This is a genomic window from Caldicellulosiruptor bescii DSM 6725 (assembly GCF_000022325.1).
Classification (GTDB): domain Bacteria; phylum Bacillota; class Thermoanaerobacteria; order Caldicellulosiruptorales; family Caldicellulosiruptoraceae; genus Caldicellulosiruptor; species Caldicellulosiruptor bescii.
Genome location: NC_012034.1, coordinates 403,701 through 447,500, shown reverse-complemented (window position 1 = coordinate 447,500; position 43,800 = coordinate 403,701). Strand labels below are relative to the sequence as shown.

The 43,800-nt window shown below is 34.6% G+C and carries 41 protein-coding genes, 3 pseudogenes and 1 riboswitch (2 of these 45 running past the window's edge); of the genes and pseudogenes, 4 read left to right on the top strand and 40 right to left on the bottom strand.

The features are described from left to right. From ATHE_RS01915 to yajC, 4 genes are all read right to left on the bottom strand, one after another. Window positions 1–552, bottom strand: the beginning of a protein-coding gene (locus tag ATHE_RS01915; protein WP_015906993.1) for a hypothetical protein. It extends 612 nt beyond the left edge of the window; 552 of the gene's 1,164 nt are visible here — the first part of the coding sequence; its start codon is at window positions 550–552; its stop codon lies beyond the left edge, outside the window. A gap of 68 nt (window positions 553–620) precedes the next feature. Beyond that, window positions 621–2,387: a phosphoenolpyruvate carboxykinase (GTP) gene (locus ATHE_RS01910; RefSeq protein WP_015906992.1), complete on the bottom strand. Its 1,767-nt coding sequence runs from the start codon at window positions 2,385–2,387 to the stop codon at window positions 621–623. A gap of 164 nt (window positions 2,388–2,551) precedes the next feature. Then, window positions 2,552–3,400, bottom strand: a complete 849-nt coding sequence (rsmA, locus tag ATHE_RS01905; protein WP_041727318.1) for a 16S rRNA (adenine(1518)-N(6)/adenine(1519)-N(6))-dimethyltransferase RsmA — start codon at window positions 3,398–3,400, stop codon at window positions 2,552–2,554. Window positions 3,401–3,478: 78 nt separating this feature from the next. Further along, a complete protein-coding gene (gene yajC / locus ATHE_RS01900; RefSeq protein WP_015906990.1) occupies window positions 3,479–3,844 on the bottom strand; it encodes a preprotein translocase subunit YajC in 366 nt (121 codons plus the stop codon). 119 nt (window positions 3,845–3,963) lie between these two features. Between yajC and ATHE_RS01895 the strand changes: the two genes are divergently transcribed. Next, window positions 3,964–4,959 (top strand): radical SAM protein, encoded by a 996-nt coding sequence (locus tag ATHE_RS01895; protein ID WP_015906989.1) that lies wholly within the window; start codon window positions 3,964–3,966, stop codon window positions 4,957–4,959. A gap of 211 nt (window positions 4,960–5,170) precedes the next feature. Here the strand turns inward: ATHE_RS01895 and ATHE_RS01890 are convergent, their stop codons facing one another. From ATHE_RS01890 to ATHE_RS01875, 4 genes are read right to left on the bottom strand one after another with little or no spacing between them, the layout of a single operon-like run. Next, window positions 5,171–6,382: a glycosyltransferase family 39 protein gene (locus ATHE_RS01890; protein WP_015906988.1), complete on the bottom strand. Its 1,212-nt coding sequence runs from the start codon at window positions 6,380–6,382 to the stop codon at window positions 5,171–5,173. A 17-nt stretch (window positions 6,383–6,399) separates the two neighbouring features. Continuing rightward, the gene (locus ATHE_RS01885; protein WP_015906987.1) at window positions 6,400–6,831 is read right to left on the bottom strand and encodes a GtrA family protein; all 432 of its coding nucleotides are present in this window, start codon (window positions 6,829–6,831) and stop codon (window positions 6,400–6,402) included. Further along, the gene (locus ATHE_RS01880; RefSeq protein WP_015906986.1) at window positions 6,824–7,771 is read right to left on the bottom strand and encodes a glycosyltransferase family 2 protein; all 948 of its coding nucleotides are present in this window, start codon (window positions 7,769–7,771) and stop codon (window positions 6,824–6,826) included. The genes ATHE_RS01885 and ATHE_RS01880 overlap by 8 nt, the downstream gene beginning before the upstream one ends. Window positions 7,772–7,777: 6 nt before the next feature. Further along, window positions 7,778–9,088, bottom strand: coding sequence for a glycosyltransferase family 39 protein (locus ATHE_RS01875; protein ID WP_041727023.1), 1,311 nt, complete (start codon window positions 9,086–9,088; stop codon window positions 7,778–7,780). Between the two features lie 726 nt (window positions 9,089–9,814). On the opposite strand from ATHE_RS01875, the gene ATHE_RS01870 reads away from it, so the two are divergent. Beyond that, window positions 9,815–10,816 (top strand): hypothetical protein, encoded by a 1,002-nt coding sequence (locus tag ATHE_RS01870; RefSeq protein WP_231503238.1) that lies wholly within the window; start codon window positions 9,815–9,817, stop codon window positions 10,814–10,816. A 241-nt stretch (window positions 10,817–11,057) separates the two neighbouring features. Next, a complete protein-coding gene (locus ATHE_RS01865) occupies window positions 11,058–12,527 on the top strand; it encodes a glycosyltransferase family 39 protein (RefSeq protein WP_231503237.1) in 1,470 nt (489 codons plus the stop codon). Between the two features lie 6 nt (window positions 12,528–12,533). Here the strand turns inward: ATHE_RS01865 and tgt are convergent, their stop codons facing one another. After that, window positions 12,534–13,607: a tRNA guanosine(34) transglycosylase Tgt gene (tgt, locus tag ATHE_RS01860; protein WP_015906981.1), complete on the bottom strand. Its 1,074-nt coding sequence runs from the start codon at window positions 13,605–13,607 to the stop codon at window positions 12,534–12,536. 54 nt (window positions 13,608–13,661) lie between these two features. Further along, window positions 13,662–14,441 carry a bifunctional hydroxymethylpyrimidine kinase/phosphomethylpyrimidine kinase gene (gene thiD / locus ATHE_RS01855; RefSeq protein ID WP_015906980.1) on the bottom strand — a complete coding sequence of 260 codons (780 nt, stop codon included), beginning with the start codon at window positions 14,439–14,441 and terminating at the stop codon, window positions 13,662–13,664. A 68-nt stretch (window positions 14,442–14,509) separates the two neighbouring features. Here thiD and ATHE_RS14190 point away from each other — a divergent pair. Further along, a pseudogene (locus ATHE_RS14190) lies at window positions 14,510–15,372 on the top strand (transposase); the annotation flags it as partial. Between the two features lie 648 nt (window positions 15,373–16,020). On the opposite strand, the gene ATHE_RS01840 reads toward ATHE_RS14190, so the two are convergent. The 30 genes and pseudogenes from ATHE_RS01840 to ATHE_RS01695 all read right to left on the bottom strand — a co-directional run. Next, window positions 16,021–16,377: a hypothetical protein gene (locus ATHE_RS01840; protein WP_143287547.1), complete on the bottom strand. Its 357-nt coding sequence runs from the start codon at window positions 16,375–16,377 to the stop codon at window positions 16,021–16,023. A gap of 61 nt (window positions 16,378–16,438) precedes the next feature. Continuing rightward, window positions 16,439–16,711: a hypothetical protein gene (locus ATHE_RS01835; protein WP_015906977.1), complete on the bottom strand. Its 273-nt coding sequence runs from the start codon at window positions 16,709–16,711 to the stop codon at window positions 16,439–16,441. 68 nt (window positions 16,712–16,779) lie between these two features. Further along, entirely contained in the window at window positions 16,780–17,577 is a 798-nt protein-coding gene (locus ATHE_RS01830) for a hypothetical protein (RefSeq protein WP_015906976.1), read from the bottom strand. A 41-nt stretch (window positions 17,578–17,618) separates the two neighbouring features. Then, window positions 17,619–18,875: a hypothetical protein gene (locus ATHE_RS14070; protein WP_015906975.1), complete on the bottom strand. Its 1,257-nt coding sequence runs from the start codon at window positions 18,873–18,875 to the stop codon at window positions 17,619–17,621. Window positions 18,876–19,262: 387 nt separating this feature from the next. After that, window positions 19,263–20,528: pseudogene (locus tag ATHE_RS01815) on the bottom strand (IS1634 family transposase). A gap of 217 nt (window positions 20,529–20,745) precedes the next feature. Beyond that, window positions 20,746–22,008 carry a phosphomethylpyrimidine synthase ThiC gene (gene thiC / locus ATHE_RS01810; RefSeq protein WP_015906974.1) on the bottom strand — a complete coding sequence of 421 codons (1,263 nt, stop codon included), beginning with the start codon at window positions 22,006–22,008 and terminating at the stop codon, window positions 20,746–20,748. 6 nt (window positions 22,009–22,014) lie between these two features. Then, window positions 22,015–22,680 (bottom strand): thiamine phosphate synthase, encoded by a 666-nt coding sequence (thiE, locus tag ATHE_RS01805; RefSeq protein WP_179121856.1) that lies wholly within the window; start codon window positions 22,678–22,680, stop codon window positions 22,015–22,017. Beyond that, window positions 22,667–23,278 (bottom strand): sulfur carrier protein ThiS adenylyltransferase ThiF, encoded by a 612-nt coding sequence (gene thiF, locus ATHE_RS01800; RefSeq protein ID WP_015906972.1) that lies wholly within the window; start codon window positions 23,276–23,278, stop codon window positions 22,667–22,669. Before thiF ends, thiE begins: the two co-directional genes overlap by 14 nt. Then, window positions 23,275–24,384 carry a 2-iminoacetate synthase ThiH gene (gene thiH / locus ATHE_RS01795; RefSeq protein WP_015906971.1) on the bottom strand — a complete coding sequence of 370 codons (1,110 nt, stop codon included), beginning with the start codon at window positions 24,382–24,384 and terminating at the stop codon, window positions 23,275–23,277. Before thiH ends, thiF begins: the two co-directional genes overlap by 4 nt. A 40-nt stretch (window positions 24,385–24,424) precedes the next feature. Next, complete coding sequence (locus ATHE_RS01790) at window positions 24,425–25,189, bottom strand: thiazole synthase (RefSeq protein WP_015906970.1); 765 nt, start codon at window positions 25,187–25,189, stop codon at window positions 24,425–24,427. A gap of 53 nt (window positions 25,190–25,242) precedes the next feature. Further along, window positions 25,243–25,434: a sulfur carrier protein ThiS gene (gene thiS / locus ATHE_RS01785; protein WP_015906969.1), complete on the bottom strand. Its 192-nt coding sequence runs from the start codon at window positions 25,432–25,434 to the stop codon at window positions 25,243–25,245. A 127-nt stretch (window positions 25,435–25,561) separates the two neighbouring features. Continuing rightward, a riboswitch (TPP riboswitch) is annotated at window positions 25,562–25,694 on the bottom strand. Between the two features lie 89 nt (window positions 25,695–25,783). Further along, complete coding sequence (locus ATHE_RS01780) at window positions 25,784–26,758, bottom strand: Rpn family recombination-promoting nuclease/putative transposase (protein ID WP_015906968.1); 975 nt, start codon at window positions 26,756–26,758, stop codon at window positions 25,784–25,786. Between the two features lie 74 nt (window positions 26,759–26,832). Next, window positions 26,833–26,985 carry a hypothetical protein gene (locus ATHE_RS14585; RefSeq protein WP_156046817.1) on the bottom strand — a complete coding sequence of 51 codons (153 nt, stop codon included), beginning with the start codon at window positions 26,983–26,985 and terminating at the stop codon, window positions 26,833–26,835. Next, entirely contained in the window at window positions 26,982–27,368 is a 387-nt protein-coding gene (locus tag ATHE_RS01775; protein ID WP_015906967.1) for a GntR family transcriptional regulator, read from the bottom strand. The genes ATHE_RS14585 and ATHE_RS01775 overlap by 4 nt, the downstream gene beginning before the upstream one ends. 16 nt (window positions 27,369–27,384) lie before the next feature. Next, window positions 27,385–28,167: a YhfC family intramembrane metalloprotease gene (locus tag ATHE_RS01770; protein WP_041727313.1), complete on the bottom strand. Its 783-nt coding sequence runs from the start codon at window positions 28,165–28,167 to the stop codon at window positions 27,385–27,387. A gap of 214 nt (window positions 28,168–28,381) precedes the next feature. Beyond that, on the bottom strand, window positions 28,382–29,317 hold the full coding sequence (hprK, locus tag ATHE_RS01765) for an HPr(Ser) kinase/phosphatase (RefSeq protein WP_015906965.1): 936 nt from the start codon (window positions 29,315–29,317) through the stop codon (window positions 28,382–28,384). A gap of 37 nt (window positions 29,318–29,354) precedes the next feature. Next, entirely contained in the window at window positions 29,355–31,136 is a 1,782-nt protein-coding gene (gene uvrC / locus ATHE_RS01760) for an excinuclease ABC subunit UvrC (protein ID WP_015906964.1), read from the bottom strand. 39 nt (window positions 31,137–31,175) lie between these two features. After that, window positions 31,176–32,408, bottom strand: a complete 1,233-nt coding sequence (locus ATHE_RS01755; RefSeq protein WP_015906963.1) for a CdaR family protein — start codon at window positions 32,406–32,408, stop codon at window positions 31,176–31,178. A 2-nt stretch (window positions 32,409–32,410) separates the two neighbouring features. Then, window positions 32,411–33,268, bottom strand: coding sequence for a diadenylate cyclase CdaA (cdaA, locus tag ATHE_RS01750; protein ID WP_015906962.1), 858 nt, complete (start codon window positions 33,266–33,268; stop codon window positions 32,411–32,413). Window positions 33,269–33,289: 21 nt separating this feature from the next. Beyond that, complete coding sequence (gene amrS / locus ATHE_RS01745) at window positions 33,290–34,138, bottom strand: AmmeMemoRadiSam system radical SAM enzyme (protein WP_015906961.1); 849 nt, start codon at window positions 34,136–34,138, stop codon at window positions 33,290–33,292. A gap of 17 nt (window positions 34,139–34,155) precedes the next feature. Then, window positions 34,156–35,556 carry an AmmeMemoRadiSam system protein A gene (gene amrA, locus ATHE_RS01740; RefSeq protein ID WP_015906960.1) on the bottom strand — a complete coding sequence of 467 codons (1,401 nt, stop codon included), beginning with the start codon at window positions 35,554–35,556 and terminating at the stop codon, window positions 34,156–34,158. 261 nt (window positions 35,557–35,817) lie between these two features. Continuing rightward, window positions 35,818–36,453: an immunity 26/phosphotriesterase HocA family protein gene (locus ATHE_RS01735; protein ID WP_015906959.1), complete on the bottom strand. Its 636-nt coding sequence runs from the start codon at window positions 36,451–36,453 to the stop codon at window positions 35,818–35,820. A 20-nt stretch (window positions 36,454–36,473) separates the two neighbouring features. Next, on the bottom strand, window positions 36,474–36,767 hold the full coding sequence (locus ATHE_RS01730; protein WP_015906958.1) for a hypothetical protein: 294 nt from the start codon (window positions 36,765–36,767) through the stop codon (window positions 36,474–36,476). A 562-nt stretch (window positions 36,768–37,329) separates the two neighbouring features. Further along, a complete protein-coding gene (locus ATHE_RS01725; protein WP_041727311.1) occupies window positions 37,330–38,190 on the bottom strand; it encodes a hypothetical protein in 861 nt (286 codons plus the stop codon). Between the two features lie 336 nt (window positions 38,191–38,526). Further along, on the bottom strand, window positions 38,527–39,441 hold the full coding sequence (locus ATHE_RS01720) for a hypothetical protein (RefSeq protein ID WP_015906955.1): 915 nt from the start codon (window positions 39,439–39,441) through the stop codon (window positions 38,527–38,529). Between the two features lie 503 nt (window positions 39,442–39,944). After that, window positions 39,945–40,874: pseudogene (locus ATHE_RS14065) on the bottom strand (RHS repeat-associated core domain-containing protein); the annotation flags it as partial. A gap of 133 nt (window positions 40,875–41,007) precedes the next feature. Then, the gene (locus ATHE_RS01710; protein WP_015906953.1) at window positions 41,008–41,730 is read right to left on the bottom strand and encodes a hypothetical protein; all 723 of its coding nucleotides are present in this window, start codon (window positions 41,728–41,730) and stop codon (window positions 41,008–41,010) included. 4 nt (window positions 41,731–41,734) lie between these two features. After that, on the bottom strand, window positions 41,735–42,481 hold the full coding sequence (locus ATHE_RS14185) for a hypothetical protein (protein ID WP_015906952.1): 747 nt from the start codon (window positions 42,479–42,481) through the stop codon (window positions 41,735–41,737). Between the two features lie 65 nt (window positions 42,482–42,546). Next, entirely contained in the window at window positions 42,547–43,416 is an 870-nt protein-coding gene (locus tag ATHE_RS01700; RefSeq protein ID WP_015906951.1) for a hypothetical protein, read from the bottom strand. 158 nt (window positions 43,417–43,574) lie between these two features. Beyond that, window positions 43,575–43,800: the 3' portion of a hypothetical protein gene (locus ATHE_RS01695; RefSeq protein WP_015906950.1), read on the bottom strand. The gene runs 659 nt beyond the window's last position; the window shows 226 of its 885 coding nt (coding positions 660–885); the start codon falls outside the window, past its right edge; it ends in the stop codon at window positions 43,575–43,577.

The following is a 43,800-nucleotide window of genomic DNA, read 5'->3' as shown; positions in this document are numbered from 1 at the left end:
CTGATCTAAGCTTTTGTCATCATCTTTTGACAATGAACTTTCAGTTTTTTCTTCTTTCTCTACTTCCACCTCTTTTTTCTCATCGTGATTATCCATATCTTTTTTATCTCCATTTTTCTTACTTTCACCCTTTTCAAAACTTCTCAGAATATCTCTTTCCATTTCATATAAACTACTATCATCAAAGCTTCCTATCAAAATGAAATTTGGTTCTCCTTTCTTCTCCTTTGCAACAGCAAATCCGAAGAGGTCTGAAAGTTTTAAGCTGCTTTTGAACAAATTAAACCTACTTGTGGAAAGAAACTGGACAATATCCCCTTTTTGTGGCTTTGAAAGTGCAGTCAAAAACACTGGAGAATATCCATCCGATTTTTTCACAACACCCCAAAAAGTCATTTTATCCTCTGTCTCTTCCAATCCCTGGATAACAATTTCAAAGTTAACTGTGTCTACAATTGCCTGAATCTTGACATATCCAAACGGGATTTTTCCTTTCTGTTCAATCCCCTTTAAGATTACAACAAATCTTGTAAACGGCAGATTTTCTATCAAAATAAAAGACCTCCTTCACAACCTTTATATCAGTATATGAAGGAGGCCTTCTGTTAGGTGATTTATTTCTATTTTGAGAGTCTTTGTTTTAGTTTTTCATTCTCCTCAATGAGCTCTCTCGGGAGCCTGTCTCCAAACTGGCTCAAAAACTCTCTTGAATCCTCAGCCTCTTTTAACCACAATTCTTTGTCTATCTCAAGAAGTTTTTCTACCGTCTGTTTGTCTATATCAAGACCATCTAAGTAAAGATCATCAACATATGGCACATAACCAATTGGAGTCTCTTTTGCCGAAACTTTTCCTTCGCACCTTTCAATTATCCATTTCAGAACCCTCAAATTTTCGCCAAATCCCGGCCAGATAAACTTGCCATTTTCGTCTTGTCTAAACCAGTTTACATGGAAAATCTTGGGCGGGTTTGGAATCTTCTTGCCCATCTCAAGCCAGTGCGCAAAATAGTCTGCCATGTTATAGCCACAGAACGGAAGCATTGCCATCGGGTCGCGACGAACAACGCCAACCTTGCCCATTGCAGCAGCAGTTGTTTCAGATGCCATTGTAGCACCAACATATACACCATGCTGCCAGTCAAATGCTTCATACACAAGTGGAGCGACCTTTGCACGTCTGCCGCCAAATATTATTGCCGAAATGGGTACGCCCTTTGGATTTTCCCACTCCTTTGAAATTGATGGGCACTGGCTGGCTGGTGCTGTAAATCTTGCGTTCGGATGCGCACCCTTTTCGCCACTGTCTTTTGTCCATGGTCTTCCAAGCCAGTCAATACCTCGCTCTGGTGGCTCTCCGTCCATGCCTTCCCACCAAACTGTTCCATCTTCTTTTAAAAGAACATTTGTATATATGGTATTTCTCTTTATGGTCTCCATGGCATTTGGATTTGTCTTATAACTTGTGCCAGGTGCAACTCCAAAAAACCCTGCTTCAGGATTGATAGCCCACAATCTTCCATCCTCGCCAATCCTCATCCATGCAATGTCATCCCCCACAGTCCACACCTTGTAGCCCAGCTTTTTAAGAGGCTCTGGAGGAATGAGCATAGCTAAGTTTGTCTTACCACATGCGCTTGGGAACGCACCTGCAATATATGTTACCTTGCCACTCGGGTCCTCAATTCCAACAATGAGCATGTGCTCTGCAAGCCAGCCTTCTTTCCTGCCCAGATAGCTTGCAATTCTGAGCGCAAAACACTTCTTTGATAGAATGACATTTCCACCATAACCTGAGTTTACGCTCATGATAGTGTTATCCTGTGGGAAGTGGCAGATGTATCTTTTCTCTGGGTCAAGTGTTGCTTTTGAGTGAAGCCCTTTTACAAAGTCCGGAGAATTTCCAAGATGCTTTAGCGCAACGTCACCAATCCTTGCCATGATTCTGAGGTTCAAAACAACATATATGCTGTCTGTAAGCTCAATGCCCACTTTTGAATATGGTGAGCCAACAGGTCCCATCAAATATGGCACAACATACATTGTTCTTCCCTTCATGGACCCGTCAAAAAGTGAGTAGAGCATCTTGTAAGCTTCGTTTGGGTCCATCCAGTTATTAGTCGGACCTGCCTCTTCTTTTGTTGGTGTGCAGATAAACGTTCTGTCTTCAACCCTTGCAACATCGCTCGGATGAGTTCTGTGAAGATAACATCCAGGAAGCTTTTCTTGGTTGAGCTCCATAAGTTCTCCTGACTCAAGAGCTTCTTTTATAAGCCTTTGTTTTTCTTTCTCTGAACCATCTATCCAGACAATCTTGTCTGGCTTTGTGATTTTTGCCATCTCATCAATCCATTCATACACTGAGGGATGCAAGTTCACCTTTACCACCTTTTCTCCACCACCTTGCAAGTTTTGTTTATGAGAATTGCAATTTGTATTATATTATACCTCATTAATGTCGAAATTGTCAAAAATAAAATAGCATTTTTAAGAATAAATGAAACTTAACTGCGCACCAAGTTGCATTTATTACCAGGTATTAAGAGCACCTTTTAACTTTTAAAAAATTCCTCTTCAAAGCATTGGTAAAGTCTTATATAGTCATCCAATGATAAATCCTCTGCTCTTAAATTTTCATCAAGTCCAGCCATGAGGATAATCTTTTTTAGCTCATCTTTTGCAATATCAAGTTGATTTGAAAGCGCATTTAGAATTGTCTTTCGGCGGGTTGAAAAACATGCATGGACTATTTTAAAAAACTTCTTTTCATCAACATTTGGCTCTTCAACTTTGAACCTTGCTCTCAAGACCGCAGAGTCAACCTCTGGTTTTGGATAAAAAACATTTTTGCTAACATAAAAGTAATCCTCTATCTCACAGTAAAAGTTCATTGCAACTGTGAGATTTCCATACTCTTTTGTTCCTGGTTTTGCCAAAAGCCTTTGCGCAACCTCTTTTTGAACCATGATTGTAAACTTCTCTATACACTCTCTTTCTTCAAAAAGCTTGAATAGTATCTGCGATGTGACATAATATGGCAGGTTGCCAACAACATATACCTTGTTACCATTTGTTAAATTTTTAACATTAAGTTCAAGAAAGTCACTATTTACTATTTGGACATTTGGAAGGTTCTGGCAAACATCTTTTAAGACATTCAATATCTTTTTGTCAATTTCAACTGCAACTACCTTCTGCGCGGTTTTTGCCAAATAAACTGTAAGTGTTCCAGGGCCTGCACCTATCTCAATAACTTCTTTTCCTTCCGTCTGGGAAAATAAAATGATTTTTCTTACCACATTTTCATCAACCAAAAAGTTCTGCCCAAGCTTTTTATTTGGAGAAAGTCCATATTTTTCAAGAAGACTTAAAAGCTCGGTTTTTGTGATGGCTAGATTCACTCCTTTTCTTAAAGTTGCTGATAACATTTAAAAATAAATGGCTCTGAAGACCTTAAGCCCTCAGAACCATTTCTATTTTTAATCTTTTGGTTCAGCCTTTTTCAAAACCTCTTTGACTGCCCACTTGTAAATCTTGAGCTTTACCCTGTCTGCCCCAACTTCAATTGTTAAAATATCATCTTTGATATTTACAATTTTGCCTATAATTCCGGCATTTGTTACTATTTCGTCCCCAACAATCAAAGAATTAATCATTTCTCTGAACTGTTTTTCTCTTCTTCTCTGTGGAACAATTATGAGAAGATAGAGAACAACAAACATCAATATCAGAGGTATGAACTGTGCAAGCAGAGCAAGTGCTGTTGCTCCTGCTGGTGCCTGCTGCTGAGAGTTTTGATTGCCTGTTGCATACGCAATTTCAAATAAAAGACTACTCAAGCTCATAAACTTTTTATCCCCCTGCCACATTTGATTTTTCAGATTAAAATTATGCATAATAATATTATAACAGTTATCAAAAAATAGGCAAGAACTTTTGAAAAACTAAAAGGAGGCTATTAAAATTGGAAAAATTTGTTGAAAAACTTAAAATTGAAAGACTTTTTTCGGGTGGTGTCATCACAAACTACTACTGTTCTTCTGCCTGTAAACACTGTCTTTACAACAGCTCTCCATCCTGGAAAAAAGAGTATATGACAGAGGAGATGGCAGACAAAGTATTCAAGACCTTAAAAAACTTTGGGGTTTTCTCGGTTCACATAGGCGGTGGAGAGCCTTTTTTGAATTTTGAAGGTCTTAAAAAGGTTGTAGAGAAGGCAAATGAAAATGGAGTGTACATAGAGTACATTGAGACAAACGCATCATGGGTTGAAAATGAAAAAAAGGCAAAGCAAAAGCTTAAAGATCTAAAAAGCCTTGGAATAGAAACTATTTTGGTATCAATCAGTCCATTTCACAACGAATACATTCCACTCAAAAAAGTGTTAAAGCTAATAAATCTTTTAAAAGAAGTTGGGATTGAAATCTTCCCATGGATAGAAGGTTTTTTGCCTGAGATTAAGAGATTTGATATCGAAAAAACACATCCCTTTTCAGAGTACATAGCTACCTTTGGAGAAAACTATGTAAAATCGCTACCTTTGCGCTATTACCTTACATTAAATGGAAGGGCAATAAAAACTTTTGAAGAGTTCTTTCCTAAAAAGAGTATTGAGGAAATACTCGAAAACTCATCTCCCTGCCATGAATTAAATAGCAAGACTCATTTTCATATGGACCTTTTTGGAAATTTTATCCCAAACCCATGTGTGGGATTCAAAATTTCCATTGACGATTTGGGAAAAGATCTTGATTGCAAAAAGTATTTCTTTGTAAATATGCTCTACACAAAAGGTATTCATGAGCTCATCAGGTTTGCTCAAGAAAACTTCGGATATGAAGCGAAAAAAGGTTACCTTCATAAGTGCAGCCTGTGTTTTGATATAAGAAGGTTTTTGGTATTAGAAAAAAACGTAGAGGCATTTGACCTTGGACCAAGAGAGTTTTATGAACAGTATTAAAATCTTTTCAATTTCTCTCTCAGCCACTTTATTCCTTGGCCGCTTAACAAAAAGAGTGTGAAAATTGCAGGGTAGTGATAACGAGGTTGAACTTCTAAAAATATGTGTAATACAACATAGCTAAGGAATATAAGATTTAAAAAAGAAAAATTTCTTTGTTGGCATTTTTTTTAGATGAGAGAATCCCTAAAATGATGTAAATCAAAATTGCTTAGTAGTATAGCTGAGAGAACATATAGAAAATGGTTGGATGAATTTTTACAAGATTAACAAAATATGTGGTTTTGTAAACTTTAAAAGTACTCCAAAAATACCCAAAGCTATCATCGCCCCAGATAATAGCATGTTTGCGAGGAAGAATAGCAATAAATTTTTTTGTTTCTTTTTTAAGTCTCTCTAACCCTATTTTCATAACCTCACCGTGCATCTTTTGAAAATCATAAGCATATTTTTTAACAAACAAAGAATGTTTAGGATTGTTCATACCATATGTTGTATAGTCTGTACCAATCATGAGATTAAGCCCCATTGATGTTTTCCACACAGGAATGCCTGTGAGACAAAAAATTAGATATCCTACTGTATAGAATGTAATAACGTATGAAATTATACTTAAGATAGCACTTTTCAAGATTTTAAAATCTTTACAAAGAGCTTTTAGTGCAAACAAGAAAACCATCGCAATTATGATCACAACAGCAACAGGTCTTATATGATTTGAAATTGCCACAAGGACTCCTGCAAATATGCCAAAAATGGCTTTTTTCTCTTTTATTGCCCTTAACAAAAAATACAGCCCCAGCACAAAAAACACAATAAATGGGTGTTCAGACGCCAAAACTGAATTATACATTATCTGCGATGGCCAAAAGGCATACAAAATTGCTGAATATGTGGCTGCTTCTTTGCCAAAAAGATAGTCAACAGTAAAATATATGATAAGTCCTAAAACTACTGAAAGAAACACATTGAAAAGTTTTCCTACAATTATGCTGCTTCCAAAAATCTTGAAAACAAGTGCCAAAAATAATGAATATCCAAATCTGAACCTAAAGAGTGTAAAAGTCATGTCATACCCTTTTAAAAAGCCTTGAGAAGCTTTTTGGGCATAGGAATAAAAACATAAATAGTCCGAAACTGGCTTTGTTGGCATCAAAAAAATCCATATAAGTCTTGGAGCTGCTATAACAAGAATTAACAAGAGTATAGCGAGTTTTTTGTTTGCCAGTTTTTGAAATATAAAAAGCCAAATATTAAAGATTAAAAAAGCTGACAAAAGAAGAATAACCATCACAACAAAACTTATTTTCTTATGTGTAAGAGCAACTATCCGAAACTGAAATGACAAAACAATGGCTAATCCTAAAAGCACTACAACAATGTATCTAAAAAATGTGTAAAGTCTTCCTACTTTATTTTGCATCTCGATAACCTATCCTTTCAAAATTTGTTAAATACCCAATACTTATACGATAAATAGTTTATCATCTGAGCGCAAAGAGTTGCAAGAACTTTGGCGATTAAAATTGAATTTGATAGGTAGGTTTTTGAAAGTTTTAAGACAACAATTGAAGATCCTAACGAAACAAGGTTTGTAATTACAAATTTTAACAGTTTTGTAATTATTACTTTGCCGGTAGTTTTGTCTTCGAATGTCCACTTTTTGTTCATTATAAAGCTATTTATCATGCCGCTTGTGTATCCAAAAACCTGACTGAGTGAGTAACTGATATGAAAGACAGAATAAAAAAGAAAAAATACTGCAAAGTCAACTGCCGTATTTATAACCCCAACTATCGAAAATTTCACAAGCTGGACTATTTGCTTTTTGTACAAATTTATCTTTTCTACAAAATAGCTAAAATTATTCATCCCCTGCTATCTCCTCAACGAAGTATAAAGGTCTTCTTTTGACCTCTTTATAAATTTTGCCAATATACTCACCAATGAGCCCTAAGGCAACAAGCTGAAGCCCGCCTATAAACCAAATTGAAATTGTAAGCGAAGTCCAGCCTGTGACAGCTTGTCCTCTTAATTTCTGTACTATCGCATATATAAGAATTACAAGACTTAGCAAAAACATCAAAAAACCAGCTGTTGTGATATACTTTATGGGCTTTACCGAAAAAGATGTAATCCCTTCAAAAGCAAAAGAGAGCATTTTCTTGAGCGGATACTTTGTCTTTCCTGCTACTCTTTCTAACCTTTCATAGTAGACAACTGTTGATTTTAAGCCAATTAATGGAATCATACCTCTTAAGAACAAGTTTCTCTCTTCAAACTGCAAAAGATACTGGACTGCTCTTTTACTCATGAGCCTGTAATCAGCATGATTAAAAACAATCTCAACTCCAAATGCCTTCATTAGTTTATAAAAGCCCTCTGCAGTAAACCTTTTGAAAAACGTATCGGTTTTTCTGCTGCTTCTCACTCCATACACAATCTCATAGCCTTCCTTGTACTTTTGTATAAACTCATCAATGACATTGATATCGTCCTGCAAATCTGCATCCAATGTAATTATACAATCAGCAAACTTTACAGCATAGCTCATTCCTGCCATAAGGGCGTTTTGATGCCCACAGTTTCGCGAAAGTTTGACCCCCAAAAATCTCTCATCCTCTGCAGCAGCTTTGATTAGATCCCACGTTCTATCACGGCTTCCATCGTCAACAAAGACAACTTTGCTTTTATCAGAAATTAGCTCTTTTTCAATGAGGCTTTGTAGTTTTTCACCCATCTTTTGAATTGTGAAAGGCAGCATTTCTTCTTCGTTGTAGCATGGGATTACAAAGTATATCTTGGGAAGCATTAACCTTCAACTCCTTTGAATACATTTTAAAAAATTTTTTAAACATTCTAATTTGAAATCTTTCATTCCATATGCTGCAATGGGTAGTAAAAAAATAATTGCAGGATAATGATACCTTGACTGAACTTCTAACAAAAAGTAACTTAAAAAATGTATTAAAAATACCAAAACAGAAATTATTATACTATCTTTTTTCAAGCTAAATAATAAGCCAAATATAATAAAGAAAAGTAGCACTAAATAAAACACTTGCACATATATAATTAAAAATTCTTTTATCAAAGTATTCCGAGACAATTTTAAATTTGCTCTCTGAGTAAAACTCCAATTAATCGAGCAAGTCTCATCACCCCAGAGAATTGCAATCTTTTCTTCTATAAGTTTTAGAAATCCCTTAGGATGTAATTTAATTCTTTCAATAGCAATTTTAAAGCTTTCCTTATGAACTTTTTTGAAATCGTAATTGTATTTACCTAAAATTAAAGCATCTTTATTATTGTACACGTCATGTGATTTCAAGTTAGTACCAACCATAAAATTATAACCTATTGACCATCTCAATGGTACTCCTGTAAGAAACTTTATAACAGCATTCATAATTAGTATAGTAATTATAAAGGATACTAAAATTATAAGATATGTTTTTTCAATAAAACCATTTTTCTTCTTTATTTTAATTATAACAAATCCTGATATAAATAAGACTAATATCAACATTTGAGCAACAGGTCTTATTCTTTGAGCCAATGCAATAAAAATTCCACAAAGTAAAGAAAAAATAATATTTTTAGAAGGTGTGTTATCAATGCTTTCTATAAAAAATAAAACTGCTGTTAGGAAAAATGTTATAAATAAATTCTCTGATGCAATAACAGATGAATACATTATTTGTGCCGGCCATAAAGCATACAAAATTGATACCACATTAGCTGTATGTTTATCATACATTTTAAGTGCAAGAATGTAAATTAATAGTAAATTTATCATAGAAAATAAAATATTTATAAGAGAACCTTTTGTAAATGATGCACCTATTAAAAAATACACCAATCCTAATAACAGCGAAAATCCAACTCTATGAGGAAAAATCAAACATGTTTTATCAAGAGGGCTAAAAATTCCATTTGAAATATTTGTGGCATATTGATGGTAAAACAAAAAGTCAGAACAAGGCATTGGTTTTACAATAAAGTAATATAAAATCCTTAAAATTAAACCTACACAAAACAACATAAATACAAAAGTATCTTTATGTTTATCAATTATGTAAGCAATATATTTTCTTGATTTTACAATAAAGAGAATAAAAAGCCCCATTAATATAGTAAAAACATAAGTTGGGTAATTGGTTATTATTATTGTCCGCTGAAATAAGGCTATAAAAAATAAATATAAAAATATAATTATATTATGCTTCAAATATTAAGCGAAATTGATAATATTTTTTTGTCAAAAATCATTATATCAACTGGTTTTTTATTTAGCCCATTGAACATTTGAGTTATGAAATTAAACTTCATCTTACCACATCCTACATTTTTAATCTTTTTATATTTTGATTAAAACTAAACTATATTTGCTAAATCTCTATTTAACCATTAATGCTTAGTAAAGCACAAGCATTGACAAAAATAGAGTTAGTCTATTTTAAATCTGATTTCATCATTCTATTTTTGTCCTAAAATTATAGTAATTTTAAAACATCCTTGTGTCAAGAAATAAATTAAAGAATATTGCCTTTTTTACATTTATCGTTTCTATAAATTAATATTTTGAGATGTACTTGCAAAAATTTGTTACAAATAGTCAATATCTTGATTAAATTTTTGTTAAATCAAAATATTGTTTTTTTACAATTAAATTAGAAATTTTAGTTAGTTGAGAAAGGAGGAAATAACTGTGTGATTTATCTCAAAAACATATTGTTTTTACTTTATCTTAATACAATAATATACAAACTTATTAATTTAGGAGGTGTTTCCTATAAAAAAATTCTTTATTTTCTTACTAAGTTTACTTACAATAATTACATTTTCTGTAAAGGTGTATGCTGTTATACCTTCTGGTTACACTGCTGTTTCATTTTCAAACGGAGGTAATAATTTTATTTATTCTGATAACCCGGAAAGTTTTGGTGTTACCCCTAATGATCTTTTCTATCTATGGGGTGCTTCTTTAAACACTACGCCCAAAGATGTGGAGATGTACCATATTTTATACAATGGTTGGAACTCAAACAACAAACTTATGGTTGGAATTGCTATTCGTAATTCCAATAACTCACCTGTTACAATTACATTCAAAGGTAGTAGAAATGCATGGGACATCCAAAGCAATCAATCAGCTAATGCATTTGAAAAAACACCAGGTATATTGAGAGATTATTTTAATGCTTCATATACTTCTGTTACAATACCTGCATATTCAACCCAAGTTGTATATGCAATAAACACAAATTTTGTCACTGGTAACTATAAATTTGTATTTATAAGAGCTCAATTTCAATCTTCTTTAAGCTCAAATGTTTGGATGAGATTATTCGTAGCAGGAGAAAATAAAATAAATTCAACAACATTTTTAAATGATTTATTCAACATTTCATCTCCAAATGCGCCTGGTACAACAAACACTTTTACAGGAGAACTTTCGTACACCCAAAAAATTACAACTCTTGATGCTAATGTGAAAACCACTTATAGATTTTGTGAATGGCCACGTCCATTATCAAATATTAACGAATATACAGGTGTTGTAACATATAAGTCCGGTGGATTGGATGTAAACGCAGGAAATTTTGGTGTAGTATATAAAATTAATATAAATAATGCAAATGGAAAAAGAATAAAAATTACACCAGATTGGAGTAATAAAGATCGACAATATGCCACTATCCTTTACAGATTAAATGGAAGTTCTTGGACAGTTGGATCTACTATTAGTTACGGACAATGCTGGTATATCTCTTTAGGAACAAACAATTCCGCAACCTTTGATTTTGTCCTACCTGGTGGTAATTATGGAAACTATGATATTTCATTTGATTAAAAAAGTATATTCCTTTTGCAGGAGGCTATATTTTGTGGCCTCCTGCAAGTCTAAATCGTTGAAATCTTAACAAGATTGTGCTAAAATATTTAAAGCGTGGAACTCAAACAAATTTATTTAACATACGGTGAAGGGAGACGTTATAAATAATGAAAAATAATAAGCAAACCATGGTTAATTTTAATTTTAGAAGGTTTTTTTATGTTTTTTGTATTCAATAATCACAATTTTTGTGGTTTTTGTGTTTGAAAAAGTTTTTATTGTTGGTTATCTAGATTATGTTTTACCGACTAGAATCCCAAAAATTTTGTCGCGTGCAATTTTATTTTTATTTGTTATTACTATCAGCATATTTCTCATATTTCTAAACCTAAAGAAAATTATTATCGAAAAGTTCAATGAAAAACACATTATTTTTTTCCTTTTTGCTATTTCGATAACTCTCCCTTTAGTATTAGCTTTTTCAATTAAAGTCGAACCTAAATCTGATTTCTTAACATATTATCTCATAGCAAGACACTTAGTTTATGGTAAAATATTTATTCCAAATTACATAGCAACATTTCCTCACACAATCATGTTTCCTATTTTTTTATCATTTATTTTTTATATTTTTGGTCCATCAATTTTAGTAGCTCAATTAACAGGTATACTATTGTCTGCAATGTCAGTTATTTTGGTTTTTCTTATTGGAAAAGAAGCTGGGAAAAAACGATTGGGATTTATAGCTGCTCTAATGTGGTCTTTAATGCCATCAAGAATATTTTATTCTTTATTAATATGCACAGAAAACCTATTTAATATTGTAGCATTGTTTACGATACTTTTGTTTTTTAGAAATCTAAGAACTTCCAGAAGTGTAAAAATTAAATATTTCAATCTGGCTCTTATTGGTATTTTGCTGGCCTGGTTAAGTAGTATCAGACCAAATGGAATTATCATTTTAATTGCACTGACATTATTTTATATCGTATTTTCCAAAGAAACTAACAATAATTTCCTTAAAAAGGATACAAATAATATACATTTTTCGAAATTTATTACCGTTTCTATAATATTGGCAAATTATCTTCTTGCATCTTTTTCTCTAAACATTATGACTGAATCAATAATTAACCAAAAGATTGCCTCAACCCGAATAGGTTGGAATTTGTATGTTGGTATGAACATATCTTCTCATGGGCAGTGGAATAAAAACGATTCAAAACTATTCGGAAAACTTATAAAAGAAATTGGCCCTGATCAAGCTCAAAAAGCATTTTTTAACCTTGGTCTTAAACGACTTCAAACTCTTATAAAAGAGAAAAAAATAATAAGTTTTATTTTTGATAAAATAATAACAATGTGGCATGCAGACCATGAAGCATATGATTATGTTTCGGGTGCGCTATTACAAAATACAGCTGAAAAGCTAATTTTTACCAAGAACAATAAAACAATTAAACTTTTCTTTGATATATATTATTACATCATTCTATTTACTGCTCTTTTAGGATTAATTTGGGAAATTAAAAACTGTAGTTTTCCAAATTCAATAATTATTACAGGTTCTTTTATAATTTTAGGTACAATTTTATTACATATCCCTTTCGAAGCAGCATTAAGATATAAAAACCATGCTTTGTCATGGTTTTGTTTTATTTCAGCAAATGGAATAATTACAATTTCGGAAAAAATCGCAAAATCACATAAGTCCCATGTAAATAATTAGCAAAACTTATATCCTATCCTCTTCAATATCCTTTCTCAGCTTTTCCATGAACCTGAGCAAAAACCTTACATTGTGGATAGAAAGCAAAATTGCACCAAGGATTTCCTCAGATTTAATCAAGTGCCTCAAGTAAGCGCGGGTAAAGTTCTGGCATGTATAACAATCACAGTCCTCTTCAATAGGTCTAAAGTCCTTTGCATACTGCGCATTTTTTATAATCATCCTACCTTCTTTGGTAAAGACTGTGCCGTTTCTTGCAGTGCGGGTTGCAAACACGCAGTCAAACATGTCAACACCGCGAATGACAGATTCATACAAGCAGTCTGGTGTTCCAACACCCATGAGGTATCGTGGCCTGTCCTCTGGCAAAATTGGGTGAAGTACCTCTATCATCTCATACATGAGCTCTTTTGGCTCGCCAACAGAAAGTCCTCCTATTGCATAGCCGGGAAGGTCTTCTTCAACTGTGCGCTTTGCACTCTCTATTCTCAAGTCCTTATAAGTTGAGCCCTGCACTATCCCAAACAGTGCCTGATTTTCTGTGTTTTTGTGATGAGCTTTGCATCTTTTGAGCCATCTTGCTGTTCTCTCTAAAGCCCACTTTGCATACTCATGGTCACAAGGGTATGGCACACACTCATCAAATGCCATTATTATATCTGCGCCAAGGATATTCTGAATCTCAATCACCTTTTCAGGTGTGAAAAAGTGCCGAGAACCATCTATGTGCGACCTGAACTCAACACCGTCGTCTGTGATTGTTCGAAGCCTGCTGAGTGAAAACACTTGAAACCCACCACTGTCAGTTAAAATTGGTTTTTGCCAGTTCATGAACCTGTGAAGTCCACCTGCTTCTTTTATAACATCTATTCCAGGTCGAAGATACAAATGGTACGTGTTTGCCAGAATTATTTGAGCTCCCATCTCATACAGGTCTCTGTGCATTATAGCCTTGACTGTTGCCTGAGTGCCAACTGGCATGAAAACCGGTGTTTCAATCACTCCGTGTGGTGTGTAGAGTCTTCCTCGTCTTGCATTGGATTTCTTGCTCTTTTTAATTAGCTCAAACTTTATTGCCACTTTTTCCTTGCCCCTTCCTGTAAAAATCCTTCGAAATATTTATAATGAAAAAACCTATGGGTTTAAAATGAGCTTTCCATTTCCGATTTTTGTAGACTTATATATTAGGTTTGAAACATACTCTTTGGTGCTTATCAAGGCATCATACATATTATATCCCTTTGCAAGGAAAGTGGCAAATGCAGTCGAAAATGCACAGCCAGTCCCGTGAATGTTATCTGTTGAGCCTTGTTTTTTTGCATGTACTTTAAAAATTCCACTTTGAGTTATCAAAACATCCTCTGCAAGCTTGCCATCAAGATGACCGCCTTTTAGGATGCATGATTTTATTCCCATTTTCTTCATTCTTTCTTGAACGCAGCTTAGAACATCTTCATCAAAATTTTTAATTTCCACATCAAAAATGACTTCTGCCTCATTTTTGTTGGGTGTTATTACATCACAAGCTTTGAAAAACTCATATTTTAAAAATTCTATAAACTCACTTTTACAAAACTCAAAACCGCTTGTGGATTTCAAAACCGGGTCACACACTATGTTTTTAAGATTATACCTTTTTAAGTTTCTCAGCACAACAACTGCTATCTCAGAACTTCCTAAAAGTCCAATCTTGACACTATCTGGTTTTATATCTTCAACCACTTTTTGAAGCTGATACTCAAAAAAATGAGGGTCTATGGGTTTTAAGTCATAGACCCTTTGAGTATCCTGGACTGTCAAAGATGTTACTACAGATGTTGCATAACTATTCAACGCCCTCACAACTTTTACGTCAAGCAAAACGCCTGCACCACCTGATGGGTCAAACCCGGCAATTATGAGCACTTTTTTCATCTTTCTACTTTCATCTCCTTTTTAAAAAAACATGCCACAGTTTTATAAAACAGCTTCGCTAAAAGTAAAACTTGCTCGATTGCTTTATGTTATCAGAAAGAACTGTTTACCTTGCTAAAAACGAAAACGACAAAGGCAATGGCTTCTATGAAAGAAAACTTGCAACACCTGCTATGTAGTTTGAAATTTCTGTCCCCCGCAGACGCCCTTAGAATTTCCGACCTTCTATTCTCTTCTTTCCGCTACAAAAGAGTTGATAGCTTATCTACTTCCCTGCTTATGTCGCAAGTACATCAATGGTTACTCTTGAGCGTTCTCTTGTCCAAACTCTTAAAAGCATGAATTTGCCTTATTCTGAAGACGAAATCGAAAAAATCAAAAACGATCTAAAAAACGAGCTTCAACTCTTTAAACAAAGAGAACTTCCTGAAAGTACTTTTGCTCTCATCATTGACGGTTATTCAAAAGCGAAATTAAAGATAACTCAAAAGTTAAACAAGCTACTTGCTATGTTGTCCTCGGTATTGATTTAGAAGGCAAAAAAGATATCTTCGTATTCTGCTCTTTCTGCAGTTTTAAAGTTTAAAGAACTTTGTAATCAATATTCCTCAAAATACCCCAGATTCTTAAAGGGTATTTGCGAAAAAGCCGAATTTTATCTTGCACATATGAAGTATCCTGAAGATTTAAGAAAGCATATCTATACTTACCTGTGCAGTAGAAAGTGTTAACAGTATAATTGAAAAAATAAGAATAAACTCAGGCGGTTATTTTCAATCTGTAGAAATTTTAGAAATAAACATTTACTTACAAAGAGAAAACTTGCATCGTGGCAAGTGGAAAAACGGAATACCTATTCTTAAAAAATGCAGTTACAATATATTACAGCTCTACAATATGCGCTATTGATGTGGAAACACAAAATTCTTGACAAGTCTCCCCATCAGGTTTGTACCAGAGTATACTGCTTTGATGAAAACCCAAAACATCTTTATACTCAATCCTCACACATACCTTCTTGTCTTTTTTTGAAAAAGCTCTTTTATAAATTAACTCCCCATTTTCAATTGTGTCATTGCAAAAACCAAAGTCCTTAACAAATATGCTTGGTTTAAAATCATATGTTAAGATTTCTCCATCAGCATTTATAGCGATGCAGGAAAATATTTGTCCATCTTCAGTTGGAATGGTAAAAGGAGCTGCCCAGTCTATTAGCCTGATGTTGTCGTCAATGACAAAGATGTATTTGTAAACATCAGAATGAGTCAAATCTAACTCACAGACAAAACTATCATTTTCTCTTACCATTGGAATATATTTTTTCCCTGTTTTCTCAGAAGTAATTTCTAAAAAGACTTTTTGAGCTTCTAAAAATTTGCATTCAAATCTATATTTCATATATCATAACCCCTCTTTGCTACTCTTTTGGTAATGCATCAATAGTTTTATTCTCTTTCATCTCACTTTTTTTGCTTTCAACTTTCTTTGAAGTTTGAATACCATTTTTTATTTTATCACTATTGATCTTCCTCTTGCTATAAGTTCTCTTCTTTTGCTGTTTCTCCTTCGGTGGTTCATATTAATCAGCAAATTGGGGATATTTAATTATCAGGTAATATTTGTAAATCTTATAACCAGCAAATGCAATTATATATGACATAATAACACAGCAAAACTCCATTGCAATGTATACTGCATGTTGACTGAGATAATTCCCTAAAATCTTTGCAATTGTCATTCCTGTAACTCCTGACACTGAAATAAACGATGCCGCAAACCCAAGTATTCTCTTACCCAGCTTGCTCTTCCAAAACTTTGACTTCTCCCACCTGTATCCTCTCAGCAGCTTTGGAATATAAACTTTGAATATATACCACAAAAGAGCAATGTAAATTGCAACAAACAAAAATGATAAAATATACAGGTGTGCTTGCACACCTTGTATATTCAACCGCACCTATCAGCAAAAACAGGGAAAAATATAAGTACAATATCTCCTAGCACAATCTGCCTTTGCCTTTGTAGGGGTTTATATAAATATAAATTGCTAACAGAATTAAAAAAATTGTTACCACTGCATAGCTCTCCAGAATATTAATCTGGTTATTTGGGTTATTGCGAATTAACATAGGAGGCAAAACTGCTAATAAATTAAATAAAGAAACAAATATTAAGGTAATCCATGTATTTTCTCTAAAATATTCATGGTCTTCTGTAAAACCACCAATCTCCCGTATAAATTTTCTGATATAAAATTCTTCTGTTGTCATTTTTTGTCGCTTCCTCTCCCAATTAAAAGTCGAACAAAAACTTTTTCTTTAATTTGTTATAACGCTAATTATTTATTTTTATTCTCTAATTCTTTTGCTGAATATTGTAATTTCTTTGATCTTTCTACTTTTGCATTTCTTGTTTTTCGACTCTTCATTTTCGGAGGTTCGCAATAGAAATAAAACTGGGGATATTTGGTTATCAAGTAATATTTATAACCATACTGAATCCCGAACAAACATAAATATGATAGAATGCTCTCACAAAAGGAAATTGCAATGTATACACCCCACTGGCTCAAAAAATTACCAATAACCTTACCAAAATACATGCCAAGAACACCTGCAACAGAAGAAACTGATATGGCAATACCAGTTATTTTCCTGCCTAATTTGCTTTTATAAAATTTCGAATTATACCATCTGAATCCTTTTAGCATTTTTGGAATTAAAACCATAAATATATACAACAGCAGAGCAATGTAGATAGAAAAAAATAAAAATGCAAGAATATACAGGTGTGCAAGTACACCTGTATATAAAAGTGCAATTGCTTCTAAAGATATTGAAAATAGTAAATAAAACATACCTATAAAAAGCACTATTTCTTTTTGCCTTTTATAAGGATTTGAATAAATATAAATTGCAAATAAAACCAATAAAATAAAAATTCCCACACAACTCCAAAAAATAATCTTTGTTACTAAACTTTTATCTACTAACATAGCTAATGTAGCAGGAAGTATGCAAAAAATTGCATATCCCATAAAATCCCACGGCATATTACTTTTAAATCTTTCTGGATGTTCTAAGGGGTGTACAATCTCCTTTATATATTTTAAAGCATAAAATTCTTCGTTTGTCATAATCATGCCACCTCTTTCAGATATACTATATTTAAACTTCTTTAGTAAGCTATATGATCAAATGCTTTTTTAGTTATTTGCTTGACAGCATCCTTCAAGGATTTTCCATTTACTTCAAAAGATTCAGTAAAAAAAGTATAACCTAAACCTACGACCACTGCTCCTACAGCCGTACCAATAGGTCCAAAAGCACTACCAGCTATTGCTCCCGCCCAAGCAGAAGCCGTCACATTACCAGCACCAAATGCAACATCAACAACTGCATCAGCTGCTACCTTTGTCGGCTCTGCTTTGCTCTTTATATCCTTATATACATCAATCCCCGCATCAAAAGCTATACCTGCTATTGCAATCTTCCCTGCTATACTTTTTACGTTAAATGCTTCTTTTACAGCAGTTCTTTTATCAACAAACTTGAATACCTCTGGATATTTCTCTGCATTCTTATACGCATACCTCGTTCCTTTTATCCCTTCTTTTAAAGCAGATTCAGTTCTCGCACCTTTTATTATAGCATATTTCTTATCAGCTGTAACTTTTATTGTAAAACCATCTTTTTTATATGCTTTTGTGTATTTTACAATATCTTTTGCGGCAAATGCATTACCCAATGCGTTTCCAGGTGATTTAGTAGGATTGTAAGGACTCATGTCAATGCTCAAAGTGTTAGAACTTTTACTATTTGCAGAAGTATTGCTGCTTTTTGAACTGGTATTTTTTGTTATTACATATGTCCCACTTTTATTTTTTTGTTCAGGAACTTTATGAGTTGAAGTACTATTAAGGTGAGGATTTGTTTTATTGTTGCTCTTTTCAGCATTTATAAATTGCTGAACTTTTTGCTTTACATTTTCGGCAGTTTGTTTTAAATCTTTTTTAAGATTATTAATACTTTGAGTTAGTACTTTTGCTGCTGAAGAAACTTTTTGCTCTACACTTTTAATTGTAGTACTGATAGTTTTAGATGCAGAAGATACAAAGTTATTAACATTATTTTGAGCTTTTCTGGCAGTTTCTGAAATATCCTTTTTTATGTTTGAAATAAACCCAAAAAGTTCATTACTGCTTGTACTTGAGTTATGAGTCTTGCTGTTTGCAGAAGATTTTTGAGAGGAAGCAGAGGAAATGTTTGAAAATGTAACCTTGTAAGGCTGTGTTAAATGTGAAGATGCCTTTTTACTTACAAGCCAATTATTTGATAAAGATTGAGTAGAAACTTTGCTATTGTAATTGGGAGAATTAAAATGATTGTAGTTGTTTTTAACCAAATGATAATTTGTATTAATTTTAGCACCCATACCCCTCACTCCTTGTTTTTATGATTTTTGGATTGATTATATATTATCAAAAAAAAAAAAAGCAATATAGAATTTGCATGAATATTTATAAGCGAATTTGTATAAATTTGTGAAATACTCAAAAATAAATTTTCAAATAAAAATTGCCGCAATTTCAATTATTATATGTAACTTAAATCACCAGCTGCTCTTTACATCTAACTCAATAATTGGGATTGATTTTTAATATTAAAAAAGACCCTCCTTAAAGCTTTTTAAAAGCCTGGAAGGGTCTTTTTTAAAGCTATTCATTATTTCATTATAAACTCTTGACTTTGTCAGTTTGAAACTCAAAAACCTTGGGAGGACTGGGATTGACAAAATTTGGACCTCAATTTTGTCACTACATCATTTGTTAATGCCAATAAATCCTAAACCTTCCTCATATGTCATGAAATTTTTTGCACCTTTATCTTCATCACATTCAGGATGTCTATAGCTCCTCCTCCTGTCCTTTGCTTTATCAAATATTTCTTCCCTTTTATCTCTATTTCAATAAAATTCATTGAATCTATCGCTTCCATTATCCTTTCACTACTTATTCCCTTACCTTTTTTCCTCAAAATATATCCCAATGTCCTCTGTAACAAAAATGCCAAAAAACATATCACAAAATGTCCTTTTATTCTGCTTTCTGTAAAGTGATATATCGATCGTACTTCCAAACAGCTTTTCATTATTCTGAATGACTGTTCTATCTTCCATAAATCGTGATATGCCCCTAAAACTTCTCCTACATCCATATCCTTTTTGCTCGTCTGTATTGCATAATAACCGTCAAACTTCTCATCTTTTTTTATCGCTTCCTCATCCAATTCATATTCTTCTGTCTTTGATTTCTTCTTCAAATATCTCCTCGCACCTTTCTTCTCTAAGGCTGTTATTCTTCCTTTGTTCTCTAAAAGTTCTTTGGCTTTTGATACAAGTCTTTCCCTATCTTCTTTGTCTTTTCTTGCTCTCTTGCTTGAATACGTTATTATTAAATTCTCTTCTATATTTAAACTCTTTACCCTCACTCTCAAAATATATTGTCGTCACGTCATAAGAAACTATATCAACCACCATCTTAAATAAATCCCTATTTCTCTGATACAGGTATGTCTCTAAATCCTCTTTTATACTGTCAAGAAAATCTAAACACCTGTATAACTGATTTAAATCTATATCCTCTTCAAATCCAAAATATCTATTCTTCTCATGATAAGTTCTCAGTTTGCTCATAGATTCTATCAATCTCTGTATTGTCATCAAAAAACTTACTTTGTCTGCATCAAATTTTATCTTTCGCCCCCTTGTTGCTCTCTCTTTTAAAAATTTATCTATTTCAAGTTCTTCCCATAACTTTCTGAATACAATGTACCCCCAATTTTTTATAACTGCATCCGATACATCCTCTTCAGATTCAATAGTAACAGCTTCTGTATTGTCAGTAGTTGTTCTTTCAACAATATCAGATAGTTTTTTTACAATGTTTCTAAAAGCAGCATCATTTTTGAGGAGATCAAGTCTACCAAAATTGAATAGCACTCTTTGCTTAACCTTGCCATTTTCACGATAGTTTTCGACTAATCTAACATACTGGTAACCGCCAGCATTAGTTATTTTGACAAACATATGGTAGCTCCTCAAAGGTATTTTAAGTAATTGTACCACAATATATTCAAAATGTCAAGTATTAGTAATACATTTCAGACTCTAATCTGCCACTACATTTTTAAAATTTTTTTATTTTTCTATTCTCAAAACCCGCATAAATTTAGACTTTGTTATTTTTTGTTAGCTCAAACACTTCTCCTAACTGACAAGGTCAAGAAAAAACATGCCACAGCTTTTATAAAACAGCTTCATCCCTTGAATTTTTTACAGCGCAGAGTCTTCCACACATTGAACATGTATCAGATGTGAAACTGCTTCTGTACTCTCTTGCCTTCTCAGGGTCAACCGAAAGGCTTATCATCTTTTCCCAGTCAAGGTCTCTTCTTGCTACTGACATCTCAATATCCTTTTCAAGCGGCTTTTTGAACCCTTTTGCTATATTTGCACTGTGCGCTGCAATTTTGAACGCAACAATTCCTTCTTTGACATCCTCTAAAGATGGAAGCCTCAAATGTTCAGCAGGTGTCACATAGCACAGAAAATCTGCTCCATTTAAAGCTGCAATGAGCGCCCCCATCGCACCTGAGATATGGTCATAGCCAGCTGCAATGTCTGTCGTAAGAGGCCCCAAGACATAAAACGGTGCGCCGTGGCAAAGCCTCTTTTGAATTACCATGTTTGCTGCAATCTCATTTGCTCTCATGTGCCCTGGCCCTTCTATCATCACCTGCACATCTTCTTTCCAAGCCATTTTTGTAAGCTCGCCAAGGTTTATAAGTTCTTCTATCTGCAGCGCGTCTGTTGCATCAGCCACCGCACCTGGTCTTAGACTATCGCCAAGGCTGATTGTAACATCATGTTTTTTGCATATCTTCAAAATCTCATCAAAATGCTCATACAAAGGATTTTCTTTTCGGTTTGCCATCATCCATTTATAAAGAAGTGCTCCGCCTCTTGAGACAATCTTGAGCAGACGCTCATTTTTTTCAAACCTCTCCAAAGTCCTTCTTGTAATTCCTGCATGGATTGTGAAAAAGTCAACTCCTTCTTCTGCCTGCCTTTCAATCTCTTCTATAAACTCTTTACTGTCAATCTTTGTGATGTCGTCGTGCCTTGATGCAACCTGGTAAACTGGAACTGTTCCTACTATAAAGTCATAGTTTTGAAGAATGTATTTTCTAAAGTTTGAAGCATCAAGCCCGCTCGATAAATCCATCACAGATTCAACATCAAATTTTTTGGCAAGTTCAAGCTTTTGGCGCTCTAAATCAAAGTTTGGACATGCCTCTGACACACCAAGATTAACATTTATCTTGACATATGTTCCATCGCCAATGGCAAAATATTTGTCTCTTTTTCTATTCTTATTCGCAGGAATTACAATTTTGCCCTCTGCAACCTTTTGCAAAAACTCTTCTTTATCTATCTCCTCATTTTTTATGGCAAGCTCCATCTCTCTTGTAAATATCCCTTGTTTTGCTAAGCTCATTTGAGTCATTTTCACTCAGCTCCTTTCAAAACTTTTCAAAATCTTAAAAAGGCTTTCTATCTTTTTGCGAATATCATCTGCACCCACAATCTCTGTAACAGCACAGATACACCTTGCACCACTTGCCAAGACCTCTTTTAAATTGTGCTCTTTAATCCCACCTATTGCAACAAAAGGTAAAGGGGAGTTTTCAGCTGCCCATTTTACCATTTCAAGCCCAATTGGTGGATGTGGATTGTCTTTCGTAAAGCTTGCAAAGACCGGTCCCAAACCCACATAGTCAGCACCATCTTCCTTGGCTTTCAAAACTTGATCCTTTGTGTGTGTGGTAACACCGATTATAAATTTGTCACCCAAGAGTTTTCTCACCTCATCTGCTGGTAAGTCTTCTTGCCCCAAATGAACACCGTCTGCACCTACCATCTGGCAAAGGTCTGCATGGTCGTTGACAATTAAGAGTGCCTCATAATCTTCTGTGAGCTTTCTTATTTCAAGACACTCTTTGTACTTTTCTTTCAAAGACTTGTATTTTTCCCTGTACTGAATGATTTTTATGCCGCTGTCAAGCATAACCTTTACAACTTCAATGTTAGACCTTCCGTTTGAAAACTTTTCGGCTGTCATCCCATAGATGGTATATGTTGAAAATAGCTTTAATTTTCCCTCTTTAGTCAAACTCAAGCTCGCTCACCATCCTCAAAACCTCATCAGCCTGCATTGCAGCAACTGCAACCACTTTTGGAGCAAGAGGTTTTTTCTCTTTTATTGATGTTACAAAGTCACCTATAATCGAAAAGTTCTTGCCACGTTTGATTTTAATGTTTTCACAGTCGCCAAACCCTGCAATTCCTGATGCTAAGACAACCTTTTTTCCATGCTCGTGTGCTTTTCTGAAAATCAAAACCTTAGTAAGTTCATTGTCAACAGCTTCAACAATGATGTCATGTTCCAAAATCAAGTTATCTATGTTCGACTCATCAACCTTCATATTCACAGCCTTTACACTAACATAAGGATTTATCTTTGAAAGAATGTCTTTGAGTGCAGAGGTTTTGTCCTCACCTGCTTGATAAAAGAAATAGTTTTGCCTGTTGAGGTTTGAAATGTCCACTTTGTCAAAATCGATTATTGTGAGATTTTTGACACCGCATCTAACCAACAACACTGCAATGTTAGAACCAAGACCACCACAGCCAATAATAAGGATTTTGACCTTTGAGAGTTTTTCAAGCATTTTTTCATCAAAATAGTTTCTTAGCATAAGGTCAAATAAGCTCATAAACTTCCAACACCCCTTACCCAGTTAGTAAACTCGGGTCTCAGTCCCTTTTTTATTATACTCTCTACAACCTCAGCAACAGTTCTTCTATCTTCAACCTCAAACTGGGCATCTTTTTCTTCCTGTGTTGCATATCCGCCGACAGTTGTTTTAGAACCTGCCGACATCTTTGTTATGCACACATCAATGAGTGCATCACGAAGGCGCGCATCTTCTCTTGTGGATATCACAATTCCAACTCTTGGAAGATAAATCCTTGCAACAATCAAAAATTTTATAAATTCCTTGTCAGAAACAGAAAATATTGGAACAAAATCTAAGCCTGCGGATCTTACGCGCGGGAATGAAACTGAAATTTCTGCTTTGGGAAATCTGTCAAGAAGATACTCTGCATAAAGCAAAGTACAAAGCACATCTTTTTTGGGATGAGACAGCCCTAAAAGCGGTCCCACGCACGCTTCATGAAACCCGGCAGATAGGGCTCTTTCAACAGCAGTGAGCCTAAACTCAAAATCCCTTTTTGGTCCAAAAGGATGTAGCTTCTCATAATCTTCTTTTTGATATGTCTCCTGATATATGGTTATTCCCACAACACCAGCGTTTGCAAGACTTCTATATTCTTCTTCAAAAAGAGGATAAACCTCAATCGAAACTTCTGACATATATTCTGTTGCTATTTTGCAGGCCTGTTTAATATAGTCAACTGGAGAGTATATTCTATCCTCTCCTGTGAGGATTATAACAGAGTCGATACCCTCTTCTTTCATACTTCTTAGCTCATTTTCAATTTCATCAAGCTCAAGTTTTTCTCTTTTATAATTTTTCCTGCAAGAAAATCCGCAATAAACACATCCGTTTTGACAGTAGTTTGAGATATACAGCGGCGCATACAAGAGGATGACCTTGCCAAAGTTTTCTCTTGTGAGCTTTTTAGCTTTGCTTGCCATGAGAAGGATTGAGTTTTTGTCTTCTACATTCAAAAGTTTTGCTACATCTTCAATATTTACAACTTCTTTTTCTAAGATTTCACATACCTCATCATAAGTGGGAACATAATCTTTAAACTCTTCCCAAACTTTTTCAGCTTTTCTTATAAACTCTGTCATCTTTGCTTAGCACCTTCTTTTTTTGTTTGAAATATATATTTTAGCCTGTTATAAAATCTTCCAAAGGTGATGATGCCTGAGCATACTCATATTCTTTCAAAAGCCCAACCTCAAAAGCAAGCCTTCCTGCCTCAACAGCTTTAGAAAATGCTATTGCCATTTTCACGGGGTCTGAAGATGTTGCAATTGCTGTGTTGATAAGCACAGCATCAGCTCCCATCTCCATAGCCTTTGCTGCATGAGATGGCCTTCCTATCCCTGCATCAATTATCACAGGGATTTTTATCTCGTTTATGATAGGCTTTAAAAGCACTTCACATCCTATACCTTTGTTTGTCCCAATTGGTGAGCCAAGCGGCATGACAGCTTCAACACCAATTAGCTCAAGCTCCTTTGCAAGGTTTAGATCTGGATATATATACGGGAAGACCTTGAACCCTTCTTTTACCAGAATCTCGCAGGCTTTCAAAGTCTCAATACTGTCCGGGAAAAGATACTTTGTGTCCTTTTCAATCTCAACCTTTACCCAGTTGGAATTTGTAAGTTCTCTTCCTATCATTGCAATCTTTACAGCCTCTTTATGGTCCTGCGCACCTGAAGTGTTTACCATAATTATTGCATCCTTAGGGATATATTCTAACACATTTTTTGTATGCTTTGTGTTAGGTCCAATTCTTCTGACAGCTACAGCAAAAACTTCTACCCCTGCCTCATAGTACATTTTTTCAACAAGTGAGTAGTCAGGAAGCTTTCCTGTTCCAACAAAAAGTCTTGATTTGAGGATCTTGCCACCTATCTCGAACATATCAATCGTCTCCTTTCTGCGTATAGTTTTTAAACTTGCAAAACTTGAAGTTTTTATCCACCGCCTACAAAGCTGACAATTTCAACATAATCTCCGTCTTTGAGCAAGAAGTTTTCCCACATCTCCTTTTTCACAATTTCGCCATTGACTAAAACTGCACAGACTTGAGGATTTAAATTAAGACTTAACAAAAGCTCAAGCACATTCCCACAAAACTCCATCTCTTTGTCATTTACCCTTAACAAAACTTTCACCTCCATTAAAACAAGAAGCTGCCTTTACCGGCAGCTCTTTGAACTTTTTGTGTAAATTTTGGTCCATCTTTTATAAAACAAAAAGCCTTTAATGCCGGACTATTTTGCATTAAAGGCCTTGAAATCTTTGCTTTCCCTTCGCCGGCATTACCCGGATCAGGTTCAAAGGGTCAAGGCACGGGGTTTTTATGTTTTATTGAGTGCCTACTCTCAGCCGAGCTTTGCCCCGCTCAGCTCCCCCTTAAAACCACTTTATTTAATTTTTCATTTTTTAGTATAGCACTTTGGAATACATTGTGCAAGAAATTTTGTGTATAAAGTTTCTCAAGTCGTCTAAGCTTTAGTTAATCTGCTCGCGTGCTATTTTTTCAATCTCCTCAATACTAAGGTTCGTTGCCTTAGAGATGACCTCATACGAAATTCCTAACTGAATCATTCTTTTTGCTGTCTCTATCCTCTCTTGCTGGATACCTTGTTGAATACCTTGTTGAATACCTTGTTGGACGCCTGCCAAAAATTCTTTTGTTTTTGTCTCATCCAAAAGCCTTGCCACATTTGACACAAACTCACCCATCAGCTCCACCCCCTCTTGTCTTACCTTCATTACAAGCTTGTCATATTCTTTCTTTTGTTCATTCCCTAATCTTGGTCTTATAACATGCTGGGACCATAGCAAAAACCTCTCAATATTGTTAAAACTTAGCTTCTTTAAGCTTTGTTCAATTTCTTGTAACCTGCGAACTAATTCATTGCTGTCATTTCTTACCTGTTCTAAATAAAAAATTATTGGTGTTAAAACATCTTCCTCTTGCAAGTAATTTTTGATATCAATTTGAGCAATATCTACAACCTTGTACTTGAAAATATCATTTTTAAAAATATCAAATGCCCCAATTATATCGGTAGACACTTCCCACCTTCTATCAAGCCCATTATAAACAACAATAGGAATAATAGCCGGCAGTTTTTCAACACCATTTCTTATTTCTTCTGCCCATATGGAAATCATATACCGCAATAATCGTTCTGGCATATCTTTTGCTACTGTTGATTGGTTTTCTATCAATATATAAAAATATACATCTCTGTCTTTTAGCCTTGCTTTTGCCACAACATCTGCCTCTACTTGAGAAAATTCCTTTGTAATGTAATTTGTCTTTTTTATTTCAATTGAGCTTTCACGTATTTCGTTCGCCCAACTATAGTTTATGATTTTGCTCAACAAAAGATAAATATCCTTAGGATTTTCAAAAAGAAGTTTAAAAGTAGAATCATGCTCTTTTGCAGGAAGTTTTTCCTTGTTTTCATTGTCCATTTAACTAATTCTCCTTAGAAATCAAATTTTAAAGAAGAGTTAGAATAATCTCTACAGTATTATTATACCACATCTTAACGTAAGCATGAATCAGACAAAATCAAATCAAAACCAAACTCACAACTACCACTGCAACCAAAATACCAATTATTAAAAACCCTATGAACTTGCCAAGCGGCTTTGCGTAGTTTAAATCCCAGCCAAATCCCCCAACCCGCCTTTTTCATCCATCTTCCCTTCCCCCAAAACTATCAAAAATAGTTTCAATCAACCTTATTAATTCATTCTTATTCATACCCTTGCAAATGGCTTTTGCAACAATTGGAGTAACTTCTTCTATTATCTCATTTAAAAACTCCTTATTATAACCTTTGCTCACAGCAATATAAGCCCCATGCTTTTTGTTAATAGCAATAAGTCCCATATCCTTTAACTCATTATATGCCTTTGCCACTGTGTGCATGTTGACGCCAATTTCGCTTGCAAGGTCTCTGATAGAAGGAAGGCTATCGCCATTTTGAAGTTCTCCTCTTGCTACTGCCTCTATTATTTGGTTCTTTATTTGCTCATAAATTGGCATGTCAGAGGTAAAGTCAATTTTTATAAACATCTCGCTTTCAGCCCTTTTAGCTTTCTTGTATTCTATGAATATCTTTCCACTTTATGATATAAATTAGGCTCAACACAGCCCAAAGCAAAACTACAAATTCAATAGCAAATATATTAACTTTCAATAATGACATGTATGCAACCGGCGTATCAATGATTGTATGAAGCAATATCGCCAGCACGAGATAATAAAGCTTTCCTTTCTTAACAGCCACCAGAACCAAAAGTGAAAGAGCAATCTGAACTGCCATTGTGAAAACTCTTTCAAAACCAGCAAGAAGAAATGCTGAAGCTGGCGTATTTATCAGTGCACTTTTTATAGCACCGATTACCTCAGGCGCAACTTTGCTTTTTAAAAGTGTATCTAAACTGCCAGAGTTGATTAAGAATGAAAACACAATGTTGTTTATATAGCTCATACCAACCAGCAATATTGATTCAATCCCACCATGTCCAATCCCATAAGCAAGACCGTTTTGATAGTTTAGCCTATCTTTTAAAAACCCTCTAAAACCAATGTATCTTCCAACCTCTTCAAAAATTCCAGCTGTCAGACCCAAAAAGAGAGAGTATACAAGGTAATGCTTGGAAAATTCTACAAAGTAACTTTGTTTTGACAAGATCTGAAGTATCGGAATTCTCAGAACAATCTGAGAAATGAAAAATATTAATGCTCCTATTAAAATTGAGTTCAAAACTCTTGAGTACTTCTTTAAAACAACCACAGCCAGCACAACCGGAAAGCCTACTGAAAGAAGAAGTGTAATGCACATAAAGATAATTTTGAAATTAGATACCAACACAAAGCACCTCTTTCTAAGTTATATGCGTTATATAGATTATATAACACATAGGTTTTAATTGTCAAACAAAATAAAAAAGAGAGCTTTTGCCTCAGTCTACCTGAATGTGCAAAAGCCCCACAAGCCATTTCCAGAAGCTTTTCTTTTCATTGTTCTTTAGATTTGTCATTTTTACCTCTTTTAATATCTGTTTTTCTCTTCATTAGCTTTTTTACTCAGCTCCATTTCCTCTGCTCATCTGTTTTTGAAGTCTTTCTGTGAGGGCTTTTGCTGCGTTGTAGCCCATTTTCTTTTGTCTGTTGTTCATTGCTGCAACCTCAACAATGATGGCAAGATTTCTGCCGGGTCGTACAGGAATCACAAGCGTCGGTACTTTTATCCCCAAAATCTCTATGTATTGGTCATGAAGACCAAGTCGTTCATATTCCTTGCCCTGTTTCCATGTTTCAAGCTGGATAACAAGGTCAATTCTTTCAGACTCCTTAACGCAGCCAACACCAAACAGGTTTTTGACATCCAATATTCCAATCCCTCGAATTTCGATAAGATGCCTTATAATCTCTGGGGCTTCACCGACAAGGGTCTTTTCAGAAACCTTTCGAATTTCAACTGCATCGTCTGCAACAAGAATGTGTCCTCTTTTTACAAGCTCCAAAGCAGTTTCGCTCTTCCCAACCCCACTTTCGCCAAGCATCAAAACACCTTCACCATACACATTTACAAGCGTGCCATGGCGGGTTATCCTTGGTGCAAGTTCGTGTGTCAAAAAAGTGCTCAAATTTGTCATGAACCTTGTCGTAACCTCTTGAGTGCGAAGAAGAGGAACACCATACTTTTTTGAAAATTCCAAAAACTCCTCAAAAGGTTCCTGGTTTGAGGTAATTATCACACACGGGATATTTCGCTGAAAAAGTCTTTCAATTGCGTCTCTTCGCTGCGATGGTGTCATGGTCTTCAAATACGCCATCTCAGAGATTCCTATTATCTGAACCCTTTGCTCATCAAAATACTCAAAAAACCCCATAAGCTGCAGAGCGGGTCTATTCAAGTTCATATCCTTTATCTTTCTCTCTTCAATGCCACTGATTTCTGTCAAACACTCTAAATTGAGCTCTTTTATTATTTTGCCAACTGTCGTGTAGAACAATTTGTACCCACACCTTTCTTTCTACGTCAATTTATTTTTATACTCCAATCTTTTCTTTTATTTTCAAAGCAACCTCATATGGAATGTCAGCTGCTTTTACAATCTCTTCAATGCTTGCCTTTCGCAAATTGTCAATTGACCCAAAAGTCCTAAAGAGCTTGAGTTTCCTCTTCTCTCCTATTCCCTCTATTTCATCTAAAATTGACTCATACAGATGCTTCTTTCTAACTTCTCTGTGAAACTTCACTGCAAACCTGTGCGTCTCTTCTTGAATAGCATATATAAGTTTATACACAAGCGGATACTCTTGAATACCTGCTTCTTTACCATTGTAAATCAAGTCCCTTGTTTTGTGTCTATCATCTTTCACCATGCCAGCAACAGGAATAAAAAATCCCAAAGTGTTCAAAACCTCTAATGCAGCATTGACCTGATTTTGTCCACCATCAATCAATATCAAATCAGGAATTCTCCCATGCTTTTCTAAGTTTGTAAACCTCCTTGTCAAAACCTCTTTGACGCTTCTTATATCATCCTGCCCTTCAAATCCTTTTATTTTGAACTTCCTGTAAAATTCTTTGTTGAACCTTCCATCCTCAAACACAACAAGGGTTCCTACATTGTCAGCACCTGCAATGTTGGAAATGTCGTAACTTTCTATCTTTTCAATTTCGTTTTCAAGTCCAAGGATACTTTTAAGAGTTAAAAGCGCCTCAGCATAAACATCATCTACTCTTTGCCTGTTAGCAAGTGAAATCTCTGCATTCTTTTTTGCCATGTCAAGAAGCTGCTTTTTTTCACCCTGTTTTGGAATGATTACTTTCACTTTGAAACCGTAAAGTTTTTCTATCATCTTTTCAATATTGTCAAAATTTTCTATTTCATGAGGAATTATAATCTCTTTTGGCAGTGATAAAACGTCAGCGTAATACTGCTCTAAAAACCTCTCAAACGTATCCTCCTCAGCTTTCAAAACAAACTCTTCCTTGTTTATAAGCTTACCATTTCTGATAATCAGAACAACAATTGCAATGTGTGTTTGGTCTTTTGCGAAGTTTATAACATCTTCGCTTCTGTCATCTGCATAAATGACTTTCTGTTTTGTGATTATTTGCTCAAGACTTGAAAGCTTATTTTTTATCTCCTGCGCCTTTTCAAACATTAGATTTTCGGCATATTCAAACATCTTTGCTTTGAGCTCTTCAACAATCTCATCACCCTTGCCACTTAAAACCTTTACAGCTCTCTCAACCAGCTTTTGGTATTCTTCTTCTGATACATCTCCCTTGCACACACCAAGACACTTTTCTATATGAAAGTTAAGGCAGGGCCTACCCTTGCCAAGCTGGTCTGGGAACTTTTTCTTACAAGTCCTGAGCATAAAAAGACTTTTTAGTAGCTCAACCGTCTGCTTTACAGAATACCCACTGACATACGGGCCAAAATATCTGCTGCCGTCTTTTTCAACCTTTCTTGTTGTCACAAGCCGCGGAAACATCTCGTTTGTTATCTTTATATACTGGTAGTTTTTGTCATCTCTCAAAAGAACATTGTACTTGGGCCTATATTCTTTTATTAGGTTGCACTCTAAAATCAAAGCTTCTACCTCGTTGTCTGTCACAATATAGTCAAGGTCTTTTATTTTCCTTACCATGAGCCTTGTCTTTGAAGGCATATCTTGAGAGTTTTGAAAATACTGTCTGACTCTATTTCGCAGGTTTACAGCCTTGCCAACATATATAACATTTCCATTTTCATCCTTCATTATATAAACCCCTGGCGATGTTGGAAGATTAGAAAGCTTTTCCTCAAGCAGCATCAGGTCATCTCCTCTTTTTTCTGTGCACACAGTATTCTTTTATTGAGATTGAAGCTGACTACTTTCTGAAATTTCCACTCTTATGTAAGTGGGGGAAACACCAAAATCTTCTATGTTTGCAGGCTTTTCGACCAACACCTGAAGGTCGTAACTTCCTTTGGTCAGATTCGAAACATCCACATACGCCTTCAAAGAATTAAAATCTATAGAATTTTGCACACTTTGGTAGTATTTGAGTGCTACTTTAACCTTGTCAGGACTCAGTTTTGCAACAAGCCCAGGTTTCAGTCCTCTCACTTCAACAGGGATATTGATAGATTTCTCAACAACTGAATCTGTGTATATGGTGATTGTAACCTGTTTTACATTATCTAAAGACTTTATATTCTTCGGAATACTAAAGTCAAACTGGAATGTTGATTTATTTTCAAGCATCTTTGTATCAATTGTCCCTACAACTATCTCATTTATTGAGTTTATGTCTTCTTCTTTTCCTGCTATATTGATTGTAGAAGGTTTTAAAACTATCTTTGATATCACTTTACTTGGTGGAAGACTACCTTTAAACTTGACACTCAAGGGCACTTGCTTTGTTTTGAGTATCTCTACATACACATCTATGCTCTTTTGTGAAAGGTCAAAAAGCGATGTTATGTCTTTCCCCCTTGAATCTATTACCTTTACAGGTACAGAAGCTTTAAACGATCTGTCGTTAAGACTCAAGTTCAGCTGAGCTATGCATTTTGAAATCTCTTTTATATCACTTTCAGCACCTCTTATGCTTATCACATTTGGCTCTTCCTGATAATTATTTATAATATAACCCTTCTTGGGATTTCCGTTTATCTCAACAGAAACATCTTTCTGGATTGTCACAAGATTGTCAATAGATACCGTAACATTTTTGGGATACACACTCTCAATGTTAATCCTGTGATAAGGATTCTGGATAGCTACTGGAAGTTTTACTTCTCCTGTCTGTCTTATATCAGAAAAATCTACCGTTGCCTGGATATTCTTTTCGTCAACCTTGCTAAGTTCATCTTGTGTTCCGCTTATAACTATTCTCACTTCTTTGGCATCAGTCTCTTTCATCACAAGACCTTTTGACAAGGTTGTAATGTTGTATTTAATAGGAATAATAATCTCCCTTTTCTTTATTGGGTTTATAATGCTATTTACATAAAACCATAGAATAATTGCAATCAAAATTGAAACTATCTTAAGCCAGAAATTGTCGTCTTTTGGTTTTTTTATGGTAATCTTTTTCAACTTTAGCGCCTCCACTTGAAAATACTTAATCCATTTTTCTCTTTTTCTTGCTTTAAAGGCCTGAGAAGTATTTTTCTTAAAGCCTCAGGTCCTAAGTTTCTTGTAAGACCACCATTGTACGCAACAGAAATAATCCCTGTCTCTTCTGATACAACAATTGCTGTTGCATCAGAGTTTTCGGATATCCCAAGTGCCGCTCTGTGTCGTGTCCCAAGTTCTTTGCTTATGTATCTATTCTCGGATAGAGGCAAAAAACATGCAGCTGCTTTTATCTTCCCATCTCTTATAATCACTGCGCCATCATGAAGTGGGGTGTTTGGAATAAATATATTTATCAAAAGCTGGGATGAAATCTCTGAATCAATTATAATCCCTGTATTGATAATATCCCCTATCTTGGTCTGACCTTCAACAACAATCAATGCACCAATCTTGTTTTTGGAAAGATACATCACAGCCTTTATGATCTCTTCAACGCTGTTTTGCCATTTTATTGCCATTTCCTCATCAGGGCCAAGCCACAAAAACTTGCCCCAGATTTTGCTTCTTCCAATCTCCTCTAAAGCACGTCTTAGCTCTGGCTGGAAAACTATCAAAAGCGCCAAAACACCGTAAGATAGCGTATTTGTCAAAAGCCAGTTTATGACATTAAGACTCAGCCACTTGCTCACCTGTGTAATAACAATCAGCACTGCTATCCCTTTTATGAGCTGATACGCTCTTGTGTCTTTTATCCACACAATTATTTTGTATATCACAAACGACACAATTGCAATGTCAATAATATCAAACGGCGTTATTTTAATTAACGTTACATTTCTCAAAAACTCCTGAAGATAAAAAGAAAAATCTTTCAGCAAACCTTTCTCCCCCACTATTTTCTAAATATTACCAAGATACACATTCACAAGATACTTTTTAGCAACCTCTCTTAGTCTCATTAATGTCTCCTTTGGTGTTGGTGGAAGAGTCATCTTGTATCTTGGAAAATATCTTGTAAGGTGCAGCGGAATTCTGTCATCAATTGAGGCAATCCACTTTGCAAGATTTTCTATTTCTTCATCCCTATCATTTAACGTTGGAATAATGAGTGTTGTTATTTCAATATGAATCTTTTTAGCACAAATCTCAACAAACCTTTTTACCGATTCCAAATCCCCGCTGCAAATCTTTTTATAAAACTCCTCATTAAAAGCTTTCACATCAATATTTGCGCTATCTATCACTTCAAGAAGCTCTTGAAGCGGCTCTTCATTCAAATACCCGTTTGTAACAAGCACAGTCTTTAGCCCTTCCTGTTTAAAAGCTTTTGCCACATCCATTACATATTCAAACCAGATGGTAGGTTCATTGTAAGTAAAAGCAATACCGATGCATTTTGGGTCTTTTTTAGCAAGAGCAATTAGCTTCTCTATCTCAACCTCGAACACATTTGGAGTTAGCTGGGAAATCTCAAAGTTCTGACAGTGAAGACATTTAAACGAACATCCAAACGTTCCTATAGAGAGTATGCTTGACCCCGGATAAAAATGATATAGAGGTTTTTTCTCAATAGGGTCAAATGCAATTGAAGAGATATAGCCATAGTTTAGCGAATAAAGAACTCCATCAACATTTTTCCTTGCTCTGCAAAAACCAGTGCTGCCCTGTGGTAGAATGCATCCATGCGGACAGAGCTTGCATCTGACTTTTTTGCTTTCAAGCTTTTCATAATATCTTGCCTCAACCATTCTACCCTCTTCCCTTACTACTTGTGTCTTTCAACTGTAAACCTTTCTATCTCAAAATCTTCACTTTCATAATCAATTCCTGCTTTTCTGCAGGCTATCTTAAGCTGCTCTTCAACTGTGTCAACACCTTCTAAATCAGGAAGCAAAAGCCCTTGTCTTGCACCTTTTCGCACAATAACTCCATATTTTTTAGGATCAAGTTGGTCTTTCGAGTTTACCTTCTCAGGTGGGCTTAGAATATCAACATCATACACAAGACTGTCAAGCTCATCTTCTGTTACCTCTTCAAACCTGGGGTCGTGAAACCCTGCTGCAACAGCGTTTCTGATTATCTCTTTTGCAATGTTTTCTTGAGTAGGATAAATTGTACCTATACATCCTCTCAAGTTTCCATCCTTTTTAATTGACACAAAAACTCCTGCTCTTTCTCTTAGCATCCGTTCTGTGACATAATCTGGTATATAATCTAAGTACCTGCGGTGTCTTACATAGTATTCTAAGCTTTCTCTTGCAAGTCTTATATATTCATCTTCATTTTCTCTTATTCTCTTTAGTCTCTCTTCTCTTTTTTTCACTATCTCCTCAAACAAAGAAGAGCTTGTCTGTTCTTTCTGGTAAAAGGCAGCAACACAGTATCCAACGCCAAAAGGTCCTTCATATGAATAAACCTTTGATTCTATACTATAGCCCTCAAATGCTCCAAGCAAAACCTTTATGGATCTGAAACCACATTCTGCCGTCTTCTCTGAAAGTACAGGATCTATGTCATAAAGTGCTCGTACATTGCTACTTTGCAAAAGTTCAACCAGAAGTTTGTCAAACTCAGGTCCTTCTTTTGCAAACCCGTAAGGCCCATCGTAAGAGAGTTTGTGCGAAAGGTCGCCTGAAGCTATAATTAAACCTTTTTTGCCATGCTTTTCAATTGCCCTTCTGAGTATCATTCCATATTTATAAAGCTTAATATCATCAAGCATACAGTAAGAAGTGTGTATAAGCTCAAATTCTTTATACTTTCTGGTAATAAAATAAAGCGGAACTAACGCGCCATGGTCAAGCTCTCGCGAAACGCCATATCTTTTTTGAATTTTGTCTGACACAAATCCAACCGTCAACCCTTCCTGGCTGCACATTTTTGCTATGTCTTGAACTATCTCAAGGTTATTTTTGAACCTAAATTCAATTCCATATACACCCCATCTTGCAAGGCTTCCACCAATTTCTGGCTTGTCGTTCAAGAAAAAAGCATCCGTAAACACAGGTGCATGGGGTGATATTATGGCTATGACCTCAGGTTTATATTCAGCTATCTCATCTGCTACCTTTTGTAAAGCATCTAAGGTCGCCTGGCACTTTTTCTCCTCGCCTCTCCCAATCTCGGGAATCAGCACTGGTGGATGTGGAAGCAAATATCCTACCATTTTTGCCTGCTCCTTACTTTGATTTTTTTAAGATTTTCATATATAATATTTTACCCTTTTTTTGTGCTTGCTTCTACTACTCAAATGTTAAAAAGTTGTTACAAAATAAAAAAGGCTATCTATTTTTTGCATTTTGTGATAGCCATTACCAAAAACATTATTAATAGTTTCATCCCTCACAAACACCGCCAAAAGTGTAAATTGCATGATTGAAAAGTGACAAGGGAGCAGCTCTTTGTTCTGCCACTCCCTTATAACCTGCTACTCATCAAACTCTGCCAAACTCGGGTCTATCACAAGCTCTCTTTGAACCGCATATGCTATTCCTATATATGTTGTTATTCCATATCCTCCCCATATCTTAGGCTCTCTTTTCAATATAGTCCCATCTTCTTTGCGAAAAATGTTTCTCATCTTCTCATAAAACCCATAATCTAATCTTTTCTCTTCTTCTGTTATCTCTTCATGCCCAACATTGTAAAACCTTCCGCTCGTCCAGTACCACCTCGGTACTATCGCCGGCGGTATCAGCAAATTGTTATAATCAGGCTTATACCCACTCATATCAGGCTTTCTGCTCTTGCACTTGAATATAAATACTGAATAGGCACCATTTATAAATGAATTTGTCTCATTCTTTATCTTGGCTACCATTACCTTACCGTAAAAATACAAACCCTCCCTCGGACTTAACACAAACACATCCCCCGCTTTTGGCTCTACCCTGCTTCTTTTTATCACCCTCAGCTGGTACTCTTCTGTCCTGTTTTCCCTATCTAATTGACTAATCATTTCATTCCACTCATCAAGTCTTCTCCTCACATCCTCTGGCAATGATTCGTACCTCTTCTGCCATCTCAAGATTTCTTTATCTTTGTTCTCATCATATATCAGCATTTTAACCACCTCTCCTCTCTTCATTCTATTAATTTATTCTTCTTAAGATAATACTCTGCCCATTTCAGTGCCTCACTGTAATACTCTGACCTCGGCGAAATGCTGTTTGCTTTGTTAAGTTGATTTGGCCCATGTTCTATAAAATACTGCTCTATCGCTCTTGCCTGATTCCTTGTCAAACCTTCCAATTGAACATCTAATCTTTCAAAATCCTTTCCACTCCTGTTGTGCTCATTCAGTCTTATGTTAGGGTCTCTTTTTGTGATACCTACATATACTGCTTTTCCTGTTTTTTTGTCTATACCAAAGTACACCTTATACTCTGCTACACCTTCATTTAACCATTTTAATGTCTTTTCTGATATCTTAAGTTCTAACTTTTGAAGTTTTGCAAACCTGCCAAGATATGTCCTTACCCTCTTGCCTGCTTTGCCAAGAACTGATACTAACTTTCCTGCTACCTTGCCAAATACTCCTGTGCCGCCTGTTGCAAAATCACTTATTATCTCTACTATGTTGCAAACGGCTATTCCTAAATATTTTCCATACTCTATTACCTTGCTGTCACATACAACTCCTCTTCCAAATACTTCTGAACTGAGCTTTATTAATCTCTCTATAGGCTCTATATACTCCTTAAAATACCCCTCGGCTAATACACTTGCTATGTCACTAAGTCTTATTACACCTTTTATTATACCAACTACTATGTCCTTGAAAAACCCTAAATTCTTTAGCGATAATCCATCTGTTGCTTCTACTATCTTCTGCTCTCAATTCTAATATATCACTATTACCATACATCATATTCCTCTACAACCTTCTACTTGTAATAATTTAAAACTCTTTTTTAATTTGGACTTTTTTAATTTATTGTTACATATACTCTCTTAATTTCTCTATCTCAGGGCTATGTCTTGATATTGCATCTACTATCATATTACTAGTAATAAAACAATAATGAAAAATATTCTCCTTAAATTTCCCTCTTCTTTCCTTTTCTAACCATCTGATAAACTCTGAATTCTTTACTTTAAAAAAACATTTTCTTTCCGGTTCACATTTTTTTGTATTCAAAAACATAACATCTAATAACAACCTTCTGCCAGCTTCTGTTATCCTTAACGCTTCTATACCATTATTAAATGTTATTAAAATTTTATCTTTATAATTTTCACTATGTTTATTTTTTCTTAACTCACCATTTAATAGTATGCTAACTCCACCCTCATCGTATATTACTTTTTCAAGACTTATTTCTTGGAGATATTTACTATCAATAAACTCTTTATACTCTTCTTTGACATACTCCCACGACATATCTGTAAGTTCTAATCCTTCTATCACTTTTTCTATGTCAACCTCTATTATACTCTTATTCAATGGATCTATCACATCCAGTGAGGATCCCAAATATTCTACAACATAATTAGACGTAGGTATAATCCAATGCTCTATGTCATCAGGAAATGGATAGCTTTCTTGAATTAACCAGTTTATATATCCTGTATTTCTTCCAACATACATAGACAAGCCTTTCTTACATTTAATAGAGACTCTTGATTCCAACATCTCGATTAATCTCTTCCTATTTTGCGTTGCACAAAATAGAATTGAATATGGCAAGCTTGTCCATATTTCAAATTTATTTTTCTCATAAATCAATGTCATTAAAATTCCTTTACCATATTCAAATTTAAATGCACTAAATCTTACTTCATTACCCAACCATTTCATTCCTACATAACCTTCTCTCATTCTTATAATTCAATTTCCTCATCTATATATAGCAATGTAAATAGACTTAACATTTGGTTCTTTGTGTTTTAGTTGTATTCGTTTTAAAAGTTAAATACTCGAATCTCAAGCATTAATTTTGTATTGTTATTTCACTTTAATAATCACATTTATTTCATTCAGATTTTTTAACGTATTCTTTGTAATTTCTATCTAACTAAACAACTACAACATTTTTCAGTTCCTAAAAAATATTTATTGCCTATTAGCAGAAAGATAAATCAATTCGATGAGGCTTTAATATTATCAGTTAAGGTAGTCTACTTAAAATTATCTCTAATTATCTCTATTTGAGATTTCACTGTTATTTCTTTTTAGTTTCTCTATCGTAGGTTTACATTTTGATACCACATCTACCACCAACATATCAGAAAGAAAGCAATAATGATTTACCTCTTCTTCAAACTTCTTACCTCTTTCCTTTTCTAACCATCTGACGAACTCTGAATTCTCTACTTTCAAAAAAAATCTATTTTTAAATTTGTACTTCTTTATATCCCAAAATATAAGCCACAATAACAATCTTCTGCCTTCATCTGCAAATCTTACTGCCTCTATACCACCCTCAAATTTTACTACGAATTGCTCACCTATATAATATTTACCTTCCTCATTTTTCCTTATTCCTTGATCTAATAATATTCTAAGTTTCCCTTCCTTGTATATTAGATCCCCAATAAATAGCCCCTTACTAATATCCATTTTTTCAAGAAACTCATCGTCAACAAATTCTATATAATCTTCCTTATCGTACTCCCATGACATATCTGTAAGCTCCAATCCTTCTATCACTTTTTCTTCGTCAATCTCTATCATTTTCTTATAAAAAGGATATATAATATCTGGCGGTACAAGACTACTTATAAATTCGATAACATAATTCTTTGTAGGTATAATATAATGTACCTTATCATTTGAGTCCGGATAACTATCTCTAATTAACCAATTTACATATCCTGTATTCCTCCCAATATACATATACAACTCTTCTTCTAAAACAACCGGATCCTCCGTTTCTAACATCTCCATAAGTCTCTTCCTGTTTTCAGTTGCACAAAACAAAACTGAATATGGATATCCCGATTCTAATATCTCAAACTTTTTTTGTCCTTTAATCAACCTTATGAAAAACCCTTGACTACCTTCAAATTTAATTGTCTCACATCTAACTCCCATATCTATCCAACTCATTATTATCAACCTTCTCTTATTTTTGCTTTTTAAATTTCAATATATCGTACGTTTAAATACTTAACTTGGTGAACTTGTTTCCCAATAATCTCTGAATCTTCATAAACATATTTCGTCTGATAGTTTACATTTCCTGCCACTCCTTGCTTTTTTAAACAAATTGTTTTCTAGTTACACTAAAGTGTTTTTTAAATAAACTTTAAGTATTATTTTTTCTCGAGGTGTTGTACCTATTTTTGCTTCAAAGGAAAATTGCACTTACTCTTGTAGCTAATTTTTTCGCCATTTTTCTTATATCATATTATAACTCCAACTTGTCATTGCTATTGTTATATACTCTGCTTGAGTGTTCAAATCTTATTCTTTTTGTAGTATGTTTATTGTAAGCCATAGCTTCAAACCTCCTTGCGTATGGTTTTGCCATTCCATACTACAATCATAGACTGTTTGAAGCTATGGCTTTAATTTTTCACTATTGCATTTAATTTAACAACCAACAAAAACTAATTATCATTATACCTGATTTTTATCTTTGGTTTACTTCTATTTGATATTTCACTAAACTTTTGTATCTCCAACGTTGGTCTTCCCTCATCACTTTTCAGTCTTACAATTACTGTCTTCCCATCTTCTAAATCTCCTACATATGTTATTTGAATATCTCCTTTGTATGTTCCTTCAATTATTTTTACATTCTTCGGCTCCAAATTATAGAAATCTCTTAAAGTATTCTCAAAACCACCACTTTTTTCATAAATACATAATCCGGTAGATTTCTTTTTCTCAACAAATTTAGCGGTCTCAATCAAATCCTCAAGCGTAATCCTCTTCTTAGGTGCTGCTTCTGCTACCTTCCAAATTAAACCTTTTACTCTCTTACTTATATTACCTAACTTCTGTATTAACTTTGCTCCTAATTCTATCGCTTTCTTGCCTAATATAATATCTGCTACTGTTGCTACTATTGTCCCAACTACTATTCCTAACTTCTTTCCATATTCCTTAACTTCTTCATTACATGCTCTGCCACTAAACACTTCTCTTGTATGCTTTATAACATATTCAACAGGTTCTACATACCTATCATATAAACTCTTCAATAATTCCTTTATAACATCACTGTTTAATAATTTCGGTAAAGCTTTTGCTATATCAATAAATGCTCCTATAAACCTAAAACTGATAATATCTCCTAATGCTTTTAATTGTTCCCTTGCAACTTCCCATAAACCCAATCCCAATCCTTGGATTAACAATATGCTCTGTCTTACACTTAGCTCTCCGCTCGGATCTACATATATCAGCGGATTGTTCAAACAATATACATATGGGTTCTGACTTGTAAGCTCGGCTATCTCTCCAAATATCCTGTCCTTGCTTATAAATCTGCCTACCTGCGGTAAATAATATCTTGCTGTGGCATATATATACCCACTCTCTTTATTTTCTGTTAATTTGCTATTGGTATCATATTAAAAATATCAGGGGCTCTCATAAATAATCTGTTTAACAGAGCCCCAAAAATCTTCTGACAAACATGTTGGCCTATTTCCCCTATCCTGTTAACTATAGTTTATCTATATCCTCAATCTCTATCTTAAAATTAGGTCTAAAGTATACCACTACCGGTGACTTCCCTTCACTTCTCTCTATAATCAATCTCTCCATTACCAACTCCCCTTCTTTCCTCTCACTTTCTCCCCTCAATCTTCGCACTCCGTCTATCTCTATATTAAATATCGGCTTCTCAAAATTCTCATAAGTTAAACATAAATCACATATGCCTTCATTTACTGACATGTAAAATGTTAAACAAAACCCTTCTCTATCTCTCTTCCTCCACCAATACTTTTGCTCCTCTTCATTAGCTTCATATGCTTCACTTTCAAACAGGTCTATTAATTCATATACGTTATACTTTATCTTCTGCCCTATATCTGCATCACTCTTCGTTCTCACTTTGTTAATCTCTATCGCAAAATTAGGTTTAAAATATGCTACTACTCCTGCCCTATCCCCTTCCCTTTCTATTATCATCTTCTCACCTTCTTCATCACTCTCTCGCCTTATCTCTTTAACTTCGTATAAATCTAAATCAATTATACCCTTTCCATTAAAACTCAACATTAAAGAACAGTTACCCTCATAAACTGACATGTAAAAGAATATACCCATCCCATATTTATCTCTTATACTCCAATAAAATGTTTCTGCTTTATAATCATCTTCTAGAAATTTTTTTTCACCGAATAATTTAAATAAATCATTAATATCGTAATTAATACACACTACTTTATTCCCCCCCTGGATATGCTGTTATAACATCTCCTCTGCCATTTATAACTACTGTTACATCAGAAGTAGTATATTTCCATGTTCCAGGTTTATCCCCCGGCTGCCTTTTCCCATGCCTTATCGCATTCTCAATCACCATTGGCGGTATACCTCTAGGATCAACGTTTTTCTTCATAAATCTAATATAATCATCTGATCCTGGTTCGTAACCAAGTTCTTCTGTTGCTATTTTGTGATATTTTTGCACTAAAAAATCTCTTACTTCAGGAATATCAGGAGCCATTCTTTCAAGTGCATGTTGTGTATAATAACGTCCGTTAATGTATTTCCCACCATATGGTGGCAAATCCCATAAAACATCATATTTCTTTACTATCTTCCCTAATTTAACTCTGACTCTTTTTCCTGCCTTGCCAAGAACTGATACTAACTTTCCTGCTACCTTGCCAAATACTCCTGTGCCGCCTGTTGCAAAATCACTTATTATCTCTACTATGTTGCAAACGGCTATTCCTAAATATTTTCCATACTCTATTACCTTGCTGTCACATACAACTCCTCTTCCAAATACTTCTGAACTGAGATTTATTAACCTCTCTACAGGCTCTATATACTCCTTAAAATACCCCTCGGCTAATACACTTGCTATGTCACTAAGTCTTATTACACCTTTTATTATACCAACTACTATGTCCTTGAAAAACCCTAAATTCTTTAGCGATAGTTCATCTATTGCTCTTCCCACATTCTGTGCTACTTTATCTATAAATGTCTCTCAAATTAAAATATCTCCTTCATTCCTTTTCCTCATTAAATCGTTCTTTCTTTTCTACCCAATCTTTTTATCTTTGGTTTGCTTTTAGATATTACATCTACAATAAAAGTTGAGGAAAAAATACAATAATGTTTTACTTTTCTCTCAAATTTCTTCCCATTCTCCTCTTCTAACCACCTGATAAACTCTGAATTCTCTACGTTGAAAAAATACTTATCTTCAGGGTCATACTTTTTTGTATTCCAAAATATTAGCCACAATAGCAACCTCCTTTTATTCTCTGTTATCCTTACTGCTTCTATGCCACTCTCAATCGTTACTAACACCCTCTCATTGTAACATTTCTTCCTCTTATAATCTTTAATTTCATTCTCCATCAATATCTCTAATCTATCTCCCTTACATGTTATATCTGTTATACTCATCAATTTCGGATATATACCAATTTTAAACCTCTTATATCTTTCTTTCTCATATTCTAATGACATTTTTGTAAACTCTATTCCTTCTATTACTTTCTCCTCTTCTACTTCTATCATCTTTTCAAACTCCAAAGTTACTATATTCGGTGAAAAACCTAAATATTCTATAACGTAATTCTCTGTTGGGAAAATCCAATGCTCTATATCGCTCGGAAATGGATGACTATCTTGAATTAGCCAATTCACATATCCTGTATCCCTACCCACATACACATTCAGCTTTTCTCCTACTTTAATAGCTTCTCTTGTCCCCAGCTTTTGAGTCAATCTCTCCCTGTTTTGTGTCGCACAATACAGCATTGAATATACCCAAATCGACCATATTTTTAATTCTTCTTCCCCATTCCTCAGTTTTATCAAAAGTTCAGCACCATAATTAAATTCAACAACCTGCCATTTGAACCCTTCACAAAACCAATTCATATTTCTCATCCTTCTTTCTTTTTTTAAACTTTATAGTTATTCAATCCTTTTCTAACAACAAAGAATATATCCTTCCCTGCAATTTACAATAAAAAACTAAGGATGGGGACTGTTAAATCTCATCCAAAACAGCCCCCACTAACTTTCTTTTCCCATTTTCATCTCTTTTTTGTTATTCTCCTTATCCCTATTTTTTTAATCTTTGGTTCGCTCTTCGCAATAACATCCACTACTAACATCGAGGAAAGAATAAAATAATGGTTTACCTCATCCTCAAACTCCCTCCCTCTTTCCTCTTCTAACCACCTGATAAACTCCGAATTCTCTACTTTAAACATGTATCTGCCAGTAAATTCCTTTTTCTTTGCATCATAAACAGTAGGC

Bases quoted from the DNA above. Each gene is read 5' to 3' on its own strand.
- yajC (WP_015906990.1), bottom strand. From the start codon at position 3,844: ATGAGCTTGAGTAGTCTTTTATTTGAAATTGCGTATGCAACAGGCAAT.
- ATHE_RS01890 (WP_015906988.1), bottom strand. From the start codon at position 6,382: ATGCAAAATAAAGTAGGAAGACTTTACACATTTTTTAGATACATTGTT.
- ATHE_RS01885 (WP_015906987.1), bottom strand. From the start codon at position 6,831: ATGAATAATTTTAGCTATTTTGTAGAAAAGATAAATTTGTACAAAAAG.
- ATHE_RS01880 (WP_015906986.1), bottom strand. From the start codon at position 7,771: ATGCTTCCCAAGATATACTTTGTAATCCCATGCTACAACGAAGAAGAA.
- ATHE_RS01875 (WP_041727023.1), bottom strand. From the start codon at position 9,088: ATGGGGCTTTTTATTCTCTTTATTGTAAAATCAAGAAAATATATTGCT.
- thiD (WP_015906980.1), bottom strand. From the start codon at position 14,441: ATGAAAAAAGTGCTCATAATTGCCGGGTTTGACCCATCAGGTGGTGCA.
- ATHE_RS01835 (WP_015906977.1), bottom strand. From the start codon at position 16,711: ATGACAACAGAAGAATTTTATATCAGAAAATTTATACGGGAGATTGGT.
- ATHE_RS01830 (WP_015906976.1), bottom strand. From the start codon at position 17,577: ATGACAAACGAAGAATTTTATGCTTTAAAATATATAAAGGAGATTGTA.
- ATHE_RS14070 (WP_015906975.1), bottom strand. From the start codon at position 18,875: ATGGGTGCTAAAATTAATACAAATTATCATTTGGTTAAAAACAACTAC.
- thiC (WP_015906974.1), bottom strand. From the start codon at position 22,008: ATGACTCAAATGAGCTTAGCAAAACAAGGGATATTTACAAGAGAGATG.
- thiF (WP_015906972.1), bottom strand. From the start codon at position 23,278: ATGAGCTTATTTGACCTTATGCTAAGAAACTATTTTGATGAAAAAATG.
- thiH (WP_015906971.1), bottom strand. From the start codon at position 24,384: ATGACAGAGTTTATAAGAAAAGCTGAAAAAGTTTGGGAAGAGTTTAAA.
- ATHE_RS01790 (WP_015906970.1), bottom strand. From the start codon at position 25,189: ATGTTCGAGATAGGTGGCAAGATCCTCAAATCAAGACTTTTTGTTGGA.
- ATHE_RS01780 (WP_015906968.1), bottom strand. From the start codon at position 26,758: ATGGACAATGAAAACAAGGAAAAACTTCCTGCAAAAGAGCATGATTCT.
- ATHE_RS14585 (WP_156046817.1), bottom strand. From the start codon at position 26,985: ATGAAAAAGGCGGGTTGGGGGATTTGGCTGGGATTTAAACTACGCAAA.
- ATHE_RS01775 (WP_015906967.1), bottom strand. From the start codon at position 27,368: ATGTTTATAAAAATTGACTTTACCTCTGACATGCCAATTTATGAGCAA.
- uvrC (WP_015906964.1), bottom strand. From the start codon at position 31,136: ATGCTGCTTGAGGAAAAGCTTTCTAATCTTCCAACATCGCCAGGGGTT.
- amrS (WP_015906961.1), bottom strand. From the start codon at position 34,138: ATGGTTGAGGCAAGATATTATGAAAAGCTTGAAAGCAAAAAAGTCAGA.
- amrA (WP_015906960.1), bottom strand. From the start codon at position 35,556: ATGGTAGGATATTTGCTTCCACATCCACCAGTGCTGATTCCCGAGATT.
- ATHE_RS01735 (WP_015906959.1), bottom strand. From the start codon at position 36,453: ATGCTGATATATGATGAGAACAAAGATAAAGAAATCTTGAGATGGCAG.
- ATHE_RS01725 (WP_041727311.1), bottom strand. From the start codon at position 38,190: ATGAAATGGTTGGGTAATGAAGTAAGATTTAGTGCATTTAAATTTGAA.
- ATHE_RS01720 (WP_015906955.1), bottom strand. From the start codon at position 39,441: ATGAGTTGGATAGATATGGGAGTTAGATGTGAGACAATTAAATTTGAA.
- ATHE_RS01700 (WP_015906951.1), bottom strand. From the start codon at position 43,416: ATGAATTGGTTTTGTGAAGGGTTCAAATGGCAGGTTGTTGAATTTAAT.